This window comes from Micromonospora sp. B006, from assembly GCF_003408515.1.
GTDB lineage: Bacteria > Actinomycetota > Actinomycetes > Mycobacteriales > Micromonosporaceae > Micromonospora > Micromonospora echinospora_A.
In genome coordinates, this window is record NZ_CP030865.1 from 6,323,187 (window position 1) to 6,378,514 (window position 55,328).

Sequence of the window (55,328 nt, forward strand, 5' to 3'; positions counted from 1 at the left end):
ATCGTCAACGGGCTCGCCTCGATCGCGATCGCCATCCCGGGCTTCTGGTTCGGCCTCGTGCTCGCCTCGGTCTTCGCGGTGGGGCTGCAGATGTTTCCGGCGTTCGGCTACCAACCGCTGGCCGACGGCTTCTGGCCGTGGCTCTCGCACCTCGTCCTGCCGGGCATCGCCCTGGGTCTGCTTCCCGCGGCCGAGGTGACCCTGCAACTGCGCTCGGCGCTCGGGCAGGTCATGAAGACCGACTACGTCCTCAACGCCGAGGCCAAGGGACTGTCGCGCTCCAGCGTCGTGTTCAAGCACTCCCTGAAGAACGCGTGCATCCCCGTCGTCACCGTCCTCGGCTTCCGCGTCGCGGAGGTCCTCGCCGGATCGGTGACCATCGAGATGATCTACAACATGCCGGGCCTCGGTCGTACCGCCATCGAGGCGGTGCAGGGGCGTGACATCCCGGTGCTGCTCGGCTTCGTCCTGTTCAGCACGACTGTCGTCGTGCTGGTCAACCTCATCGTCGACATCTCCTACGGCTACTTCAACCCGAAGGTGCGGTCATGAGCGCGAACCAGACCCCCTCGGCTCCGGCGCCGGGGAACGACTCGCACGACTCCGGCGGCGGCCTCGCCGAGACCGTCCGCGCCGAGGTGCCGGCGGCGGCAGTCGGCACGGGCGACCCGGAGCCGGTCGCCGCCCCCGGCATCCTCAAGAGCATCGTGCGTCGCCCCGCGACGATCGTGGCCGGCGTCTTCCTGCTCGTGCTGACCTTCATCGCGATCTTCGCCCCGGCCCTGGCGCCGTACGACCCCGACGTGCAGAACCTGTTGCTGCGGCTCAGGCCACCGAACGCCGAGCACTGGCTGGGGACCGACGACTACGGCCGGGACGTGCTGAGCCGGCTCATCTTCGGGGCGCGGGTCTCGCTGTGGGCGGCGTTGCAGGCCGCGGCCGTCGCGCTCGTGCTCGGTCTGCCGTTCGGCATGATCGCGGGCTACCGCGGTGGCTGGGTCGACGCGATCCTGACCCGCGTCATGGACGCGCTCATGAGCGCCCCGTCGCTCGTGCTGGCCATCACCATCGTCGCGGTCCTCGGCGCCGGCATCACCAACGCGATGCTCGCCATCGGCCTGGTCATGGCCCCGCGCTTCTTCCGGGTGGCCCGCGCCGGCACGATGGACGTGCGGCACGAGACCTACATCGAGGCCTCGATCGCCCTGGGTTGCAGCACCGTGCGTACCGCGGTGCGGCACGTGCTGCCCAACGTGCTGCCGCCGATCATCCTCGTCATCTCGGTGTCGCTGGGTACCGCGGTCGCGGCCGAGGCGAGCCTGAGCTTCCTCGGGCTGGGCGTCCAGGCCCCCGCGGCCAGTTGGGGTTCGATGCTCTCGACGGCCTCGTCGAACATGCGCCTCGCGCCGTACCTCGTGTGGCCGCCCGGCGTGATGATCTTCCTCGCCGTCCTCGCCTTCACCTACGTCGGTGACGGCGTCCGCCGCGCCCTCGTTCGCACCCGCTCGGGCAATTGACCGCCCGGCAACCACCAGGAGCTGACATGGCACGTGAAACGGCGTCCGGCGGGACCGCCGGCACCAGGACCGACGCCACCGGCGGGGCGGCGGACCTGCTGCGCGTGGAGAACCTCAACGTCGAGTTCCCCTCGCCCTCGGGTGGGTGGCAGACGACCGTCCAGGACGTCTCGTTCTCGCTCAAGCCGGGCGGGTCGATGGCCCTGGTCGGCGAGTCCGGGTCGGGCAAGACGGTGACCTCCATCGCGGTGATGGGCCTGACCGGGGCGACCGGAGGGCGGATCGCCTCGGGCCGGATCGTCTTCGACGGCGTGGACCTCACCGCGGGCACCCAGAAGCAGTGGCGGGACCTGCGCGGCCCGGGCATGGGCATGATCTTCCAACAGCCGATCCGCAGCCTGAACCCGGCATACACAGTCGGGGACCAGATCGCGGAGTCGGTGCGCAAGCACCTGGGCATGAGCCGCAAGCAGGCCCGGGCCCGCGCCGTCGAGATGCTCGAGATGGTGCAGATCCCACGGGCGGCGCAGCGGGTCGACGACTACCCGCACGCGTTCTCCGGCGGCATGTGCCAGCGCGTCATGATCGCGATGGTCATGGCGTGCAACCCGCGTCTGCTCATCGCCGACGAGCCGACGACGGCGCTCGACGTGACGGTGCAGGAACGGATCCTCGAGCTGCTGCGCGACCTGCAGGAGCAGACCGGGGTGGCGCTTCTGTTCGTCAGCCACGACCTCGCGGTGGTGGCCGAGCTGTGCCGGGAGGTCGTGGTCATGTACGCCGGCGAGGTGGCCGAGAACGCGCCCTCGGAGCAGCTGTTCTTCAACCCGCGGCACCCCTACACGTCCGGCCTGATCGGCTCGATCCCGAAGCCGGGCCTGAGCACCGACCGGCGGCTGCGCGCGATCCCCGGTGGCATCCCGGCCCCGGGCACCTGGCCGCACGGGTGCCGGTTCACCAGCCGGTGCGAGTTCGCCGTGCCGGGGCGGTGCGACGTGGCCCACCCCGGCCTGGTCCGGCTCGACGGCTCCGCCGAGCACCACGCGCGGTGCGTGCGGGCCGCGGAGCTCTCCCTGGATGGAGTGACGGTCTGATGAGCCTGCTCGAAGTCGAGAACCTCACGAAGTCGTTCAGTTCCGGTCGGGACTGGCTCGGCCGGCGTACGAAAACGGTGCACGCCGTCAAGGGGGTGAGCTTCACCCTCGAGCGCGGTGAGTGCCTCGCGGTCGTCGGCGAGTCCGGCGCGGGCAAGTCGACTGTCGGGCGCATGGTGCTGCGCCTCATCGAGCCGAACTCCGGCTCGGTGACCTTCGACGGGATCGACGTGCTGGCCACGAAGCCGAAGCAGCTGCGCGCGCTGCGCCAGCGGATGCAGATGATCTTCCAGGACCCGTACAGCTCGCTCGACCCGCGGATGACGATCAAGGACGCGGTCGCCGAGCCTCTCCTCGTGCACACCGACAAGGGCCGGGCCACGCGGGAGAAGGAGGCCGTCGAGCTGCTCGACAAGGTCGGCATCGGTTCGCGCTACCTGGAGCGCTATCCGGCCGAGCTGTCCGGCGGTCAGCTGCAGCGCGTCGCGATCGCCCGGGCGCTGACGATGAAGCCGAGCCTCATCGTGTGCGACGAGCCGGTCGCGGCGCTTGACGTGTCGGTGCGGGCGCAGGTGCTCAACCTGCTCCGCGACCTGCAGGAGGAGCTGGGTCTGGCGTACCTGTTCGTCTGTCACGACCTGGCCCTCGTCGAGGTCATCGCCGACCGGGTCATGGTGATGGCCTCCGGTGAGGTCGTGGAGACGGACACGACGGACCAGATCTTCGCCAACCCGCGGCAGGAGTACACGAAGAAGCTGCTCGCGGCGATCCCCGTGCCGCTGCCGCGCGACGCGCACGGCAACCGGCTCGTCGCGCCGGGAAAGGTGGGCTGAACGGTGACCGGTACGACGGGACCGACCCGGACGCAGCTGCTGGCGCAGTTCGCGACGACGCGCGACGAGGAGATCCCCGAGTCGGTACGCGACTACGGCAAGCTCGTCCTGCTCGACTCGCTCGTCTGCGGGCTGGCGGCGGTGCGGCTGCGGCGCAGCCGCATGGTCCAGCAGGTCGCCGCCCGGTTCGGCGGCCCCGCCGAGGCGACAGTGTTCGGGCTGGGGCAGCGGGTCGCGGCGATCAACGCCGCGCACGCCAACGCGGACATGATGAACGCGCTGGACGCGGACGACACCTTCTTCAACTCGGCGCACTTCGCGGTGTTCGGCGTCGCGGCCGGGCTGGCGGAGGCCGAGCGGCTGCACGCCGACGGAGCGAGCCTGCTGCGCGCGAGCATCATCGCCTTCGAGATCAACGCGCGGCTGAACCTGTCGACCTCGCTCATGGCCTTCGAGGACGGCCAGTTCCGCTGGTCGCCGCTGTCGTCGCACGGGTACGCCTCGATGGGCGCGGCAGCGGCATGCGCGGTCGTCGGCGGCTGGGAGCCGGAGCGGCTGGCCCACGCGCTCGGCCTGGTGGCCTGGCTGGCCCCGCCGGCGAAGAACTCCTACATGGCCGAGCGGCGCTCGTTCAACGCGTTCAAGTACGGCCCGTACGGCGCGATCGCGCACGCCGGGATGCTCGGCGCGGCGCTGGCCGAGGAGGGCTACACCGGCGACCTGGACGTGCTGGACCGCACCCCGGGCTTCATCGAGGCGATGGGCTTCCTCGGCGGCGAGCGGCACGAGATGGTCGCCGGCCTGGGGTCGAAGTGGTGGATCAGCGAGACGTCGCTCAAGCCGTACCCGACGTGCCGTTTCACCCACGCGGCGCTCGACGCGGTCCGCGCGTTCCCGAGCACCCACGGCGTGCCGGTGTCGCAGATCGAGTCCATGGAGATCCGGCTGAGCCCGGCGGCCTACCGGACGTTGCAGTTCCGGGAGCCGGCCCCGCAGATCCCGGACACCGTCGTCGCGCCGTTGGACGGCGCCTTCAACATGCCGTACGCCGCGGCGCTGGCGTTGCTCGGGCACGCCCCGGGTCCGCAGTGGTACGACCCCGAGCGGCTGGCCGACCCGGCGGTGTGGGACCTGGCGCGCCGGATCACCACGGCGCCCGACCCGGTGCTCGACGCGGAGTGGGAGGCCGACCTCAGGGAACATCCGGGCGGCCAGATCCGCCGGACGCGCGGCGCGCTGACGATCCGGGCCGGTGGCCGGGAGTACGTCGTCGAGTCGGACTTCGCCCAGGGCGACCCGTGGGACGACACGACGCGGGCGGACTGGGACTTCGTGACCGGCAAGCTGGCCTCGTTCTGCGACGGGATCCTCGACGCGGGCGCGCAGGAGCGGCTCGTCGAGGTGGTCCGGGGCATCGACGACGTCGCCGACGTCGCCGAGTCGCTGTCACCGCTGCTGGCGCGGGCGCGATGAGCCGACGGGACCGGATCGGCGCGGACACGAGGTCGTTCGCCTCGTACGGCCGGTCGTGGCTGATCGTCATCCGCGGGCCGCGCGGGATGGCGTTCGACCGGTTCCTCGTGCGACGGACCGGGTTCTCGCTCGTGTCGTTGCAGTACGCGCTGGCGGGCAGGTTTCCTTACCACCCCACGCTGCTGCTGACGACTGTGGGCCGTCGCTCCGGGGAGCTGCGCGACGCGGCGCTGCCCTACGTGCCGTACGGAAATGATCTGGTGGTCGTCGGCTCCAAGGGGGGCGGCCCCAAGGACCCGGCCTGGGTGGTCAACGCGCATCATCACGAACTCTGCTGGATCGTCCTGCGGCGCAGGACGATCCCGGTCCGGGCGCGGGTGACCGACGGCGAGCGCGACCCGGAGCTGTTCGCGCACGTCGTGGCGCGCAAGCCGAACGTGGGACGCTACGCCGAACGGGCTGCGGGCTTCGGGCGGCAGATCCCGCTCGTCGTCCTGACCGCCGTCTCGGGGGAGTCGCTCACCTGAGCGGCTCAGCCGGTCGTGAGGACGATCCGCCCGACGAACTCGGAGGCCTCCAGCCGGTCGTGCGCGACAGTGGCCTGCTCGAGCGGGTACGTCGCGGCGATCGCGGGGGCGGCGGTGACGGCCGAGAGGGTGAGGGCCTCGCGTAGCTGGCAGGCCACCGCCTCGGGCCCGGGCCGGCCGATCCCGCGCAGCGTCCAGCCCTTGACCATGAGGCGACCCAGGTGCAGGTGGGCGTGGCTGTCGGCGGTGACGCCACAGGTGACCAGCCGACCGCCGGGGGCGAGGACCTTGAGCACGTCGGACCAGAGGGTGCCGCCGACCGACTCGACGATGACGTCCACCTCGCCGCCGGGCAGGGCGGCACGCAGGGACTCGACGACGTCGGGACGGTAGTGGTCCACGACGTCGACAGCGCCGAGGGCGCGTACCGCGTCGGCCTTCGCCGGGGCGCTCGTGCCGAAGACGCGCGCGCCCAGGTGGTGGGCGTACTGGACGGCGAAGGTGCCGACGGCGCCCGCGGCGGCGACGACGAGGACCCGTTCGCCGGGGCGTACGCCGGCGAGGTTGACGACCGCGTCGTAGGCGGTGCGTCCGGCGGTGGGCACCGCCGCGGCGTGGACCGCGTCGAGCGCGGCCGGTCGCGGGAAGCAGTGCGTGGCCGGGACGACGGCGTACTCGGCGTGGGTGCCGGTGGTCAGCCCGACGACCGCGTCGCCGGGAGTGAAGCCGGTGACGCCGGGACCGGTCCGCACGACGGTGCCGGCGACGTCCCGGCCGAGGATCGTCGGGCCGGTGACCGCCATCCCGTGGGTGCCGCGACGGATGTAGGTGTCGACCCGGTCCAGGCTGGCCGCCTGGACCCGCACGAGCACGTGACCGGGGCCGGGCGTCGGGGCCTCTAGTTGGCCGAGACGCAAGCTGTCGGGGGAGCCGGAGTCGACGACGTAGCTGGCGAGCACGCGATTCCTCTCAGGGCAGGGCGATGGTGGCGGAGGCGATGACGTGGTCGCCGAGGCTGTTGGTGCCGCGGACGTCGACGGTGACCTGCGTGCCCCCGTCCGCCGGCTGCAGGCCGGTGACGACGCCGTCGAGGGTGCAGGTGTCGCCGGGGTGGTTCTGCGCGGCGAGGCGGGTGCGGAAGTCGACGACGCGAGCCTCCGGTCCGGCCCAGTCGGTGAGGTAGCAGTTGACCAGGGCACTGGAGCCGAGGATGTTCATGTAGACGTCGCGGGCGCCTCGTTCGTGGGCCGCGTCGCGGTCGAGGTGCACGTCGTTGAAGTCGAAGGTCGCGGTCGCCAGCGCCGCGATGGACAGTTGGGTGACGGGGACCGGCCAGGGGGCGAGGCGTTGCCCGACGCTCACGTCGGCCCCGGTGCGGGTGCTCGTGCGGCGTTCGGGCCGGGGGGCGGTGAGCACCGGCAGGATCTGGCCGTCGCGGGTGCGTCGGTGCGCCACGACGACCGGCATGCCGTCGTGCACGAGGTCGGGGCGCAGGTACGCGACGTCTCCGCTGAAGCGGGTCCCGTCGGCGAGTTGGGCGCTGCCGACGAGGTAGGGGCGCTCGTCGAGGGGGGCGGCGGCGTAGCCGGGTTGCAGGTGCGCGGTCAGGGTGCCGGTGGTGCCGGCGGGCGGCAGGTCGATCGGGGTGGCGGCGGCCGGGCGTACGGGGCGGGCGAGGCGGTCCCCGGGCGTCGCCGGGACCTCGGTCCGGGTCGCCGGGTTCCAGCGCAGCATCCGCAGGACGACGCGCCCGACCGGCTCGCCCTCGACGGTGCGGTAGTCGCTGACGAGGTCGACGAAGTGGCCCCGGCCGAGCCGGGTGGACTTCTCGGGGGAGACCGCGCCGATGGAGGGGAACTGCTCCAGGTGGTCGCCGGGGCGCAGCGGGCGTACGTAGGTGTGCTCCGTCTGCACCGCGGCCACCGAGGTGAACCCGCGCGTGGCGAGGACCTCGTTGACCCGGTCGAGGCTCTCGGCGTGGCGGTGACTGCGCCTGTTGCCCGGCAGGGTCCACATGTTCAGCGAGGTCGCCGGGGCCACGATGCCGCCCCAGACGGAGCGGGCGGCCCACTGGGGATCCTGGTACGCGGGGTTGTCGTCGCCGACGGCGTCGCACCAGATGCGGATGGCTGCTTCGGTGATCGCGTCCTTGGCCCGGCGTGGCGGGTCGGTGAGGCCGATCAGAGCGTCGAGTCGGGCGCGGAAATCCGCGTCACTGCCGGTCATGGGGCTCCTCTTGCGGACAACGGTGTCAACCAAGCGCTTGCTTGACCATAGGAGGGGCGCTGCCCTAGGGTCAAGAGCCAGAACACCGGCCGCGCCCGGCGGCGACACCGGACCGATCGTGCGTCACCAGCGCCCCGACCCGCGAAGAGGGCCGAGATGCTCCCGAGCACCCCAGCGACCGCCACCCGAGCCTTCTTCTCGTTCCCGAAGGTGACCGACCCCGCCCGCCATCGCGACTACAACGCGTGGCATCAACTCGACCACCGCCCCGAGAACCTCGCCCTGCCCGGTGTCGTGCACGGCGACCGCTGGGTGCGTACCCCCGCGTGCGAGCGGCTCGGCAGCTACCCCGACCCCGCCCTCGCGGGCAGCCAGTACATGGCGATGTACTGGTTCGCCGAGCCGGCCGCGGACGCGGTCTCCGAGTGGAAGGACCTCGGCGACCGGGCGATCCACCAGGGTCGGCGTCCGGAGCTGGCCTGGACCGAACGGCCGATGACCCGGATGTTCCGGCCCGTCCAGGGCCACGTCGCACCCCGGGCCCTGGTCACCCTCGCCGCGCTGCCGTTCCGGCCCCACCGCGGGGTGTACGTCGAGGTGAGCCAGGTCGAGACGTCCCTGCGCCCGGACGTGGCCGACCTGTCCCGGTTCGAGCACGAGAACCAGGTGCCCGACCTGCTCGCGCGCGACGGCGTCGCGGGCGTGTGGACCTTCCGCAGCGCCCCGAGCCGCAGCCGTCCCGACGGACCCGTCGTGCGGATCCGGCTCACCTACCTCGAAGCCGACCCGGTCGAGTTCGCGCGGGCCCTGGCCGCGGACCCGCCGGCGGCCCCGCCCGCGGCGCTCGCCGGCACGGCCACCCCGCTGTTCACCGGGCCCCTGGACACCATCACACCCTGGGAGTGGGACTGGTTCGACGAGCCCGCCACGGCGACGGACAGCGTGGCATGAGCGAGGCCACCGCCGGCCTGTTCGAGCGCTACGGCCCCTGGGCCCTGGTCGTCGGCGGTTCCGAGGGGGTCGGCGCCGCGTTCGCCGAGCAGCTGGCCCGGGCCGGCCTCGGCATCGTGCTCGTCGCCCGCAAACCGGTTCCCCTCGGGGAGGCCGCCGACCGGGTCCGGGCGCACGGGGTCCCGTGCCGCGTGCTCGCCCTGGACCTGCTCGACGCGGACGCGACCGCTCGGATCGTCGAGGCCGTCGCCGACCTCGACCTCGGCCTGCTCGTCCTCAACGCCGGCGCGAACACCTACCGCAGCCGCTTCGTGGAGGCGGACCTCGCCCGGGTCCAGGCCGTCATCGATCTCAACATCACCCGCCCGCTGGAGCTCTGCCGGGAGTTCGGCGCCCGGTTCGCCGCACGCGGCCGGGGCGGCATCCTCGTCGTCGGCTCCTCGGCCGGCTACCTCGGCCACGCCGACATCGGCGTCTACGCCGCCGCCAAGGCCTTCACCCGGATCTTCACCGAGGGCCTGTGGCTCGAGCTGGGGCAGGTGGGTGTCGACGTGCTGCACCTGGTGCTCGGGCTCACGGCCACCCCCGCCATGGCGCGTGCCGGCCTCGACCTGACCGGCGCGGCCGACCCGGCCGACGTCGCCGCCCAAGGGCTGGCGGCCCTGGGCTCCGGCCCGGTGCACGTGGTGCGCCAGCAGGCCGAGGTCGCCGCGTGGCGCTCCGGCCCGGACCGGGCCGCCCTCGTCGCCGGCAACCACGGCGGGATGCGGGCGATGCTCGCCGGGCCGGGTCCCGACCCGAGTTGACCGCCCGCGGGCGGCGCTCACTGCGTGACGGTCCACCCGCCGTCGACGACGAGCAACGCCCCGTTGACGTACGAGGCCAGCGGCGAGAGCAGGAAGAGGATCGGCCAGGCGATCTCGTCCGGCGTGGCCATCCGGTGGCTCGGCACCCGGGCCAGCACGGACTGCCCTGTCGGGGACCCGGCGAAGCCCTGCAGCCTCGGAGTGTCCACCATGCCGGGGGCGACCGCGTTGGCCCGTACGGCGTCGGCCCGGTGCGCGGCCAGGTGCCGGGTGTAGCCGACGATCGCGGCCTTCGCCGCGCTGTACCAGTCGGAGGCGGTGCCCACGACGGTGCCGGCGACCGAGGCGGTGTTCACGAGGGTCGCCCCGGGCGGGGCCTGTTCGAGCCAGACCTGGGTCACCGATCGCACGCTGCCGACACACAGCCGCACGGCGTGGTCGAAGTCGAGCTCGGTCGCCGAGGACGGGCCGGCGTTGTTGACGAGGTGGCGCACCGGCCCGTACGCCGAGCAGGTCGCGGCGAGGGCCGCGCGCACGGCCGAGGCGTCGGCGACGTCGACCACGTGGGGGTCGACCACCCCGCCCGCCGCGCGGACGGTGGCGCTCACCGCCGTGAGGGCCGCGGCGTCGAGGTCCCACGCGGACACCACGAGTCCCTGCGCGGCGGCGGCCGCCGCGGTCGCCGCTCCGATCCCGCTGCCGGCCCCGGTCACGACGACGACGTCGCCCGTGCGGAAGCCGAGCCGTGGCGCACCGCTGTCGGCCCCCGGCCTCCGGTCGCCCGCCTCCTGCGCCTCGTGTGCAGGGGTCCGCGGGTCACTCATGAGAGTGCCCGGGATCGCTGTCCGGGGCCGGGCCGTCGGGCGGCCACGGGCGGCTGATCGGGTCGGAGGCGTCGCGGGCTCCCCGCAGCGACGCCTCGGGGATCGGCCACTGGCCGGCGAGGTCGTCGACCCGTTGCCACTCCGAGACGGTGAGACGTTCCTGCACCCGCCACTCGCCCGCGCGCCGGGTGACGAGGTCGACGTAGCGGAATCCGCTGATGATGTTGCCGCGCGGCGGCTCGGACGTGCTGCGCTGCAACGCGATGCCGTACGTCTCGGCCCGGGCGCGGTCCGGGTCGGCCGGGTCGAGTTCGACCAGGATGTTCGTCAGGTAGTGCATCGTCATGGTGCGCCGCGCCACGAGCGCGAAGACCATGTCCAGCGTCGTGTCCCGTTCGGCCACGGTCCCGCCGAGGGTGATCCGGGCGTCCGGGTGGAAGGCGCTCGCGGCCAGGTCCCGGTCCATCCGGTCGATCCCGCGCGCATAGCGCAGCAGGGCCCGCTCGACGGCCCGCTCGGCGAGCAGCGTGTCCAGCTCGACCGGGCCGGCCGGGAGGGACCGCGACGGTTCAGACACCGAAGCCTCCGTCGACGTCGAGCTTCTGCCCGGAGATGAAGCCGGCCCGGTCGCTGGCCAGGAAGCAGGCGGCCTCGGCGATGTCGAGGGCGCTGCCGAACCGCCGCAGCGGAGTCGAGGACCGGGCGACGGCCAGGGCGCGTTCGTCGAGGTCTCCCGAGGAGATCAGCCGCTCGGCCATCCCGTCGGTGAGCATGCCCGGCCCGACGCAGTTGAACCGGATGCCGAAGCGGCCCTCCTCGTTGGCGAAGGCCCGTACGAGCGCCTCGACCGCCGCCTTCGGCGCGGCGGAGAGACCGTCCCGGGCCGGGTAGCGCGTCGTCGCCGCGGTCGTGATCGCCACGACGTTGCCACGGCTCTGACGCAGGGCCGGGAGGCAGGCCGAGACCAGCGTGAAGAAGGCCGTCGTGTCGTTTGCGACCTGCGTGGCGAACTGCTCGGGACGCACTGTGGACAGGTGCCGCATCGGCACGTGCGGCCCGGCCGCGTGCACGATCGTGTGCAGCGGCCCGTGGCTTCCGGTGAGCTCCGCCACGAGCGCGGCGGTGGCCTCGGCGTCGGTGAGATCGAGGTGGTGCGCCGAGTGCATGCCGGACGCGACGGACGGCAGCTCGTCGAGCACCTGCCGGGCGGCGTCGGCGTCACTGCGGTAGGTGATCGCCACCGCGGACCCCCGGCGCGCCAGTTCGCGGGCGACGACCCGGCCGAGGCCGCCGGTGCCGCCGGTGACGAGCGCGACACCGGCGCGGTGGACGAAGTCGGCGGGCACGGGCAGCGCCGCCGCGGGTGCGGTCGGGGAGGACTGGTCGGTCACGACGAACTCCTGGAAGAGCGGGGTGGACAACGGGACGGGCCGAGGTGGGTCACGTCGCGGGAAGGGGATCGGCGCGTCCGCGACGCAACCACACGAGCACCGTGGCGGCCGTGGCCAGGCACGCGGCGGCGTACAGCATGAAGGCGGTCGTGGAGCCGAACCACGTGCTCAGCCCGCCGAGCAGGAGGGCGCCGAACGGCATGCCACCCCAGCCGAGGAAGTAGAGGCTCATCACCCGGCCGCGCTGCGCGTCGTCGACGACCTTCTGGACCACCGTCTGAAGGGTCACCATGGCGCCGATGCTGAACGTGCCGCACAGCAGCGCGGCCGCCGCGAGCACGGGCACCGTCGTGGCGGCCCCGAGCAGGGCGTTGCTCAGGCCGAGCAGGACGAGGGTGACAGCGGCATGCCACACGGTGGCGATGCGCTCGGAGAGGCGGGCCACGACGAGGATTCCGAGGAGCGAGCCCAGCCCGGTCAGGGCCACGAGCATGGGGAAGACCGGGTCCGGGTTGTCCGAGGTCGCGGCCGCCCGGACGGGGAGCTGGGTGGTGAAGGCGCACCCGAAGAACGCGTTGACCGCGACGATGACGAGGCAGAGCGCGGCCGGGGGCCGCTCGCGGGCGTGCCGGATCCCCGCGCGGACCTGCGCGACCAGGCTCTCCCGGGCGACCGGGACGGCCGGCGGGACGCGACGGGTGCGGACCGCGACCGCGGCGGCGGCCGCGGCGAGGGTGAGCGTCGCGTACATCACGAACGTGCCCAGCGGTCCCCAGGCCACGAGGATCAGCCCGGCGACCGCGGGGCCGATCGAGCGGGCGAGGTTGAGCCCGGCAGCCTGGATCGGTACGGCGTGGCCGAGCGCCTCGGCCGGGACGGTGTTGGCCACGAGGGCCTGGGTCACGGGGGACAGGAAGCTGATTCCGGTGCCGGCGAGGAAGGCGAGCCCGAGCATCACGGGCAGGGCGACGATGCTGGCCGCGATCGTCGCCGCACAGACTCCGGCCAGGACGGTGGTCGCCAGGAGCACGCCGATCTGCAGGCGGCGCCGGTCGACGGCGTCGGCCAGCACCCCGGCCGGGATGGAGAAGAGCGTGAACGGCACGAGCAGGCAGAAGAAGAGCGCCCCCATCGTCGCCGGGGTGGCGTCGCTCTCGATGAGCACCGACTGGAAGGCGATGTTGCAGCCCCAGTAGCCGGCCTGGGACAAGACCAGGGTCAGGAGTACGAAGCGGAAGTCTCGGAATTGCAGGGCCGAGAACATTTTCACGTCTTTCGCCATCCTTCTGTCGTTTCCGGGACCCTACCAAGCGCTTGCTTGCATCGCTAGTGTCGGGTGTGGTTTTCTTCCCGTACCTCGAGTGAAAGGGCGTGCCGTGAGCGGCTTCTGCGCAGGACGAACGGTGATCGTGACCGGAGCCGGACAGGGGCTGGGCCGGGTCCACGCCCTCGAGTTCGCCCGGCAGGGCGCCGACGTCGTCGTCAACGACATCGAGAGCAGCCGGGAGGCGGCCCAGGCCGTCGTCGACGAGATCCGCGCACTGGGCGGTCGCGCGGCCGTCAGCACCGGCGACGTCAGCGACTGGGCCTACGGTGAGCGGCTCGTACGCGAGACGGTCGAGACCTTCGGCGGGCTGCACACCCTCGTCAACAACGCCGGCATCAACCGCGACCGGATGCTGGTCAACATGAGCGAGCAGGAGTGGGACCTGGTCCTGCGGGTCGACCTCAAGGGACACTTCGTCCCGATGCGCCACGCCGCCGCCTACTGGCGGGACGAGGCCAAGGCCGGCCGCCGGATCGCCGCGCGCGTCGTCAACACGTCCTCCGGCGCGGGGCTCATGGGCAGCGTCGGACAGGGCAACTACGGCGCCGCCAAAGCCGGGATCGCCGCCCTGACCCAGATCGCCGCCGCCGAGTGGGCCCGCTACGGCATCGTCGTCAACGCGATCGCCCCCTCGGCCCGTACCCCGATGACCGAGGCCGTCTTCGCCGAGGCGATGGCCGCCCCCGCGACGGGCTTCGACGCGATGGACCCGGCCAACGTCTCCCCGCTCGTGGTCTGGCTCGGCTCCGACGCCGCGCAGGCCGTCAGCGGCGCCGTCTTCGAGGTCGCCGGCGGCGAGGTATCGCTCGCCGACGGCTGGCGCCACGGGCCGGCCGCCAGCAAGGGCGCGCGGTGGGAGCCGGAGGAGCTCACCGACGTGGTCGCCGACCTCATCGCCCGCTCCGAGCCGCCGACCCCCGTCTACGGTGCCTGACATGGGTGCTGACGCAGTACGGGCCACCGGTGCGCAGGTGAGCGACGAGCAGTTCCGGGCCGAGATCCGCGGCTGGCTCCAGGAGGCCCTCACCGGGCCGTTCGCCGAGGCGGTCGGCACCGGCGGCGAGGGACGCGAGCATGAGGCGCACGAGCTGCGCCGCGAGTGGGAGCGCCACCTGGGCCGGGCCGGCTGGATCGGTCTCTCCTGGCCCACCGAGTACGGCGGTCGTCCCGCTACCCTCGCCCAGCAGGTCATCTTCCACGAGGAGTACGCCCGCGCCGGCGCACCCGGCCGGCTCGGGCACATGTCCGAGCAGCTGCTCGGCCCCACCCTGCTCGCATTCGGCACACCGGAGCAGAAGGCGCGGTTCCTGCCCCGCATCACCAGCGGCGAGGACATCTGGTGCCAGGGCTACTCCGAGCCCGGCGCGGGCTCGGACCTCGCCGGGGTGCGCACCCGCGCCGAGCGCCGGGGCGACCACTACGTCATCACCGGGCAGAAGGTGTGGACCTCGCTGGCGCACCTGGCCGACTGGTGCTTCGTGCTGTGCCGCACCGATCCCGGCTCGACCCGCCACGTGGGCCTGTCGTACCTGCTGGTGCCGATGGACCAGCCCGGCGTGACGGTGCGCCCGATCACCCAGCTGACCGGCACGAGCGAGTTCAACGAGGTCTTCTTCGACGAGGCGGTCGCCGCCGTCGAGCACCGCGTCGGCGCCGAGGGCGAGGGCTGGAAGGTCGCCATGGGCACCCTGGGCTTCGAGCGCGGCGTGTCCACCCTCGGCCAGCAGATCGGCTTCCGCCGGCGCCTCGACGCCGTCATCACCCGGGCCCGCGCCAACGGCGCCTGGCAGGAGCCGGCGCTGCGTGACCGCCTCGTCGACGCCTACATCGGGCTCGAGGTGATGCGGCACTCGGCGGTGCGGCTGCTCGCGTCCGCCGGTGAGGGGCTGTCCGGTCTGGAGGCGTCGATCTCCAAGCTCCAGTGGGCCACGTGGAACCGCTCGCTGGGCGAGCTCGCGGTCGACGTCGAGGGGGCCGGGGCGCTGCTCACCGGGCCCGGGTACGAGCTGGACGACGCCCAGACCCACTTCCTCTTCAGCCGCGCCAACACCATCTACGGCGGCTCCAACGAGATCCAGCGCAACATCATCGCCGAGCGCCTGCTCGGCCTGCCCCGATGAGGTGGAGACGATGACCGGATCGCACGCCGACCCTCGTGCCGTGGCCGAGACGTCGCACACGGAGGGGGCCGAGGACCTCGCCGAGATCCGTGCCTCCGTGGCCGAGGTGCTCGACGGGCAGGCCGACCTGCGCCGAACCCACGAGGTCATGGTCGGGGAGCAGGGCTACGACCCGCTGCTGCACGAGTTGCTCACGGCCGAGCTGGGCCTGCTCGGCCTCGTCGTACCGGAGCACCTCGGCGGGCTCGGCCTGGACGTGCCCGCCGCGACCGCCGTGATCGAGGAGCTCGGGGCCCGGCTCGTGCCGGGCGCGCTCGCGACGAGCCTCACCGCGATCCTCGCCGCCCGCGCCCTCGGCCCGAGCGCCGAGCCTCTGCTGGCACGCGTCGTGGACGAGCAGCTGACCCTGGCCGTTGCGCTCGCCGAGGACGGCGCGGGCTGGGATCTCGAACAGACCGCCACCCGGGCCACCGGCGCCGGGGACGAGTGGGCGCTGACCGGGACGAAGACCCTCGTCGCCGGGGCCGAAGCCGCCCGGGTCGTTCTCGTCACCGCCCGGAACCCCGGTGGTGAGCTCGGCGTCTACGCCGTGGACCGGGCCGCCGACGGGGTGGACGTGCGGACGCACATGACGCTCGACCAGACCCGGCGGCTGAGCACCGTGCACCTGCGCGGGGCCGCCGCCACCCGGGTCGACGCCCCCGGCGGCGACGGTGCCCGGCTGCTGCTGGACCACGTACGCGCCATGCTCGCGCTGGAATCGGCGGCCGCCGCCCGCGCCTGCCTCGACATCACAGTCGACTACCTCAAGGTGCGGGAACAGTTCGGCCGACCGATCGGGTCGTTCCAGGCCCTCAAGCACCGCTGCGCCGACCTCGCCGTCGCGGTCGCCGGGGCGCGGGCCACTGCTGACCACCTCGTCACGACGCTGCGCACCGGGGCCGCCACCCGCTCGCACGACGCGGCGCTGGCCAAGCTCGTGTGCGCCGACACGCTGATGACCGTCGCAGCCGAGGCGATCCAGTTGCACGGCGGCATCGGGTTCACCTTCGAGCACCACGCGCACCTGTTCTTCAAGCGCGGCAAGTCGGCCCAGCTGCTGGCCGGTTCTCCGACGGCGGTTCGCGCCGAGGTGGCAGCGCTCGCCGGCCTCTGAGCGAGCCGCCGAACTCCACGGCAGGCAGGGACGGAGGGCCGCACCGAACCGGTGCGGCCCTCCGTCGTACGTGCGCCGCGGCGCTCAGCCGAGCGGACCGGTGCCGGGCGGCTGGGCGGCCAGGTGCCGCGACGGGATCTCCCCACCACCGTCGATGACGATCTCCGTGCCGGTGACGTAACCGGACAGCGGCGAGACGAGCAGCAGGCAGGCCGCGGCGATGTCGGCCGGGGTGGCCATCCGACCCATGGGGATCGTCCGCGCCACGCGATCCTGCCCCGCCTCGTCGCCGTAGTAGAGGTGCGAGAGCTCGGTCTGTACGAGCCCCACAGTCACCTGGTTGACCCGTACGGCGGGGGCGAAGTCGAGCCCGAGGCACCGGGTCAGCATCGTCAGGCCCGCCTTGGCCGCGGCGTACGCGGCGGTGGCCGGGGCCGGGTTGGCTCCGGCGACCGAGCCGATGTTGATAATCGTCCCGCTGCCCTGACGCTGCATGACCTCGTTGGCCTGCTGCGCGACGTAGAACGGGGCGAGCAGGTTGAGCGTGACGACCGCCGAGACGAAGCGGGGGGAAACCGTGGCGGTGTCGGCGCTCGGTGCGCCACCGGCGTTGTTGACCAGGATGTCGAGCCGGCCGAACCGGTCCACCGCCGCGGCGACGAGGGCCTTGGCCTGCTCCGGATCGCGGACGTCCGACTGGACGAAGACGGGCGTGAGTCCGTCGATGCCGGGCAGTTGCTCGGGCTCGCTGCGGCCGCACACGAGCACCCGCGCCCCGGCCTTGAGGAAGGCGCGGGTGATCTCGGCGCCGATGCCACGGGTGCCTCCGGTGACGATGGCGACCTGGCCGGTCAGGTCGACGCCGCCGGGCGTCGCGGGGGAGTGGGTCATCAGAGCCTCTCGATGATCGTGACGTTGGCCTGGCCGCCGCCCTCACACATCACCTGCAGGCCGTAGCGGCCGCCGGTGCGCTCGAGCTCGTGCAGGAGGGTGGTCATCAGCCGGGCGCCGGTGGCGCCGAGCGGGTGGCCCAGGGCGATCGCGCCGCCGTTGACGTTGACCCGCTCCGGGTCGGCCCCCGTCTCCTTGAGCCAGGCGAGCACTACCGAGGCGAACGCCTCGTTGATCTCGAACAGATCGATGTCGTCGATCGACATCCCGGTGCGCTCGAGCGCGTGGGCGGTGGCGGGGATCGGGGCGGTGAGCATCAGCACCGGGTCGTCGGCGCGTACCGACAGGTGGTGGATCCGGGCGCGCGGGGTCACCCCGTGCTCGGCCAGTGCCCGCTCGCTCATGACGAGCAGCGCCGCCGCGCCGTCGCAGATCTGGCTCGCCACGGCGGCGGTGACCCGGCCGCCCGGGGTCAGCGGGTCGAGGCCGGCCATCTTCTCCAGGCTCGTGTCGGCGCGCGGACAGGTGTCGGTGTCGACGTCGCCGACGGCCCGGATCTCGCGGCTGAAGCGGCCCTCGGCGATGGCCCGCAGGGCCCGCTCGTGGCTGCGCAGGGCGAAGCGCTCCATGTCCGCTCGGCTGACGCCCCACTTCTCGGCGATCATCTCGGCCGAGCGGAACTGCGAGATCTGCTCGTCGCCGTAGCGCTTGCGCCAGCCGACGGACCCGGAGAAGGGGTCGGCGAAGCCGTACTGCTGACCGGTGAGCATCGCGGCCGAGATGGGGATGGCGCTCATGTTCTGCACACCCCCGGCGACGACGACGTCGTTGACTCCGGCCATGACGGCCTGGGCGGCGAAGTGCACGGCCTGCTGGCTCGAGCCGCACTGCCGGTCCACTGTGACGCCGGGTACGTGCTGCGGGAGGCCGGCGGCGAGCCAGGCGGTGCGGGCGATGTCCCCGGCCTGGGAGCCGATGGTGTCGACGCAGCCGAACACGACGTCCTCGACGGCGTCGGGGTCGACCCCCGACGAACTCATGAGGCTGGTGAGCGCGGCGGCGCCCAGGTCGGCGGAGTGGATGTCGGCGAGCGCGCCGCCGCGTCGTGTGACGGGGGTGCGGACGGCGTCCACGATGTATGCCTCTGCCACCGGGTTTCCTTCCTTCACATGCCTCACCGGTCGGTGCCGGAGGTCGGATCGGTTGAGTCGGCGTGGCTCACTGACGCTGGTCGCCGCCGTCGCCAACGCTAGTCTAGCAAGCGCTTGGTTGGTAGTCTGTGCTTCGTTTCCGACAAGTGACCGGCTCCGCGTGAGGAGATGTGCGTGAGTGACGTGTTGACCACGATCCCCGCCCTGCTGCGGCAGGCCGCGCAGGACGCCGCCGAAGTCGAGGCGCTCGTTGACGGGGACGTGCGGATGACCTTCGCCGAGCTCGACGCCGCCGTCAACAGGTTCGCGCGGGCCGCTGTCGCGCACGGTCTCGAGCCGGGGGACCGCGTCATCGTCTGGGCCCCGAACAGCGCCGACTGGGTCGTCAGCGCCCTCGGCGTGCTGGCGGCGGGGGGCGTGTTGTGCCCCGTCAACACCCGCTTCCGCGGTGCGGAGGCGCGGTCCGTCATCGCCAAGGTCCGGGCCACGATGGTCGTCCTCGACGACGCCTTCCTGGACGCCCACTACCTGGCCGCGCTGCGCGGCGACGGGCCGCCGCCGGCCGCCGGCCGCCCGGTGCCGCTGCTGCCCTCGGTGCGTACCGTCGTCGACCTGTCCGCCACCGGCCGCGAGCAGACCGATGACGGCGTGTGGTCCCTGGCGGCCTTCACCGCGCTGGCCGACCAGGTCGAGCCCGGGGTCGTCGACGAACGGATCGCCGCCCTTTCCCCGGAGAGCGTGGCCGACATCCTGTTCACCTCGGGCACCACCGGCTACCCCAAGGGCGCGATGGTCTCGCACGCCTCGAACCTTCGCGTCGACAGGGAGTGGGCCCGCCTCGTCGGGCTGCGGCGGGGCGACCGCTATCTCATGGTCAACCCGTTCTTCCACAGCTTCGGCTACCGGGCGGGCATCCTGGCCTGCCTCCTCATGCGTGCCACGATCATCCCGGTCGCCGTGTTCGCCGTCGAGACCGTGCTGCGTCTCATCGAGCAGGAACGGGTCACGGTCTTCCCCGGCGCACCAACCGTCTACACGTCCCTGCTCGAACACCCCGACCTCGGCCGGTACGACCTCAGCTCGGTACGCCTGGCCGTCACCGGGGCCACGATCGTGCCGGTGCCGCTGCTGCGCCGGATGCGCGAGGAACTCGGCTTCCGCGACGTCATCACCGCCTACGGCCTGACCGAGACGTGCGGCACCGCGACCGTGTGCCCGCCCGACGCCGGCCTCGAACGGATCTCGACCAGCTGCGGGCGGGCGATCCCGGGCACCGAGTTGCGGATCGCCGGCCTCGACGGACAGGCGCTGCCGGCCGGGGAGTCGGGCGAGGTGCTCGTGCGCGGCTACAACGTGATGGCGGGCTACTTCGAGGACCCGGACGCCACGGCGCAGGCCATCGACGAGGACGGCTGGCTGCACACCGGTGACGTCGGCTGGGTCGACGAGGACGGCTACCTGCGGATCACCGACCGGATCAAGGACGTCTACATGGTCGGGGGCTTCAACGTCTACCCGGCCGAGGTCGAGCGTGTGCTGTCCGAACATCCCGCCGTCTTCGACGTCGCGGTCGTCGGGGTCCCGGACGCGCGGATGGGCGAGGTCGGCAGCGCCTTCGTGCAGACCGTTCCCGCCTGGAGCGGGGACGAGTCGGCGCTCGTCGACGAGCTCGATGCGTGGTGCCGGGAGCGGCTGGCCAACTTCAAGCGCCCGCGCAGCTTCACAGTCGTCCCGGCGCTGCCGCGAACCGCGAGCGGAAAGATCCAGAAGTTCAAGCTCACCGGGTGAGCCCGGCGTTGCGCTTCGTGCGGACGCACCGGCCCCGGTGCCCTGCCCGCCGGCAGGCCCGACGCCCCGACCAGACCTGACACCGACGGCACCGCCGTCACGGGCGCCAGCCCGAGAACCGGAGGACACCATGCAGGACGCAGTCATCGTCGCCGCGGCGCGCTCGCCGATCGGCCGGGCCTTCAAGGGGTCGTTGGCCTCGATGCGGGCCGACGACCTGGCCACCCAGATGATCCAGGCGGCCCTGGCCCAGGTGCCGGCGCTCGACCCGGCCCAGATCGACGACCTCATGCTCGGCTGCGCGCAGCCGGCCGGCGAGCAGGGCTGGGGCCTCGGGCGCGTCGTCGCGGTCGAGCTCGGGCTCGACCGGGTCCCCGGGACGACAGTGCAGCGGTACTGCGCATCCAGCTTGCAGACGACCAGGATGGCGCTGCACGCCATCCGCTCCGGTGAGGCGGACGTGCTCGTCTCCGCCGGGGTCGAGGCCGTCTCGCGCTTCGCCGCCGGCAAGTCCGACGGCATGCCGGACACGAAGAACCCGATCTTCGCCGCGGCGGGGGAGCGCACCGCCACCCGCGGACGGGGTGGCGCCGGCCCGTGGACCGACCCACGCGACGCGAATGAACTGCCCGACGTCTACATCGCGATGGGCGAGACCGCCGAGAACGTCGCGAGCCACCGCGGTGTGAGCCGCGCCGAGCAGGACGAGTGGGCCGCCACGAGCCAGCAGCGGGCCCAGGCCGCGATCGAGTCGGGCTTCTTCGCCACCGACATCACGCCGGTGACCCTCGTCGACGGCACCGTCGTGGCCACCGACGACAGCCCTCGCGCCGGGGTGACGGCCGACTCGCTGTCCGGCCTCAAACCGGCCTTCCGGCCCGACGGTACGGTGACCGCGGGCAACTGCTGCCCGCTCAACGACGGCGCGGCCGCCCTCATCATCATGTCCAGCCGCAAGGCCGCCGAACTCGGCGTCACGCCGCTGGCCCGGATCCTGTCCACTGGTGTCTCGGCGATCTCGCCGGAGATCATGGGTCTCGGCCCGGTCGAGGCGTCGAGGCGGGCCCTCGCGCTGGCCGGGCTCTCGATGGCCGACATCGATCTCGTCGAGCTCAACGAGGCGTTCGCCGCTCAGGTCGTCCCCTCCATCTCGGACCTCAAGGCCAACCCCGAGCGGGTCAACGTCCACGGCGGCGCGATCGCCCTGGGCCACCCGTTCGGTCAGACCGGAGCGCGGATGACGACGACGCTCATCAACGGGCTGCGGGCCCGGGACGGCCAGTTCGGTCTCGAGACGATGTGCACCGCCGGTGGCCAGGGCATGGCGATGGTCATCGAGCGGCTCTCCTAGACCAGGTGTGTCGAAGTCCCCGGTCGACCGGGGACTTCGACGCCCGGCTCATGCCATCACGCCGGGTGGGTGGGTGCGTGCGCGGTCGGGCGAGGATCAGTGCCGGTGCAGCGCCGCCGCGAGGGTCGCCGCCCGGCCGGCGACAGCGGCCGACTGCTCGGCGAACGAGGCCGCGGTGCGGTCGCCACCGCTCATCGCGCCCTGCGCGATCCTGGTGTACACGCCCTCGACGATGCACGCGGTCTTCCACCAGTTGTAGGCGACGAAGTAGTCGATCCGCGCCGGGTCGGTGTCGGTGGCGAGGCAGTACCGGGAGAGCAGTTCGTCCCGGGTCGAGAAGCCGGGCAGGACCGTGGCCGGGTCGTGCAGCGCGCGGGCCGGGTCGTCGGCCTGCGCCCAGTAGACGAGCAGTTGACCGACGTCGGCCAACGGGTCTCCGACAGTGGTCAGCTCCCAGTCGAGCACGCCCTGAACCCGCCATCGAGAGTCGAGCATGCAGTTGTCGAGGCGGAAGTCGCCGTGCACGATCCCCGAGCGGGACTGCTCGGGCGCCGCGGCCACGAGGTGCTCGTGCGCGGTCTGCAGATCGGGCAGGTCGCGGATCCTGCTCCGGTGCCAGTTCTCGTGCCAGCGCCGAAGCTGCCGGGTGAGGTAGTCACGGCGACCGGCCAGACCCCCCAGCCCGACGACCTCCGGGGCGAGTCGGTGCAGGGCCACGAGAGCGTCGACGAGCGTGGGGCCGATGAGCGCGCGGTCGGCTTCGGTGGTGAGCCGCCCGACGTCGGCGGGGCTGCGCAGGATCACGCCGTCGAGGTGCTCGAGTACGACGAGAGGGGCGCCGGCCACCTCGCCCGTCTCCTCGACGGCGAGCACTCGCGGCACCGGGAGGTGGCCGTGCAGACCGCGCAGGATCCGCGCCTCGCGCAGTACGTCGTGTGCGGTGGCCGGGTGGTTTCCGAGCGGTGGACGGCGCAGCACGACGACGTGGCCGGCCGCGTCGGTGGTCCGGTAGGTCAGGTTGGAGCGGCCGCCGGCGATGACCTCGTGTCGGAGGTTCCCCTGCAACTCGGGCACCGCGCTGCCGAGCCAGGCGTCGACCCCCGCCGGGAGCCCGGGGTGCCGGGTGGTGTCGATCGGGGCCGGGCCTGTTCGGGCGTGACCTGCTGCCGTCATGGGTGCGCCTCCTCGTCAGGCACGACCCTAGCAAGCGCTTGGTTTGTCCGGGGTGTCGTGTCGGACACCCCGGGTGGGCATCCGGATCCGGGCGGCCCGCGCTCAGTCGCTCGCGAGAATTCCGTCGAGGAACACCGAGACGAAGTCGTCGGCGAATTTCGCCATGGAGTACGACGGGGTCGGCTTGAACCAGCGGACCGAGAGCCACAGCGAGTCACGCAGCATGCCGTGCAGCACGCGTACCGGGATGTCGTTGCGGAAGTCGCCCGTGGCGATTCCCGCCTCGAGCACCTGGATCCAGGCCCGCTGGATCGTGGTGGCCGCGTCGCGGATGTGCTCGTAGCCGTCGATCTTGGGCAGGTAGTTGCTCGAGTTCTGGTATATCTCGGTCGCGTGCGGGTGGGCCTCGATGTTGGCCAGCGAGCTCGTGACGAGCTTGCGCAGTTGGATCGCCGGCTTCTCCTCGGACTCCAGCACCTGGGCGTAGCGGTAGGTCAGGTCGGTCAGATAGTCCGAGATGATCGCGTTGACCATCTCGTCCTTGGACTTGAAGTGGTGGTAGAGGCTGCCCGAGAGGATGCCGACCGAGTCGGCGATCTCGCGGACGGTCGTGGCATCGATTCCTTTGGCCGCGAAAAGGTGCGCGGCGTTGTCGAGGATGACCGAGCGCCGGTCCTGGGTCGTCGACATGGGGGTGCTCCCGGTTCCTCGAGCATATGTGTTGGTCAAGCGCTTGCTTTATATCACTTCGATGCCTTCAGCATGATAAAGGCAGCCCTCCTTGACCGGGGTCCTCGCAACGCCTAGGGTCCAGCCAACCAAGCGCTCGTTCGGTAGCCGCACTGCGGATCCCGATCAGCCGAGAGGGGCTGCCCGATGTCCGACCCGGTCCCCGCCGTCCCGTCCGGGCGTTCGCCCGCCACCAGGTCTACCGGCCTGCTCGCCGGTCGCGTCGTCCTCGTCACCGGCGCCGCCAACGGGTTGGGGGCGGCGTACGCGCGCGGCATCGCCGCGGCCGGGGCCCACGTGGTCGCCGTCGACGTCGACGCGGACGGACTCCAGCGGCTCGGCGGGCAGCTCGCGGCGGCTGACGGCCAGGGCTCGATCCGGGTCGCCGACGTCGCGGACTGGGCGGGCGCGCACGACGTCGTGCGTGACTGCCTCGCCGAGCACGGCAGGCTCGACGGCCTCGTCAACAACGCCGGCGTCTTCGCCATGGCCCGCGCCGGCGCCGAGTCCGAGGCCACGGTGCGCCGGATGCTCGAGGTAAACGTGCTCGGCGCCGTCGCCTGGGGAGACGCCGCCATCGCGGCGATGCGTACCCAGGGTCACGGGGTCCTGGTCAACGTCACCTCGGGCGAGCAGATGGGCCGTGCCGAGACGGCCGTGTACGGGGCGACGAAGGCCGCGATCGCCACGCTCACCTACGCGTGGGCGGCCGAACTCGCCGACGTCGGGATCCGCGTCAACGCGATCTCCCCGAACGCGCAGACCCGGATGGCCGAGGTGCTCGAGCAGTTCCGCGGCGTACCGAGCGGGCAGAACGCGGGCATCGCGCCCGAGGCCAACGTGCCGCTGCTGCTCTACCTGCTCTCCGACCTCAGCGTCGGGCTGACCGGCCAGGTGCTGCGCTCCTACGGTCCCGAACTCATGCTGACGACCCACCCGGCGCTCGCCGAGCCCGTGCTGCGGCACACGGCGTGGACCCCGGAGCGCATCGCCGAGGCCGTCACGACGCGGCTGCTGCCGCACCTGGCACCCCTCGGGATGCGCCGGGCGCGCGTCGAATACCTCGACTGACTGTGAGCATGGCGGGGTCGGTTCAGCGGTGGTGAGCTGATGGCTGGCAGCAGTGGGTGTGACTCTTCGTCTGACTGGCTTCGTGCCTTTGACGGGACTTGTCCGTCCGCTGCTGCCGGCGCCGGCCCGGCGGGAGACGTTTGGCCTGATCAGGAGCTTGACCGCCAGTTAGCGGCTGGCGTGTCTCATCACAGTCCTGCCATCTCCGCACCGGACCGGACCCGTGCGTCCCCATGGTGAGGAGAGAACGCATGTCCATGCTGGCAGATCTGGTCGAGGTCGTCATCGGCGTCGACACCCACAAACACACCCACACCGCCGCGGTCCTCGATGCCCGCACCGGTGCCGTGTTGGACCGTATGACCGTCACCGCCGATCCGGACGGCTACGCGCAACTGCTGGCCCTGGCCGGGCAGCGCTCGGGATTGCGGGCCTGGGCGATGGAAGGCACCGGCGGCTACGGCGCGGGACTTCACCGCCACCTGGCTGCCGCCGGCGAGTTGGTCGTCGAGCTGGACCGCCCCAAGCGACCAACTCGCCGGGCCGGAGCGAAGTCCGACCCGATCGATGCCGAACGCGCCGCCCGCGACGCTCTGGCCCGCACCCAGTTGGCGCAGCCCAAGACCGGCCCCGAACGGGCAGCGCTACAGATGCGACTGACCGCCCGCCGCGCAGCCGTCGAGGCCGCCACCACCGCCCAACGGCAACTACACGCCCTGATCATCACCGCCCCGGAGACAGTCCGATCCCGCTTCCGTGGACAGAACACCCGCGCGATGATCACCACCGCCGTCCGACTGCGAACCACCACGATCAGCGGCGATGTCGAGATCATCACCGCGTTGACGGTGCTACGTGACCTCGCCCGCCGCATCCGCGCCCTCGAAACCGAGGCCACCAGCCACGAAAGGGCAATCCTCACCATCGTCCGGTCCTGGCGTCCCGACCTGCTCACCCTCACCGGCGTCGGACCCATCGTCGCCGCCACCGTCCTGACCGCCTGGTCCCACCCCGGCCGCTGCCGCAACGACGCCGCCTTCGCCATGCTCGCCGGCGTCGCCCCTATCCCCGCCTCGTCCGGCAAAACCGTCCGCTACCGCCTCAACCGCTCAGGCGACCGCCAACTCAACCGCGCCCTACACACCATCACCCTGTCCCGCCTGCGCTACGACGAACCCACCCGCGCCTACGCCGACCGCCGCCGCGCCCAAGGCAAAACCGACCGCGAGATCAAACGCTGCCTCAAGCGCTACATCGCCCGAGACCTCTACCGACGCCTCGAAGCCCCGCCCCAACCACTTGACGCGCCATAGGAGCGTCCCGACGTCCGAGACCGACCCGACGTCCGGCACCCGGACGACCGCCGAGCCGACAGGAGCCCGATGTCCGTCACGACCAACCCGGTCTGCGTCAGCGGAATGGCCGCGATGTCCTGGGACCTGCCCGAGGAGATCGCGATGTACCGGCGTACCGGTACCGACCTCGTCGGCCTGCAGCGCAGCAAGGTGGCCTCCTTCGGCGTGGCGGCTCTCGGAGACCTGCTCGCCCGGCACGAGGTACGGCTCGGATACCTCGTGCACAGCTTCACCGCCCACCCGGACGACGAGTCGGGCTGGGCGCAGCAGGTCGCGGCGTTGCAGGACGGCGTCGTCGACGCCGGTCGGCTCGGGGCCGACCTCGTCTACCTCACCTCGGGCCCCTCGGCGCACCTGACGTGGGAGGAGGCGGCCGGCCGGTTCGCCGAGCGGATCGCTCCGGTCGTGGCCACCGCCCGAGAGCACGGGTGCGACTGGGTGTGGAGAACACCCTGCCGGTCAAGTGCGACCTCAGCTTCACCCACACCGCGCGGGACGCGCTCGCCCTGGCCGACCTCTGCGGCATCGGCATCTGCCTCGACCTCTACTGCTGCTGGCAGGAGCGGGGCCTGACCGGCCTCATCCGTGACCGGGTCGGTCAGGTCGAGTTGCTGCAGGTGTCCGACTTCCGGGTCGGCACCTCGACCTTCCCGAACCGGTGGGTGCCCGGGGACGGTGATCTGCCGATGGCCGGTCTGTTGGCGAGCGTGCTGCGGGCCGGCTACACCGGCATCGTCGACGTCGAGTTGATCGGCCCGGCCATCGAGGCCGAGGGCGCCGAGCCGGCGGTGACCCGCTCGATCGCGTGGACGCGCGAGCAGATCGCGGTGGCGCGTCCCTGAGCGCTCAGGGCGCGTCCGCCCATCGCGGCGCGCGCTTGGCGACGAACGCGGCCGCGCCCTCGGCGGCATCCGGCCCGGCGAGCAGTTCGAGGGTCGCGAGCCGGTTGACCGCACCGAGGTCGCCGACGCGGGGGTCCAGGCTCAGGTGCATGAGCCGCTTGGTCGCCCGCACCGCCGCGGGGGAGTGGGTCGCGATCCGGGCGCCCAGCTGGAGCGCGCGCGCAAGGACCTCGTCGGCGGGGACCACGGCGTTGACCAGGCCCAGCTCGTGGGCCCGGGCCGCGGGAAGCGGTTCGGCGGTCAGCCCGAGTTCCAGGGCTACGGCGACCGGCACGCGACGGGGCAGGTCGGTGCCGCCCTCGGTGGCGGCGATGCCGCGCCCCACCTCGGGCAGCGCGAAGTAGGCGTGTTCGGCCGCGACGACGAGGTCGCAGGCGAGGGCGAGTTCGAAGCCGCCGCCGACGGCGGGCCCGTTGACCGCGGCGATGACCGGCTTGCGGTAGCCGCCGCGCAGCAGCGTCAGCGGGCTGCGGGCCACGTCGACCAGGCGCCCCTCGGCCGCGGCGCGCAGGTCCATCCCCGCGCTGAAGGACAACTCGCCGGTGCCGGTCAGCACGACCGCGTGTACGCCCGCGTCCGCGTCGTACCCGAGCAGTGCGTCGGTCATCGCCAGGAGGGTGTCGGGATCGAGGGCGTTGCGTACCTGCGGCCGATTGATCCTGATGACTCCCACCGCGCCGACGCGCTCGCGCACCACGGTTTCCATCTTTCGTCCTCCTTCGCAACAGGGTCTTGACCCTCCCCCTGGGGCTGTTAGGGTACCAACCAAGCGCTTGCTACATGGCGAGCCGGCCGTGGAGGCCCGGCACGCGACTCGCCCTTCGCGCTGCTCACCACCCGTCGGGCAGTGCTCCGACAGACGCAATGATGAGGGACACATGGCCGACAAGACTCTGACAGCCCGCGACGTCGTGTCGCGGCTCGAATCCGGGATGATCATCGGCATCGGGGGCTGGGGCTCACGCCGCAAGCCCATGGCCCTCGTGCGCGAGATCCTGCGTTCCGACCTCAAGGACCTGACCGTCGTCAGCTACGGCGGGCCGGACGTCGGGCTGCTCTGCGCCGCGGGCAAGGTCAAGAAGGTCGTCTTCGGTTTCGTCTCCCTCGACAGCATCGCCCTCGACCCGCACTTCCGCGCCGCGCGGCAGAAGGGCGCCGTCGAGATCGCCGAGTACGACGAGGGCATGCTCCAGTGGGGCCTGTACGCCGCCGGCATCCGCCTGCCCTTCCTGCCGACCCGCGCCGGGCTCGGGTCGGACGTCCTGAAGCACAACCCCGACCTCAAACTCGTCCAGGACCCGTACGGCACCGAGCAGCTCGTGGCGATGCCGCCGCTGCGCCTCGACGCGGCCCTCGTGCACATGAACCGCGCCGACGCCCAGGGCAACGGCCAGTTCCTCGGGCCCGACCCGTACTTCGACGACCTCTACTGCCTCGCCGCCGACCAGGCCTTCATGTCCTGCGAGCGGATCGTGCCCACGGCCGAGCTGAGTGCCGCCGGGCACTCGGCGACCATCAAGATCAACCGCCAGCTCGTCGCCGGCGTCGTCGAGACCCCGAACGGCGCCCACTTCACCTCCTGCGCCCCCGACTACGAGCGCGACGAGGCCTTCCAGCGTGAGTACGTCAAGGCCGCCGGCGACCCGCAGGCCTGGGCCAGTTTCGAGAAGCGGTACCTGTCCGGCACCGAAGATGACTACCAGGCGGCCGTCGCCGCCCGAGCCGAGGAGGTCGCATGAGCAGCGCCGCCACCGAGCAGCCCACGGGCAGCGCCACCACTGCCGACGCGCCGGTGACCCGTGCCGAGTACTGCGCGGTCGCCGTGGCGGACACGTTCGCCGGCGACGGCGAGTCCATCGCCAGCGCCTTCGGCACGATCCCGGCCATCGGCGTCCGCCTCGCCCGGCTTACCGTCGCCCCCGACCTGCTGCTCACCGACGGTGAGGCCCACTTCGTCACCGGCTCCTGGGAGATCGGCGCGGACCCGCACGCCACCGAGGGCGTCGTCATCGAGGGCTGGAGCCCGTTCCGCACGATCTTCGACCTCGTCTGGCACGGCAAGCGGCACGTCATGATGATCCCGGTCCAGATCGACGGGCACGGCAACACCAACATCTCGGCCATCGGCGACTACGCCCGGCCCAAGGTCCAGTTGCTCGGAGTGCGCGGCGCCCCCGGCAACAGCATCTACCACCCGACCAGCTACTGGGTGCCCAACCACTCCACGCGCAGCTTCGTCCGGGCTGTCGACATGATCTCCGGCGTCGGCACCGACAGCGCCCGCGCCGCCGGCCCGGCCGGGAGCGCGCACCACGATCTGCGGCGCGTCGTCACCAACCTCGCGGTCCTCGACTTCGGCGGCCCCGACGGCACGATGCGGCTGCTCAGCCTGCACCCCGGCGTCACGCTCGACGAGTTCCACGCCGCCACCGGCTGTGCCGTGCACGTCGAGGGTGAGGTCCCGGCCACCCGCGAGCCGAGCGCCGAGGAACTGCGCCTCATCCGCGAGGTCATCGACCCCCGCTCGCTGCGCGACCGCGAGATCCCGGCATGAGCCAGGGCCGCGGGCTGCCCCCGACACTGCGTACCCGGGCGACCGACCTGTTCGGGGTGCGGTACCCGATCGTCCAGACCGGCATGGGCTACGTCTCCGACGTGCGCCTGACCACCGCGACGGCCAACGCCGGTGGACTGGGCATCCTCGCGGCCGGCCTGCTCTCCTACGACGAGCTCGTGGAGGCCGTCGAGCAGATCCAGGCCGGCACGGACGCGCCGTTCGGCGTCAACATCCGTGCCGACCAGACGGACGTCGTCAAGCGCATCGACCTGCTCATCTCGGCCGGCGTCAAGGTCGCCTCCTTCGCGCTGGCACCCAAGCAGGAACTCATCGCCAGGTGCAAGGACGCCGGCCTCGTCGTCGTTCCGTCGATCGGCGCGCGCCGCCACGCCGAGAAGGTCGCCGCGTGGGGCGCCGACGCCGTCATCGTGCAGGGTGGCGAGGGCGGCGGCCACACCGGCGCGGTGCCCACCAGCCTGCTGCTGCCCCAGGTCGTCGACGCCGTCGACATCCCGGTCATCGGCGCCGGTGGCTTCTTCGACGGCCGCGGCCTCGTCGCCGCGCTCGCCTACGGCGCCGAGGGCATCGCCATGGGCACCCGCTTCCTGCTCACCAGCGACTCGCCGGTCCAGCCGTCGGTCAAGGACGTCTACCTGTCCAGGACGGTCAACGACACCGTGCTGACCCTGCAGGTCGACGGCGTTCCGCAGCGCGTGCTGCGCGCCGGCACGATCGAGGAGCTGGAGCGGACCTCCGCCGCCGGCCGGCTGCTGCGGGCCGTACGCAACGCCTTCGCCTTCCAGAAGCTGTCCGGCACGCCGTGGGGCGACATGGTCCGCGAGGGCCTGGCCATGCGCAAGGCCCACGACCTGACGTGGAGCCAGGTCGTCATGGCGGCCAACGCTCCGATGCTCTACCGGTCGGCCCTGCTGGAGGGCAGGACCGACCTCGGCGTCATGGCCACCGGCCAGGTCGTCGGACTGATCGACGACGTCCCGAGCGTCGCCGAGCTCATCGACCGCATCATCGACGAGGCCACCCGGACGCTCGACCGGCTCGGCGTGCCCGCGCCGGTCGCGTCGGCCCCGGCCGGGCACAAGGAGGACTAGTCATGGGAGCACTGCAGGGACGCGTCGTCGTCGTCACCGGTGCCGGCCGCGGCCTCGGCCGTGAGCACGCCCTGCTCGCCGCCGCCGAAGGCGCCTCGGTCGTCGTCGCCGACACCGGCGCCGCCGCCGACGGCACCGGCAGCGACCCGTCGGTCGTCGAGGCCGTCGCCGCCGAGATCACGAACGCCGGCGGACGGGCCGTGGCCAGCACCGCGGACGTCGCCACCACCGAGGGCGCCCGCGAGCTGCTCGCGCTCGCCCGCGACACCTACGGACGCGTCGACGGCCTCGTCAACAACGCCGGCATCCTGCGGGACCGGATGTTCGTCAACATGAGCGAGGACGACTGGGACGCGGTGATCCGTGGCCAGCTGCGCTCGACGTTCGCGCCGTGCCGGGTGTTCGCCGACCACTGGCGCACCGAGTCCAAGGCCGGCAACCAGCCGATCGCCTCGATCGTCAACGTCTCCTCGACCTCCGGCATCATCGGCGCCGTCGGGCAGACGAACTACGGCGCGGGCAAGGCCGCCATCGCCGCCCTCACCGTCATCCTCGCCCAGGAGATCGGCCGCTACGGCGTACGCGTCAACGCGATCGTCCCGGTCGCGCGTACCCGGATGACCCAGGACCTGCCCGGCATCGGCGAGATGGTCGCCGCCCCGGCCGACCCCGCCGCGTTCGACGTCTACCACCCGGGCAACGTCTCCCCGCTCGTCGCCTGGCTGCTCACCGCCGACGTGCCGGTGACCGGCGAGGTGTACTACGCCAAGGGCGGCGAGATCCGTCGCTGCGCGCCGTGGAGCTACGACTGGACCATCGACAAGGGCGCCCGCTGGACCGTCGAGGAGATCGCGAAGGAGATGGCCGCCCGTGTCTGACACCGGTCACACCGACGTCGCCGACTGGGCCGGCCCCGCCCACGGGCTGCTCTCCGGGCGCTCGGTGCTCGTCACCGCCGCGGCCGGCACCGGCATCGGCTTCTCGACGGCACGCCGCGCCGCGGAGGAAGGCGCGCGTGTCGCCATCAGCGACCGCCACGAGCGCCGCCTCGCCGCGTCCGCCGACGAAATCGAGCGCCGCACCGGGACCCGGCCGCTCGCGGTGCCCTGCGACGTCACCGACCAGGCGCAGCTCGACCACCTCATGGACACCGTCGCCGCCGAGTTCGGCGGCATCGACGTACTCGTCAACAACGCCGGCCTCGGCGGCACCGCGGCGGTGCAGGACATGACCGACGAACAATGGGACTCCGTCCTGTCGGTGACCCTGACCTCGACGTTCAAGGCGACCCGGTCGGTGCTGCGGCACATGATCCCGGCCGGCAGGGGGGTCATCGTCAACAACGCCTCCGTCATCGGCTGGCGCGCGCAGAAGGGGCAGGCGCACTACGCCGCGGCCAAGGCCGGAGTCATGGCGCTGACCCGCTGCGCGGCCCTCGACGTCGCCGAGCACGGCATCCGGGTCAACGCGGTGTCCCCGAGCATCGCGATGCACGCCCATCTGGCCAAGGTGACAAGCGACGAGCTGCTCGCACAGCTCTCGGGCCAGGAGGCGTTCGGCCGGGCCGCGGCGCCGTGGGAGGTCGCCAACGTCATCGTCTTCCTCGCCAGTGACTACTCGTCGTACATGACCGGCGAGGTCGTGTCCGTCTCGAGCCAGCACCCGTGACCACCCGCTGCGTGCCGGCGAACCGTGCCGACACGCGCGGACCAACGAAAGGAGCTCGTCGTGGCCAATCCCGACGCGCAGGGCGTCACCGGCGCCCCCTTCCGGCTCGACGTCGAACGCGGCAAGATCCGCGAGTTCGCGCTGGCCACCGGAGCGGCTGACGCGGACTACCTGCGGGAGGAGAACCCGGTCGTACAGCCGACGTTCCTCACGACGACCTTCTTCTGGCAGGGCGAGGACTCCAACCCGTGGTCCGCGGTCGAGCTCGACCAGCAGCGCGGCCTGCACGCCGAGCAGCAGTACACCTTCTTCGGCGAGCCGCCCCGCGCCGGCACCAGGCTCACCTGCCAGTCGCGCATCGGCGAGATCTACACCAAGGTGGGGCGTCGCGGCGGGGAGATGACCTTCGCCGTGATGTACACCGACTTCCACGACGAGACCGGGCGTCTCGTCGCCCGCGCCAAGCTCACCGGTGTCGAGACGGCCCGCCCGCCCGTCACCGGGGACGGAGCGTCCGCATGAGCGACACGACGGCCACCGCCCAGCCCCGTACGACAGAGGTCGTCCTGCCCGTCCCGGCGACGCCTCCGGCGCGCGCCTACGGCCCGGTGACCCGCACCGACTTCGTCCGCTACCAGGGCGCCTCGGGCGACATGAACCCGATCCACCACGACGAGGTCTTCGCCAGGGCGGCAGGGTTCCCGAGCCCCTTCTCGGTGGGCATGTGGCAGGCCAGCCTGCTCGGCACCTACGCCACCGACTGGCTCGGCGGCCCCAACGTGCGCGACTTCCGCATCCGGTTCCTGGCCCAGGTGTGGCCCGGCGACGTCCTCACTCTCGAAGGCGTTCCGCTGCGCACCTACGTGCTCGAAAGCGCGGACGGCCGTGAGGCCCGCGTCGACATCGAGCTGACCTGCCGGCGGCAGACCGGCGACACGGCCGTCACCGCGTGGGCGACGTTCGTGCTGCCCCTCGCCGCCGCCGGGGACGCGACACCCGAGGCCGGCGAGCAGCCCGAGACCACCGAGGAGCAGGCATGAGTCCCACGAGCCACGCGTCGGTGACGACGACGGTGCACCCCGACGGGATCGCCGAGATCGTCGTGGACAACCCGCCGGTCAACGCGCTGCCGGTGGCCGGCTGGTTCGCGCTCGCCGCCGCCCTCGACGCCGCCGGCGCCGACGAGTCGGTGCGTGTCGTCCTGCTGCGCGCCGAGGGCCGCGGCTTCAACGCCGGCGTCGACATCAAGGAGATGCAGCACACCGACGGCTTCACCGCGCTGCTCGGCGCCAACCGCGGCTGCTTCGCCGCGTTCAAGGCCGTCTACGAGTGCCCCGTCCCGGTCGTCACCGCCGTCCACGGCTTCTGCCTCGGGGGCGGCATCGGCCTGGTCGGCAACTCCGACGTCATCGTCGCCTCCGACGACGCCACCTTCGGCCTGCCAGAGGTCGACCGCGGCGCCCTCGGCGCGGCCACCCACCTGTCCCGGATGGTGCCCCAGCACCGGATGCGCGCCATGGTCTACACCTCGGCCACCGCCACCGCCCAGGAGCTGCACGCGTACGGCTCGGTGCACAGTGTCGTACCCCGGGAGCAGTTGCGTGCGACGGCGCTCGCCGTCGCGACCAGCATCGCCGAGAAGGACCCCACCGTGATCCGGGCCGCCAAGGCCTCGCTCAACGGCATCGACCTGTGGGACGTCAACCGCAGCTACCGCTTCGAGCAGGGCTTCACCTTCGAGCTCAACCTCAGCGGGGTCGCCGACCGGATCCGCGACGAGTTCGCCGGCACCGACAAGGCGGCGCGCCCGGGCAGCGAGGGCTGAGCCGTGCGGTCGATGGTGGTCCGCGAGCTCGGGGGTCCCGAGGTGCTCACGGTCTCGGACGGGCCGCAGCCGCAGCCCGGACCGGGGCAGGTACTCGTCGACGTCGTCGCCGCCGGGGTGAACTTTCCCGACGGCCTCATCGTCGCCGGCACCTACCAGACCAAGCCGGAGCTGCCGTTCGTGCCCGGCTGCGAGGTCGCCGGCACGGTCGCGGCGCTCGGCGACGGGGTGACCGGCCCACCCGTCGGCACCCGCGTCATCGGCTTCTGCGGCATCGGCGGCTACGCCACCCAGGTGCTCGTCGACGCCCGCATGGTCCACCCGTTGCCCGAGGGCGTCGACCTCGTCGAGGCCAGCACGATCCCCGTCGTCTACGGCACGTCCTACCACGGCCTCGTCGACCGGGCCGGCCTCGCCGCCGGCGAGACGCTGCTCGTGCTCGGCGCCTCCGGCGGCGTCGGCCTCACCGCCGTGCAGATCGGCAAGGCCCTCGGCGCGACGGTGATCGCTGCCGCGTCGAGCGAGGACAAGCGTGAGCTGTGCCTGGCGCACGGGGCCGACCACGCCATCGGCTACGACCACCTGACAGCGACGGTGCGCACGCTGACCGGCGACGCCGGCGCCGACGTCGTCTACGACCCGGTCGGTGGCGACGCCGCCGCCGCGGCGCTGCGTGCCCTCGCGTGGGCCGGGAGGTTCCTCACCGTCGGCTACGCGGCGGGCGTGATCCCGCAGGTCAAGCTCAACCGGCTGCTGCTCACCGAGGGCGCGGTGCTGGGGGTCCTCTGGGGCGCCTGGGCCAGGCGCGACCCGGCGGCGAACGCCGCCAACATGACGACGGTGCTGGAGTGGATCGCCGCCGGCCGGCTGAGGCCGCACGTCAGCGAGGTCTTCCCGCTGGAGGAGGCCGCCCGCGCGCTCGGCACGGTGCTGAACCGCGGCGCTCGCGGCAAGATCGCCCTCCGCACGAGCACAGGCAAGGAGTGACGGTGGCTGACGCGACCGACCTGACCCGGATGGACCTCGGCCCCGGCCCGCGCGCGAGCGAGCTGCTCGCGACGTTGCGTACGTTCATGGCCGAGCACGTCTACCCCGCCGAGAAGGTGTACGCCACCGAGCTCGCCGCCGCGGCCCGCGAGAACGGCGGGGTGTCCCACGTCCTGCCGCCGGTCGTCGAGGAGCTGAAGGCGACGGCGCGCGAGCTGGGGCTGTGGAACCTCTTCCTGCCTGACCTGTCGGGCCTCACCAACGTCGAGTACGCCTACCTGGCCGAGGAGACCGGCCGCTCGCCCTACCTCGCCCCCGAGGCGATCAACTGTGCCGCGCCCGACACCGGCAACATGGAGCTGCTGCACATGTTCGGCACGCCCGAGCAGAAGCAGCGGTGGCTGACCCCGTTGCTCGAAGGCACGATGCGCTCCGGCTTCTCGATGACCGAGCCGGACGTGGCCTCCTCCGACGCGCGCAACATCGCCACCTCGATCGTGCGTGACGGCGACGAGTACGTCATCAACGGACGCAAGTGGTGGACGACAGGCGCCGCCGACCCACGCTGCGCCATCCTCGTGCTGATGGGCAAGACGGACCCGCAGGCGGCCGTCTACCGGCAGCAGTCCATGATCCTCGTGCCGGTCGACACCCCCGGGGTGACGATTCTGCGTTCGCTGCCGATCTTCGGTTACCACGACCAGCACGGCCACTGCGAGATCCGGTTCGACGACGTACGGGTGCCGGTGACGAACCTGCTCGGCGCCGAGGGCGACGGTTTCGCGATCGCCCAGGCCCGCCTCGGCCCGGGCCGCATCCACCACGCGATGCGCTGTCTCGGCATGGCCGAGCGGGGCCTCGAGCTGATGGTGCGCCGGACGATGGCCCGCGAGGCGTTCGGCGGTCCGATCTCCGATCAGGGCGTGGTGCGGAACTGGATCGCCGAGTCCCGCATGGAGATCGAGCAGGCCCGCCTGCTCGTGCTCAAGGCGGCGTGGCTCATCGACCAGGTCGGCATCCAGGGCGCCGCGACCGAGATCGCCGCGATCAAGGTCGTCGCGCCCCGGGTCGCCCGCAACGTGCTGGACCGTTCGATCCAGGCGCACGGCGGTGGTGGGGTCACCGACGACTTCCCGATCGCCCGGATGTGGGCGAGCGCCCGCATCCTCGGCATCGCCGACGGCCCCGACGAGGTGCACCTGCGGACTGTGGCGCGTACGCAACTACGCCGCTACCGCGACACGCCGCCGACGGTTTCCGCCGGGACGGGACGGGATTGAGATGGATCTGACCTGGTCGGCGCAGGACGAGCAGTTCCGTGCGGAGGCCCGCGACTGGCTCGCCGCGAACGTGCCGCGGCAGCCGCTGCCCTCCGGGGACACCGCGGCGGGCTTCGCCGCCCACCTGGAGTGGGAGCGGGCACTGCACGCGGACCGGTGGTCGGTCGTGTCGTGGCCCGAGGAGTACGGCGGCCGTGCGGCCTCGATATGGCAGTGGCTCATCTTCGAGGAGGAGTACTACCGGGCCGGCGCGCCGCAGCGGGTGACGCAGAACGGCATCTTCCTGCTGGCCCCGACGATCTTCGAGTTCGGCACGAAGCAGCAGCAGGACGAACTGCTGCCCCGGATGGCAGCCGCGCAGGACCTGTGGGCCCAGGGCTGGTCGGAGCCGGGCGCGGGCAGCGACCTGGCGGGGATCAGCTCCCGGGCGGTGCGGGACGAGCAGGCCGGCGGGTGGCGCCTGAGCGGGCAGAAGACCTGGTCGACCCGGGGCGCGTTCTGCACCCACCTGTTCGGGCTGTTCCGCACCGATCCACAGGCGCAGCGGCACCGGGGACTGACGTACTTCCTCGTGCCGCTGGACGCCCCGGGCGTGACGGTGCGCGGGTTCGACCGGCTCGACGGTGACGAGGGCTTCGCCGACGTGTTCTTCGAGGACGCGTTCGTACCCGACTCGGCGGTCCTCGGCGGCGTCGACCAGGGCTGGTCGGTCGCGATGTCGACGACCGGTTCGGAGCGGGGACTGACGCTGCGCTCACCGGGGCGTTTCCTCAAGGCGGCAGCCGCGCTCGTGGCGCTCGCGGGCGAGCGGGGCGAGGCGGCGACCGACCTGCTCCGCGACCGGGTGGCGCGCTCGTGGATGCAAGCGCACGCCTACCAGCAGTTCACGTTGGCTCAGGTCACCGACATCGTCGAGGGTCGCCCGGCCGGTGCGCGTTCGAGCCTCAACAAGGTCTTCTGGTCCGAGCTGGACATCGCGTTGCACGAGACCGCGCTGGAACTGCTCGGCCCGGACGCGCTCGTCGACGGCCCGTGGACCCGCGGCTACCAGTTCTCGCTGTCGGGTCCGATCTACGCGGGCACCAACGAGATCCAGCGCAACATCATCGCCGAGCGCCTGCTCGGTCTGCCGAGGAGGTGATCAGGCGTGCGTTTCGCTCCGAGTGACGAGCAGCGGGAGCTGGAAGCGGTCGTCCGTCAGGTGCTCAGCGACCGGTGCCCGCCGCAGACGGTACGCGCCGGAGCCGGATCGGCGCAGGTGGCCGCACTGGCCGAGAGCCTGGCCGGCCTCGGTGTGGCGGGGCTGCTCGTGGCCGAGAACGACGGCGGGCTGGGCCTGGACGAGAACCACCTCGTGTCGGTCTTCGAGCAGATCGGGTACGCCGCCGCCCCGCTGCCGCTCACGGCGACCCTCGCGGTCGCTCCGGCGGTGCTCGCCTCGGGCGCCCCGGACCCGCTGGCGAAGCTTGTCGAGGGGGGCCTCACGGTCGGTGCCGACCCCGCGGAGACCGGGCACGTCGCGTTCGGTTCCGGTGTCGACCTGGTGCTGCGCGGCGGCTTCGGTGGGACGGGGCGCATCGAGATTCTCGACGTGTCCGACGCGGCGGCCTCGACGTCGCCGTCGGTGGACGTCGCGCTGGACCTGACCGGCTACGCCGGCGCGCGGCTCGTGGCGACAGTGGACGACCCGCAGGTGGTGCGGCTGGCCTGGGAGCGGGGGGTGCTGGCGACCTCGGCCGAACTCATCGGGCTGTCCCGACGGATGCTCGAACTCACGGTCGAGCACGTCCGCACCAGGGAGCAGTTCGGGGTGCCGATCGGCAGCTTCCAAGCGGTCAAGCACCACCTCGCCACGGCGCTGCTGCACCTGGAGTTCGCCGCGCCGATGGTGGCGACGGCCGGGTTCGAGCTGGCCGCGGGCGTCCCGGGCCGACTGCGCTCCCTGGCGACGGCCAAGGCCCTGGCGTCCGAGGCGGCGCACGTCGTGGGCCGGGCCGCTCTGCAGTGCCACGGCGCGATCGGTTACACGACCGAGTACGACCTGCACCTGTTCCTCAAGCGGTCGTGGGCTCTGGAGTCGTCGTGGGGCAGCGCCGCCTGGCACCGGTCGGCTCTGCTGGACGACCTCGGTGTCGGCCTGACCGGCGTGCGCCCCGCGTCCTGACCGCCGGCCCCGCACGACGTACACCCGACCCGCGAGAAGGAGATCCAAAGTGAGCGAGACCAGCGGCGTGGACCCGCAGGCGGAGGTCGTCCGGTACGAGACGCGGGGGCCGGTGGCCGTCGTGACGATGAACCGGCCGGAGTACCGCAACGCGCAGAATTCGGCGATGACCTACGCGCTCGACGACGCGTTCTACCGCGCGGCCGCGGACGACGAGGTGAAGGTCATCGTCCTGGCGGGGGCGGGGAAGCACTTCTCGGCCGGCCACGACATCGGCACGCCGGGCCGGGACATCGACTCGTCGTTCGACAGGCGTGCCGGCCTGTGGTGGGACCATGTGGGCAAGGCCGGGGCCGACAGCCGGTTCGCCCGGGAGTCCGAGGTGTACCTCGGGATGTGCCGCCGCTGGCGTGAGCTGCCCAAGCCGATGATCGCGATGGTGCAGGGAGCGTGTATCGCCGGGGGCCTCATGCTCGCCTGGTCGTGTGACCTGATCGTCGCCGCGGACGACGCGTTCTTCGCCGACCCGGTCGTCCGCATGGGAATCCCCGGCGTCGAGTACTTCGCCCACCCGTGGGTGATGGGTCCGCGCTTCGCCAAGGAGTTCCTCTTCACCGGCGACCGGATGCCGGCAGCGCGCGCCGCCGAGCTGGGCATGGTCAACCGGGTGGTCGCCCGAGACGAGCTCGAGGCGGAGGTCATGGGGCTCGCCGCACGCATCGCGCAGATGCCGCGCCTGGGTCTCGCGCTGACCAAGAAGGCGGTCAACCAGGCCGAGGACCTCATGGGCCTGCGGGACGGGATGGATTCGGTGTTCGGGCTGCACCACGTGGCCCACGCGCACAACGCCGAGGTGGGCAACGACTCCCTCGGTGGCCAGGACGCCCGGAGCATGCGTGACGCCGCGAGACAGGAAGGGTGATCGAAGCGATGAATATCGTCGTACTCGTCAAGCAGGTGCCTGATTCGGGCGCGGACCGCAGCCTGCGTGCTGACGACAACACCGTCGACCGCGGTTCGGCGAACAACGTCATCAATGAGATGGACGAGTACGCCATCGAAGAGGCGTTGAAGATCAAGGAAGCGCACGGTGGTGAGGTCACGATCCTGACGATGGGTCCGGACCGGGCGACCGAGTCGATCCGTAAGGCGCTGTCGATGGGCCCGGACAAGGCCGTGCACGTCGTGGACGACGCTCTGCACGGTTCCTGCGCGGTGGCCACCTCCAAGGTTCTCGCCGCTGCCCTCGGGCAGTTGAATGCCGACCTGGTCCTGTGCGGTGCGGAGTCGACCGACGGTCGGGTGCAGGTGATGCCGCACATGATCGCCGAGCGGCTGGGTGTGGCCGCGCTGACCGGTGCGCGCAAGCTCACCGTGGACGGGTCGACCCTGACGGTGGAGCGGCAGACGGAGGAGGGCTACGAGGTGGTGACCGCCTCGACCCCGGCCGTGGTGTCGGTGTGGGACACCATCAACGAGCCGCGGTATCCGTCGTTCAAGGGGATCATGGCGGCGAAGAAGAAGCCGGTGCAGACGCTGTCCCTGGGCGACCTGGGCGTGGCTGCGGCCGAGGTGGGCTTCGACGGTGCCACCAGCGCGGTGGTGGAGCACTCGAAGCGGCCGCCGCGTTCGGGCGGCGAGAAGATCACCGATGAGGGCGAGGGCGGCGTGAAGCTGGTCGAGTTCCTCGCTGCCGAGAAGTTCGTGTGAGGGGTCTGGTCATGTCTGAGGTTCTCGTCGTCGTCGAAGCCACGCGTGAGTTCGGCGTCAAGAAGGTCACCCTGGAGATGCTCACCCTGGCCCGCGAGCTGGGCACCCCGAGCGCTGTCGTTCTCGGTGGCGCCGGCGCCGCGCAGGCGTTGAGCGCGAAGCTGGGTGAGTACGGGGCGGAGAAGATCTACGCCGCTGAGGGTGAGGAGATCGACGGCTACCTGGTGGCCCCCAAGGCGACTGTGGTCGCCGACCTGATTAAGCGGGTGCAGCCGGCGGCCGTGCTGCTGGCCTCGTCGCAGGAGGGCAAGGAGATCGCCGCGCGGCTGGCGGTGAAGCTGGACAACGGCATCCTGACCGACGTGGTCGCCCTCGCGGCGGACGGCACCGCGACGCAGGTGGCGTTCGCCGGTTCCACGATCGTCAAGGCGAAGGTCACCAAGGGCCTGCCGCTGGTCACCGTCCGGCCGAACTCCCTCGCCCCGGTCCCGGCCGCGGCCACCCCGGCGGTGGAGCAGCTGTCGGTGTCGGTGACCGACGCGGACAAGCTCGCGAAGGTCGTCGAGCGGGTCGCGGAGCAGAAGGGCTCCCGCCCGGAGCTGACCGAGGCCTCGGTGGTGGTCTCCGGTGGTCGTGGTGTCGGTAACGCCGACAACTTCAAGCTGGTCGAGGAGATCGCCGACCTGCTCGGCGGCGCGGTCGGCGCGTCCCGCGCGGCCGTGGACTCCGGTTACTACCCGCACCAGTTCCAGGTCGGCCAGACCGGCAAGACCGTCTCCCCGCAGCTGTATGTCGCGTTGGGTATCTCCGGGGCGATCCAGCACCGCGCCGGCATGCAGACCTCGAAGACGATCGTCGCGGTCAACAAGGACGCCGAAGCGCCGATCTTCGAACTCGCCGACTACGGCGTGGTCGGCGACCTGTTCAAGGTCGTCCCCCAGGCCGCCGAGGAGATCCGCAAACGCAAGTGACACAGTCGTGTCGGTCATGCTGTGGATGGAGGACGGCGGATGGTGGGTGCAGCAGCGATGCGGGTCGAGCCCGATGACGTGACGGCGGACTGGACGCGTCCGGGCGTGTTCGAGGTGGCCACCGGGGTGTATCGCATCCCGCTGCCGTTGCCGCAGGACGGTCTGCGATCGGTGAACGTGTACGCCCTGGCGGGTGACGACGGCCTCGTGCTGGTCGACTCGGGCTGGGCCATCACGGCGGCCCGGCAGACATTGGATGCGGCCCTGGCTGCCCTGGGCGCGGGCCTCGCAGATGTCCGTCGGTTCCTGGTGACGCACGTGCACCGCGACCACTACGCGATGGCGGTGGCCGTACGGCGCGAGTTCGGCACCACGGTGAGCCTCGGCGAGGGCGAGGAACCCGCCATCCGCGAGCTGTCGGCTCCCGATCGTCGACCGATGTCCGAACACTGGCAGGCGCTGGTGCGATGCGGTGCGGGCGAGATCGTCGGAGCGCTGCGCGCGCGGGCCGAGTCGGCGCCGCATGACCCGACGGACTGGGCGGCGCCGGACGACTGGTTGACCGGGGGGACCGATGTCGTCCTGCCGACCAGGACCCTGCGGGTGGTGGCGACCCCTGGACACACCCGTGGCCACGTCGTCTTCGTCGACCGCGACGCGCAGCTGATGTTCACCGGCGACCACGTTCTTCCGCACATCACACCGTCCATCGGCTTCGAGGCGGTGGCCGCGACGCTGCCACTCGGGGACTACCTGGATTCGTTGCGGCTGGTCCGGTCTCTGCCCGACCAGCGGCTGCTGCCGGCGCACGGCCCGGTCGGCCCGAGTGTCCACGCGCGCGTCGACGAGCTTCTGCACCATCATGCGAAGCGACTCGACCAGGCGTGCGGGGTCGTGCGTGACGCGACGACGGCTTACGAGGCGGCGGGTCAACTGACCTGGACCAGGCGTGAGCGTGCCTTTGCCGACCTGGACCTGTTCAACCAGATGCTCGCCGTCACCGAGACGGCCGCCCACCTCGACCTGCTCGTGGCGCAGGGGCGGCTGAAGGCTGCCGACGTCGATGGAGTGCGCCGCTACGCCCCGGCGTGACCGCCACCTGGGCGCCAGTTGCAGTCCGTCATTGCTGACGACCATGGACCTCTGCTCTGCCATCGGCCACGTCGATGTCCAGGGGAGCCGGGACGATCTCCGTCGAGCTGTTCTCGGCGAATTTCCTGCGTCCGCGCAGGGTTTCCGTCCTACTGGTGGCAGCGCCAATCAGCCAGCGCCGACCAGGGAGGGGCTCGATCATGAAGGTCGTCGTCATCGGTGGCAGTGGGCTCATCGGCTCCAAGCTTGTGAAGATCCTCGATGCCCAGGGCCACGAGGCGGTGGCGGCGTCGCCGAAGACCGGCGTGAACACGCTGACCGGCGAAGGAGTGGTGGGGGCGCTGGCCGGCGCCGGCGCGGTCGTCGACGTGTCGAACTCGCCGTCGCTGGAGGGCAGCGCCGCGTTGGAGTTCTTCGAGACGTCCACGCGGAACCTCCTCGCCGCCGCCGCGGACGCCGGGGTGGGTCACTACGTGGCGCTGTCCGTCGTTGGCTCCGAACGGCTTTCGGACAGCGGATACATGCGGGCGAAGGTCGCCCAGGAGAAGCTCATCACGGCGTCCGGGCTTCCGTATTCGCTGGTGCACGCCACCCAGTTCTTCGAGTTCGTACAAGGGATCATCGACGCCGCCACGGACGGCGACGCCGTGCACCTCGCGCCGGTGCTCATCCAGCCGATGGCAGCGGACGACGTCGCCGCCGCGGTGGCCGAGGTCGTGGTCGGCGCGCCGACGTACGCCGTGGTCGAGGTCGGTGGCCCGGAGCAGTTCCGCCTCGACGAACTGGGACGATCCGTCCTCGAGGCGCAGCGCGATCCTCGTTCGGTGGTGGGTGACTCCGGCGCCCGGTATTTCGGTGCCGCGGTGGCCGAACGCTCGCTGGTTCCCGCCGACGGCGCCCGCATAGCCGGCACGCGCCTGGACGAGTGGCGAACGCGGGCGGCCCAGCGGCAGTGAGCCGGCGCGCTACGTGGGACTGAGGGTGCGTTCACGTGGGTGCGGAGGTCCGGCGCGTTGACAGCGGTGGGACCGGCTCAACGCGGTGAGTTCCAGTGCCGGAACAGCTTCTGCACCTCTGCGTGCCAGCGGACCGCACCGTCGACCCAGCCGGCGCCTGGTTGACCAGTGGTGGCATTGACGACCAGCGCAGGCAGGGAAGGCTCTCCAGTGGCGATGCACTCCTCGGCCACCTGGGCCAGAACGTGGCGCATCTGGTTGCGGAGATCGACGCCGGCCATGCCGATGGCTTGGCCCAGCTCGCCGTAGGTCAGCAGCGACCGTCGCATCGCGGCGATGATCAGCGCGGTACGTGCCATCCGGACCCACTGTTCCCGTTGCTCGCTCGGCATGCCCGCCAGCGTGGCACCCGCACATATAGTGATCGACCCTCGAACGGGCCGCCGTGGGCGGCCGTACGGGCAGATCGGCGATCGTCCGTGACGTGCCACGGACGTCGCCGATCCGCTACCGGGCGTCGTCCGGCCAAACGCCGATGAGCCCTTCGGCCGAGCTGACCAGATGGTCGGTCATCATGTGCTCGACCCGCTACCCGTCGCCGGACCGTATCGCTGTGAGAATTCCCTCGTGGTCGGCGTTGGAGCGTTTTGTCCACTGCGGCATCTCGAGCTACCTCTACCTGGTCGACCGGCGCGACGACATGATCATCTCGGGCCGGTCACCCTGTTCCCGACCGAGGTCGAGCACGTGCTCGGCGAGCACCCGAGCGTGCGCGAGGTGGCGGTGTTCGGCGCGCCCGACGGACGGTGGGGCGAGGCGGTGGTCGCCGCGGTGGCGCTGCGGCAGCCCGCGCCCGCCGACCCGCCGGCCGCGCTGATCGCCCACTGCCGCGACCACCTGCCGCGCTACAAGGTGCCGAAGCGGATCGTGGTGCTCGACGATCTGCCCAAGTCGGGGCACGGCAAACTCTCCCGCCGCCTGACCCGACAGCGTGTCGTCGGTGACAGCGCGGTCGTCCACGGCGCGGAGTGAGGTGTCGCGTTCCGCAGCCGGGAGTGCGGCCCGTCATCCGCCTGCCAGGGCAACGCCGTCGGGTGGCGGGTCGGTGAACAGCTCGGCGAGCCGGGCCTTGGTCCGGTCGGTGAGGATCTTGGTGGCGTCTTCTCCGAGTGGTGTCAGCGCATGCTGCCGTACCGCTGGGTGTTGTGCCGGCGCGGGGCAGATGAACACCGCGAGGATCCGCAGGGCCCGCAAGGCTTCTTCGTTGGAGATGAGGTCGAGCAACGGTACGCCGGAGAATGCCGCTACCTGGAACCCGCGCCACGCCTTGTCGACGAGCAGACCGACGACGGCTTCCGTGACGTTCGGCCGGCCGGCTTGCAACGGCGAGCGCAGGATCATGCCCTTCACCTGACCGGGGATGCTGTCGAAGCCGCGCCGGGTCACCTCGATGACCCGGGCCATGGCGATGAAGAGGTCGCACCAGCCGTGATGCCTGAGGTCGCGCCTGATGCCCTGGGCATCTGCGGCGGCGCGATCGAGCTCCGGTGTGATCTCCCGCCATGCTCCGCGCGCCATCTCTTCGGCGAGCGCGGTCACCTGCTCGGCCGGGGACGGGTAAGCCTCGGTCTCGCCCTCGGCGTGCGGTGGCGGGGCGGTGGCGAGCCAGTCTGCGATGTCGACGCGGGCGAGGTCGGTGGCGACCTCCCTGTTGACACGGTCGTTCTGCGCGCGCTGTGACCGATCCTGCGTCCAGGACAGCTTGTTCTCGAAGAACTCCCGTCGTCCGCGACGGCCTGCATCGTCGTGGTTGACGAGGTCGAGCCATCCCCGCACGCCGTGCTGAGAGCCGCCGCACTCGCTGCAGACGCAGCGATGTTTTTCAGCCTTCGCGCAACGAGGGTTGTGCCTGTCGGCGTCCATGTCGGGGCCACCTCGCTCATCCGGCAGGCCCGGGTCGCGGCGCGGCCGGAACGTTACTCAATGCAATTTGGTCGATACTTCACGTTACTTGTCGACCGACGTCAATGGAAGCCGGAACGGTCGGGCACCTCGAACCGTCCGGACGGTGTCGGAACGACGCGACCCGGTGGATGTCGGTCAGGGGCGCAGGGTGAGGCCCCGGTCTCCGGACGGCGACTGCCCGCAACGCCGCCGACCGAGCCGCGCCGGTCCCCACCGGAGAATCAAAGCGCCTGGATGTACGGTCCTTCGTCATGAGCTATGACCTGATCTTCGTACCCCGAGGCGACGACCAGTCCTGGGAGGACGCCCTGAGGGCGGCGGCGGAGGCCGACAGCGACGAGCGTCCAAATGCCGAGGCGTGGGACGGGATCGTGGCGGCGGCGCGGCAGGTGCTCGGTGAGGTCTCCGTGTTCGAGGGGGCCGACAATTACGAGATGACGCATGAGCCGACCGGCGTCCAGGTCAGCTACTACGCGGACGAGGTCAGTGTCACCGTGCCGTACTGGTACCGGGGCGGTGACGCCCGGGCCGTTGTCGCGGCGGTGTACCGGCTCGGCGCGGCCGTCGAGGCGGTCGCCGGCCTGTCCGGCTACGACCCTCAGGTGGAGCTGCCGTTGGCCGACGCCGCCGCGCGGCCGGAGTTGGCCGTCGCGGCCTTCGACGAGGTCGCCGAGTCCTTCGCAAGGCGCGGGGTCTCCAGTCCCAGCAACGGCTGAGCGCCTGCCCGGACGCCGGCAGGTCGCAGCGGCGGGGGACGCCCACGGTCGGGAGAGAGCGGTCGGATCGGCTGCGGCGTGCGACGCTCGTGGCGTGCGTAGCGTCTTTGTCTTCCCGGCCGTGCCGCAGGCCGCCGTCGTCGCCCTGCTCGACCGGCTGTCGCCGGATCAGAGACATCCGTGGCTGGTGGACGGATGCCTGTACCCGGATCTGACCGACGAGGACGAGCACCTGTACGCGGACTGGGAGCCGGCGGCGGTGCGGGCCCTGAGCCGCGCCCGCGGTGACCGGCCCAGGTGGGCGGTGCAGGTCGACGTCTCGGGCCGGGTCGACGGGACGGTGGAGGTCCGTCGCCTCACGTTGGCGCTGCTCGGTCGGGGCGGCGTCGCGATGGACGACTACTCCGACCATGTCTGGACGGCGGAACAGATCGCTGCCGACGTGACTGTGGACGGGCTGCGCTTCTTCGACTTCAGAGGCCACTACGAGCGGAGCCGGCTCGCCCGGTAGCCGGCCGACCGGGCAGGCCCCCGCCGCGCTCAACCGCCGACGCAACTCGTCTCCGCCCGGCACGTCGGTGCCACGAGGAACATTGGTGGTGGACGATGACCTCCCAATGGACCGGATGATTCTCGTCCGGATATTCCGTCGCCGCATTGAGAAAAGCGCAGCCCCGAAAACCGGAGGACTGGATTGTGGCGGCCGAATGGATGCCCTCGGTGCAGAAGCGAACGTTCGGTCCCGGCGACGACCGTCCGCCTCGCCGCACTCTCAGCTTCTTCTCAGGCGAAGAATTGTGGGAACCGGTTGCGCGGAGCCGGTTCCTCGCATAGCGGCGGGAGGACGCGCAGCCGTTGCGGCGGCGTTTTCCGAATCCCGCTGACAGGCGTTCCGCCAGTGCCGGATATTGGGTTTCGCAAACGTCGAACCGGCGTCGCCGGCCGGTCGCCCTGTGCTGTCCGGCTCTCCGTGGCAGATCACCCGAAAGGAATGTCAGATGAACGCTGCGCCTGACACGACCGGAATGCCCACCGTCGTACTCGTTCACGGGGCGTTCGTGGACGGGTCCAGCTGGAACGGGGTGATCGCCGATCTACAGCGCCGTGGCTACCCGGTCATCGCGGTCGCGAATCCGCTGCGCAGCGTGCAGGGGGACGCCGCCTACCTGCGCGCGCTCGTGGACAGCCTGCCCGGACCGGTCGTGCTCGCCGCCCACTCGTACGGCGGCGCGATCATCACCGAGGCCGCGGACGGCGCGGCCAACGTCCGGGCGCTGGTGTACGTCGCCAGCTTCAGCCCGGACGTCGGCGAGTCGGTGGCCGACCTGAACGCCCGGTTCCCCGGCAGCCAGCTCGCCGACAACATCCACGCGGTGCCGATCCCCGCTCAGGACGGCAGCGCGGACATGGACCAGTACGTCAAGCAGGAGACCTACCCGGACTTCTTCGCCCCCGACGTCCCCCGGGACGCCGCCGCGGTGATGGCGGCCACGCAGCGGCCGGCCGCGGCGAACACGCTGACCGACAGCGTGACGCGGGCTGCCTGGCGGAGCATCCCGTCCTGGACGCTGATCACCGCCCAGGACCTGGCGATCCCGCCGGATCTGCAGCGCTTCCTCGCCGAGCGGGCCGGATCCACGACGATCGAGGTCGCCGCCTCGCACGCGGTGACGGTCTCCCAGCCGGGCGCCGTCGCGGACCTCATCGACACCGCCGCCGGCGCCACGTCGATGTGACGTCACCCGGTCGGCAACCCGGTGTCGGTCGCGGGCGCTGGTCAGAGCAGCACGAGTTCCTGGGCCAGCATGTCGGTCCAGGTGCGGCGGGTGAAGTTGCAGCCGGTGTGTGCCACGAACTGCCGCAGCGTGCGTACCGGGCCGATGCCGAGCCGGTCGACCGGCGGCGTGTGCAGCATGTAGAGCACCCGCCGGCGGCTCAGCTCCTCGTAGCGGGCCCAGTCGGACTCGACGTGGTCGCTCCAGTGCCGCGGCTTGTCCTGGCGGATGTAGTAGTGCCAGGCCAGCACCTCGGTGGGGTGGAACAGGTCGTAGCCCCACGTGTAGGCGCGCAACGCCAGGGTGATCTCCTCGCCGTGGAAGTAGATGCCCGGGTCGTACGGCACCTCGACCGCGAACGAGCCGGGCGCGAAGAGGAAACCGGCGGCCAGGAACAGCGCCGGCTTGGGCGGTACGCCGGGCGCAGCGCCCTCGATGGGACGCTGACCGAAGATCGGTATGCCGAACGCCGTCCAGTCGCTGACGACGATCTCGGCCGGCACGCCCTCGCCGGTGAACTCCCGCTCGGGCTCGTAACTCGCCGGGTACGCGGTCAGGATCGGCTTCTCCGCGCCGGTCTCCCGCGCCATCCGGATCAGCCGCGCGTCCCAGTCCGGCGCGAACCGGGTGTGACTGTCGACCTGCAACAGCCAGTCCTCACCGCGATACCGCCGGAACGTCTGGTCGCGGGCCCAGCAGGCGCCCCGGCTGTCGCGGGCGTCGTGCTCCTGCACGTCCACCCCCGGCAGGTCCCGGATGGCGGAGATGTCCTCGTCGCCGAGGTGCTGCCAGCAGACCGCGACGCGGACGTCCTGTGGGCGCGCCGCCTTCGCCAGGCAGTCCAGCACCGTCGGCACCAGCTCCCGGTCCCGGTACGACGCGATCGCCACGAAGATCGTCATGCGTCCGGCGCCGCCGGCACGAGGGCGTACGACTGGAACAGCAGGGCCAGCGCGCGGTGCTCGTCGGCGGGGTCGGTGACCGGGAGCAGGTCACCGTGCGAGCGGATGTGGGCCAGCAGGTCCGGCTCCGGCGCCAGCCCGTACGCCTGCAGGTAGTAGGCGACCGACTCGGGCCAGAGCCAGCGGCCGTCCGTGCGATAGGTCATCGGCACGACCCGGCCGCGTTCGGGCCGGACCACGTCCGGTCCCCGCGCGGTGGTGGCCAGCACCGGCGTGCCCGCGTCGAGGTACGCCGCCACCCGGGCCAGTTCCGGGCCCGACAGCCGCTCCCGGCCGGGCGCGAAGCGTGCCCCGTCGTCGTCCACCTCGTCGTGGACCCGGGCGATCCGCAGCGGCTCGGCGTCCCGGTCGGCCCAGAGCAGCGCCCCGGAGGCGCGGGCCGCCGCCGCGTACGGCGGAAGCTTGTCACCGGAGCGGTACACCTCGACCAGCGGAGCGGTGAGCCCGGCCCCGGCCAGCGCCCGCATCACGTTCGCCGCCGTCGCGGCCTGCGGCCCGTTCGCCTCGAGCACGTAGACCGGCGCGGGCGGGATCACCGAGGCCGCCCACTCCGGGGCGATCCGCCAGGCGCGCCACAGCGCTACTGCTTCGGGTTGCCGCCGTACCGCCGCGACGGCGACCCGGTCGGTGTCGTCCATCAGGCCCTCGCGGCCGGTGAGGTCCGCCAGCGGCGGCACCCGCCCGCCGAAGACCCGGGGATTCGGTACGGCGGAGGCGAACGTGAACGCCAGATCGAGGGCGCCGGGCGGCTCGGGCAGGGACACCGTGCCGGTGTCGGCGAGCCGCAGCCGCGCCTCGGCCAGCATCGCGTCGGGCACCTGCCCGCCGAGCCGCAGCAGCGCGACGTGCAGCTGGTCCTGCTCCGTCATTCCCGGGCCTCCTCGCGTCCTCGTCGGCGGCGCTCGGCGCATTCGACCACGCCGGGCGCCGCGAGCGCCGGTCCCGCCGTACGGTCGTGCCCTAAGGACACCCCGACCGAAGCCGTTCGTGCATCAGCGCGGCAGGTCGGCCCGTACCAGCGCGGCGAGCGCCCGGTGCACGGCGACCGCGTCGGCCGGCGGCCCCGGCTCGGCCCGGCGCAGCCGCAGGTGCCGGCGCAGTCCCTCGTCGGCCAGCGCGCCGTCGTCGAGCACCCGGTCGGCCAGGTCGGCCGGCCAGATCCAGGCGCCGTCGGTGCGCAGGCGCTCGGTCAGCGCGGGGGCGGACCGCAGGTAGGTGACGAACGGCGCGACCTCGTCGTCGTCCAGCGGGAACCGTCCGTCCCCGTCGGCGGCCACCCGGACCTCGCCGGGTGGGCGCGGGGCCCAGATCAGCGCCGACCGGGACCGGGCCGCCCACTGGTACGCGGGCAGCGGCAGGCCGGGCCGGTAGACCTCGACCGGCCCGGCGTGACCGGCGGCGGCGAGCGCCCGCTGCCCCCGGTCGGCGACGCCGGGCAGCTCGTCGTCGGGCAGCGTCGCCTCGACCAGGTAGACCCGCACGGCGCTCGCCGTGTCGTCCGGCCCGGCGGTGATCCGCCAGCAGCGCCACACCCCGGCGGTGTGCGCCGGGTCCAGCACGTCGAGCAGGGCCCGGTCGAGGTCGTCCACGGCGCCGCCCGCGGTCTCGTCCACGACGAGCGGCGCGGCGGTCGCGTACAGCGGCAGGTCGGCCGGCGGGAACGGGACGAACGGGGTGCGCGGCTCGGTGTCCACATCGTCGTCGGCCGCCGGGCCGGGCGGCAGTGGCGTCTCCGGGGGCAGCAGCGCGGCCAGCGCCGCGATCTCCGCCGCGGACTGCGGGAACGCGCCGAGCAGCCGGGCCGCGCAGGGGCCCCGGTCGCCGTCGGCGAGCAGCGCGCGCAGGCGGAAGAGGTCGTCGTCCGGGATGCGGCCCGCGGCGCGCAGCAGGAGCAGGTGCAGCGTCCCGGCGCTCACGGCGCCGTCTCGCGCAGGAAGGCGGCGGACAGGCGGGCCGGCGCCGGGCCGCCCGGGTTGACGATCGTGTCGTACGCGCCGGCCACGGTGGCCAGTTCCGCCAGGTCGAGCAGCCGCCATCCGGGGGCCGGCACCCGATCCCGGTGCGCCGTGCTCGTGGTGACCACCACGCAGTTCCCGTCCTCGGGGTCGGGCAGGACGAGTGGCCGCCCGTCACCGTTCGTCGCCAGGTGGAACGTGGAGTCCCGCAGGACCGCGAGCAGGTCCGCCGGCTCGGCCTCGCCGGCCGCGGTCAGGCGCAGCAGCGCGTCGGCCGGGTCGGTGGGGGATTCCGGGAAGCGGGGACGGTACTCCGGGTTGCTCCGGAACCGGCCGACCTCACCGTCCGGGCCGACCGGCCACATCCCGACGACCGCCTCGAACGGCGGTTCGTCGTCCTCGCCGCCGGTCCACTCCGGGTCGAGCAGCAGGAGGAACTCGTCGTCGCTCATCCGGTGCCCTCCTCGTCGGCGGGCAGCAGGGCGTGCCAGACGATCGCGGCGGCCAGCCGTACCGGCTCGGGACCGTCCGGGTCGACGAGCAGGTCGATGCCGTCGGGCAGCAGTTCGGCGAGTTCGGCCAGCTCGACCGGGCGCCACCCGGGGGCGAACGTGGCTGCGCGGGTGGCCGCCGAGGTGGCCACCACCACGCAGGGCATGTCGTCGAAGGAGCGCACGACCAGCGGCCGGCCGTCGCCGTTCATCGCGAGGTCGAGCCGGGCGTCGCGCAGCGACGAACCGATCCGCTCCACCGGTTCGTCGCCGCGCATCATCCGGCGCAGCAGATCGGCCAGCGGCGGTCCGGGCGGGAAGGGGCGGTCCGTCATGGTCCCTCCAGGTGGCGGGTGGTCCGCCGCGACCGTGGCGCCGGTCGCGGCGGACCGTCCGGGCTCAGGCGAACGGGTCCGGTGCGGCCGGAACCGGCACCGCTGGCAGTCCCTCGCGTGCGGCGTACTCGTTGAGCCAGCGCTCCAGCGGGGGGCCGGACGGGGCCACCCAGGGCTCGGCGCCGTTCTTCGGCACGACGAGCGGGCCCACCGCGAGCGTGTCCATGATGCTGCCGGTCTCGGTGGCCCGGACCGTGTTGAACGGGTAGACCCAGCACCAGGCGTACTCGGCCGGGGCGTCCGGGGCGAGCAGCGTCAGCGGCTGCGCCGGGTTCTCCAGCCGGCGCAGCGCGTCCTGCGCCCGGGTGCGGGCGTCGTCGGCGTCCATCAGGTTGTCCTTGTCTGTCGATGGTGGTCGGGCGGTGGGTCAGCGCCGGGGTACGGGCGCGATGCGCGGCTCCGGCTGGAGACCGCCGGACGAGGTGGACGCGGTGGCGCCGTTCACCGGCCCGGCGACCACCCGGGCGGCGGCGTCGCGCTCCGGCCGGATCTGCGAGTCGTCGCCCTCGGCGGAGACGGCCCGCCCCGCCGCGTCGTACGCGAAGCGCGTCACCGCCTCGCCGGTGCGCCGCTCCACGACCCGGCCGAGCAGGTCGTACGCGTAGTGCGTGACAGCGCCGGCCGCGTCGGTGCGCTCGACGAGCTGCCCGGCGGCGTCGTAGACGTACCGCTGGGTGCGGCCGTCGAAGTCGGTCTCGGAGGTCATCCGGCCGTTCGGGTCGTACGTGTAGCTCCACGTCGCGCCCGCCGGGTTGGTGACCCGGACCAGCCGCAGCTCGGTGTCGTACGCGTACTCGGTGCGGTTGCCCTCGTCGTCGATCTCGGCCGTGACCAGGTCGAACGCGCCGTACTCGCGGATCGTCCGGCGGCCGGTGGCGTCGACCCACTCGACCAGGTTGCCCTCGCCGTCGTAGCGGAACTCCTCGAGGGAGCCGTCCGGGTTCTCCCGCCAGGCCAGGTCACCCTCCAGCGTCCAGCCGAACTCGGTGAGACCGGTGTCGTCCCGCATGCTGAACAGGCGGCCGAGCGCGTCGTAGACGTACTCCGTCTCGCCCTGCCCGGTGCTCACCGAGGTGATCTGCCCGGCCGGGTCGCGCACGACGGCGGTCGGGCCGACGTGCGTGGTCGTGCCCCGGCCGTCGGCGGCCGGCTGCTCGTACCGGACCACCTCGCCGGAGGCGTCCACCTCGGCGACCATCAGGCCGTCCGGGCCGAACTGGCGGTTGCGGGTGCTCCCGTCGAAGTCGGTCCAGGACACCGCGCGACCGAGTTCGTCGTACGTGGTGGTGGACCGGCTGCCGTCCGGCCGGGTGACCGCGACCAGCCGCCCGAGCGCGTCGTACTCGCTGGAGGTGGTGCGGCCCAGCGGGTCGGTCGTGGACCGCAGGCGGTACGCCTCGTCCCAGACGTTGCGCGTGGTCGCGCCGAGCGCGTCGGTCTCGGCGACCACCTGGAAGCGGTCGTTGAGGTCGTAGACGCGCACCGCGCCGAGCGAGTCGGTCACCACCGTGCGGCCCGGCTGGTAGTCGAACCGGTAACGCAGGTAGCCGCCCTTGCCGTCGGTGGCGACGCACCGGCCGGCCACGTCGTAGGTGTACGTGTACCACTCGCCGTTGCGGTCCTCCCAGCGCACCAGCCGCCCGTCGGCGTACGTGAAGCGCTCGGGGTCGCCCGAGGAGTTCGTCACCTCGATCAGGTTGAGGTCGGCGTCGTAGCCGAACTGCGACGCCACCATCAGGTCACCCGCCGCGTTCGGCAGGGAGACCATCGTGATCAGCCCGGCGGACGAGGTGAGCGCGATCACGGCACCGGTGGACGACAGCAGCCGCGTCGGCGTACCCCGGCGGTCGCGGTGGATCGTCCAGCGGACGCCGCCGCCGGTGACGTCGGTCAGCAGCGACTCGGTGTCCGACGCCGCGGCGAACAGCAGGCTGCGGCCGGACGTCGGATCGGTCAGCAGCCAGCCGCCGCCCACCAGCCGGTGCAGCGGCAGCGTGCGGCCGGTCTCCGGCTGCGCCACCTCGCCCTCGGCGGGCAGCGGGTACGTGAGCAGCGAGCCGTCGGCGGCCAGGTAGCGGACCTCCTCGCCGTCGACGATGATCCGCTGGTCGAGCGTCGAGGCCCAGGCCCGGCCGAACGACCGGCCCCACCGGTAGTCGGAGCGGTAGGTCCGCTCCAGCGTGAGCCCCGGCATGACCGCGTCGGTGTGGGTGAGGATCATCCGGCCGGTGGTGACGTCGATCGGGTCACCCACAGTCGGCGTCTGCGCGGTGGTCTTCGCCACCGCCTCGGGCGCCACACCGGCGAACGTCTCCGTGGTCGGCGAGAAGTCCGCCATGTCGACGTCGCTGTCGGCGTCGCGGACGGAGGCCATGTCCGTGTCGGAGTCGCTGTCGCGGACCGAGGCCATGTCGACGTCGCTGTCGGGAGCCGGGTCGCTGGTCCGGATGACGACGACCGAGCCGTCGGGGGAGATCGCCGGGAGCGTGGCGAGCCCGGGAACCTGGGCGTCCTCGAAGGTGACCCGGCCCTGACCGTCCTTCGACACGTTGATGACGTGTCCGACGGTCCCCGGACCCCCGGGCCGCAGGCCGACGATCGCGGTCGTGCCGTTCGGCATGGCGCCGAGGGCCTCCATCAGGCCGCGGATGCTGCCGACCTCGTCCACGCTCCGGCCCGGGTACCGCTTCATGACCTCGCCGATCTCCATCGGCTGGGTCTGCGCCGGCACCTGGGTGACCGCGCCGGTCTGCCGGTACGCGTCGACGGCCAGGGTGAGCGGCACACAGTCGACGTTGGCGGTGACGCTGCCGGAATCCCGGCTGTCGTTGATCCGGCGCAGGTGGTCGCGGTCGAGGGCGTTGAGCGTGCCGAGGTCGGCGTCCGTGTCGGCGGTGTCGCCGTGCAGGTTGGCGGCCAGCACCCGCAGCGTCGAACCGTCGTTCAACGTGTACTCGTACGACAGTTGGTCCCGGAACGAGTCGAGGATCCGGTCCTGCGCGCTCGGGTCGCCCTGCGCCGCCGTCAACTGGTCGGCGAGCGGCGTACGGAACGGGTCGGTGAGCGGCGCGGCGGCACCCCGGACGTCGGTGGTGCCGGTCTGCGGGCCCTGGAAGCCGTATCGGGGATCGCCGTGGCGCCCGCGACGGCTGCTGCCGCCCCGGCGCTCCGGGCTGCGCGACCTGTCGCTGCGCGGCGAGACGGTCACGATCCGGGCGGTCGACGAACTCGCCACCGGCGCGGGCGCGCCGGTGAACTCGGTCTCGGTGTAATACGGGGCGGTGTCGGTGATCGCGTTGGGCCGCTGACGCGGCATGATGCTCGCCACCGGGGGCCGGCTCTCGCGTGGCACGAACTCGTCGCTGGCGTATCCCTGCGCCGCCGGGGGGAACCACGACTGGATGTCGCGCCACCGGTCGGCGGCGTCCTGCCCCCGCTCGGCGTGCGCGATGTAGTCCAGCGCGACGGGCAGCGAGTTGACTTCCGACTCGTAGCCGCGGGCGTTCTCCGCGAAGCTCACGATCCGGGCGAAGTCCCGCCCGGCCGCGGACTCGATCTGGTCCAGCCTGATCCGGCCGCGCAGATACTTGGCGATCTGGCTCGCGGTCCGCCGTCCGCCGCCGCGCTCGTCGGCGATCAGGTCACCGAGACCGGTGTGCGTCCGCGGCTCGCCCCGGCGCGTGGTCGTGGTGGTGTTGTAGTAGTTGAGCGCGCCGACCAGCGGGTCGTTCTGGTGGCCGATCGCGTCCGACCGGACACCCGTGCGGGGCCGCGTCCCGATGTGCGGGAACACCGCTTCGCGGATCTCCTGGTAGGTCTGGGACGCGACGGAGTTCGGGTCCTGGAGGTCGGTCCGCGATGCCGGCGCGACGTGCTCGAACCACTGGCGGGCGTGATATCCGACGGCGCCGGCCGGGGTGGAGACCGGCGGCGGCGACGGCGTGTCGCGCAGCCGGGTCTCGTACCGCAGAACCTGCCCGTGCTCGTCCAGGATGGCGACCTGCACCTGGAACGGCATGCCGTAGAGCGCGCTCGGCGGCGGCGGCGCCGCGTTCGTAGGCAGGCTGCTGGGCGTCTGGTCGGTGGGCGCGGCG

58 protein-coding genes (2 of these 58 cut by a window edge) are annotated in these 55,328 nt (G+C 72.2%); 37 read left to right on the plus strand and 21 right to left on the minus strand.

The window, feature by feature from the left end; all coding sequences use genetic code 11:
* The 6 genes in view from MicB006_RS28310 to MicB006_RS28335 are tightly spaced (at most 26 nt apart) and all read left to right on the plus strand, a layout consistent with a single transcriptional unit that may run on beyond the window.
* On the plus strand, positions 1-552 hold the 3' portion of the coding sequence (locus MicB006_RS28310) for an ABC transporter permease (RefSeq protein WP_073831584.1). 390 nt of this gene lie to the left of the window's left edge; only the last 552 of its 942 coding nucleotides appear in the window; the start codon falls outside the window, past its left edge; its stop codon occupies positions 550-552.
* Complete coding sequence (locus tag MicB006_RS28315) at positions 549-1,517, plus strand: ABC transporter permease (protein ID WP_116510188.1); 969 nt, start codon at positions 549-551, stop codon at positions 1,515-1,517. The genes MicB006_RS28310 and MicB006_RS28315 overlap by 4 nt, the downstream gene beginning before the upstream one ends.
* Before the next feature lie 26 nt (positions 1,518-1,543).
* Positions 1,544-2,611, plus strand: a complete 1,068-nt coding sequence (locus MicB006_RS28320) for an ABC transporter ATP-binding protein (protein ID WP_116510190.1) — start codon at positions 1,544-1,546, stop codon at positions 2,609-2,611.
* The gene (locus tag MicB006_RS28325; RefSeq protein WP_073831583.1) at positions 2,611-3,444 is read left to right on the plus strand and encodes an ATP-binding cassette domain-containing protein; all 834 of its coding nucleotides are present in this window, start codon (positions 2,611-2,613) and stop codon (positions 3,442-3,444) included. Before MicB006_RS28320 ends, MicB006_RS28325 begins: the two co-directional genes overlap by 1 nt.
* A 3-nt stretch (positions 3,445-3,447) precedes the next feature.
* Entirely contained in the window at positions 3,448-4,917 is a 1,470-nt protein-coding gene (locus tag MicB006_RS28330) for an MmgE/PrpD family protein (RefSeq protein WP_116510192.1), read from the plus strand.
* Positions 4,914-5,444, plus strand: coding sequence for a nitroreductase/quinone reductase family protein (locus tag MicB006_RS28335; RefSeq protein WP_116510194.1), 531 nt, complete (start codon positions 4,914-4,916; stop codon positions 5,442-5,444). Before MicB006_RS28330 ends, MicB006_RS28335 begins: the two co-directional genes overlap by 4 nt.
* Positions 5,445-5,449: 5 nt before the next feature.
* On the opposite strand, the gene MicB006_RS28340 is transcribed toward MicB006_RS28335, so the two are convergent.
* Complete coding sequence (locus MicB006_RS28340; protein ID WP_116510196.1) at positions 5,450-6,403, minus strand: zinc-binding dehydrogenase; 954 nt, start codon at positions 6,401-6,403, stop codon at positions 5,450-5,452.
* Positions 6,404-6,413: 10 nt separating this feature from the next.
* Positions 6,414-7,670, minus strand: a complete 1,257-nt coding sequence (locus MicB006_RS28345; protein WP_116510198.1) for a MaoC family dehydratase N-terminal domain-containing protein — start codon at positions 7,668-7,670, stop codon at positions 6,414-6,416.
* A 156-nt stretch (positions 7,671-7,826) separates the two neighbouring features.
* Here MicB006_RS28345 and MicB006_RS28350 point away from each other — a divergent pair, with 156 nt between their 5' ends.
* A complete protein-coding gene (locus MicB006_RS28350) occupies positions 7,827-8,621 on the plus strand; it encodes a hypothetical protein (RefSeq protein WP_116510199.1) in 795 nt (264 codons plus the stop codon).
* Positions 8,618-9,427 carry an SDR family oxidoreductase gene (locus MicB006_RS28355; protein ID WP_116510201.1) on the plus strand — a complete coding sequence of 270 codons (810 nt, stop codon included), beginning with the start codon at positions 8,618-8,620 and terminating at the stop codon, positions 9,425-9,427. Before MicB006_RS28350 ends, MicB006_RS28355 begins: the two co-directional genes overlap by 4 nt.
* A 17-nt stretch (positions 9,428-9,444) precedes the next feature.
* Here the strand turns inward: MicB006_RS28355 and MicB006_RS28360 are convergent, their stop codons facing one another.
* The 4 genes from MicB006_RS28360 to MicB006_RS28375 are packed head-to-tail and all read right to left on the minus strand — an operon-like array spanning position 9,445 to position 12,906.
* On the minus strand, positions 9,445-10,251 hold the full coding sequence (locus MicB006_RS28360; protein ID WP_116510204.1) for an SDR family NAD(P)-dependent oxidoreductase: 807 nt from the start codon (positions 10,249-10,251) through the stop codon (positions 9,445-9,447).
* Entirely contained in the window at positions 10,244-10,828 is a 585-nt protein-coding gene (locus MicB006_RS28365) for a nuclear transport factor 2 family protein (protein ID WP_116510206.1), read from the minus strand. The genes MicB006_RS28360 and MicB006_RS28365 overlap by 8 nt, the downstream gene beginning before the upstream one ends.
* On the minus strand, positions 10,821-11,642 hold the full coding sequence (locus MicB006_RS28370) for an SDR family NAD(P)-dependent oxidoreductase (RefSeq protein ID WP_225980550.1): 822 nt from the start codon (positions 11,640-11,642) through the stop codon (positions 10,821-10,823). The genes MicB006_RS28365 and MicB006_RS28370 overlap by 8 nt, the downstream gene beginning before the upstream one ends.
* 49 nt (positions 11,643-11,691) lie before the next feature.
* Entirely contained in the window at positions 11,692-12,906 is a 1,215-nt protein-coding gene (locus MicB006_RS28375; protein ID WP_225980857.1) for an MFS transporter, read from the minus strand.
* Positions 12,907-13,018: 112 nt separating this feature from the next.
* Between MicB006_RS28375 and MicB006_RS28380 the strand changes: the two genes are divergently transcribed.
* Genes MicB006_RS28380 through MicB006_RS28390 form a run of 3 tightly spaced genes read left to right on the plus strand, consistent with a single transcriptional unit; the run spans position 13,019 to position 16,245 of the window.
* Positions 13,019-13,903: an SDR family oxidoreductase gene (locus MicB006_RS28380; RefSeq protein ID WP_116510210.1), complete on the plus strand. Its 885-nt coding sequence runs from the start codon at positions 13,019-13,021 to the stop codon at positions 13,901-13,903.
* 1 nt (position 13,904) lies between these two features.
* On the plus strand, positions 13,905-15,089 hold the full coding sequence (locus MicB006_RS28385; protein ID WP_116510213.1) for an acyl-CoA dehydrogenase family protein: 1,185 nt from the start codon (positions 13,905-13,907) through the stop codon (positions 15,087-15,089).
* A gap of 10 nt (positions 15,090-15,099) precedes the next feature.
* Positions 15,100-16,245: an acyl-CoA dehydrogenase family protein gene (locus MicB006_RS28390; RefSeq protein WP_152037908.1), complete on the plus strand. Its 1,146-nt coding sequence runs from the start codon at positions 15,100-15,102 to the stop codon at positions 16,243-16,245.
* An 84-nt stretch (positions 16,246-16,329) separates the two neighbouring features.
* Here MicB006_RS28390 and MicB006_RS28395 read toward each other — a convergent pair whose 3' ends face one another.
* The gene (locus MicB006_RS28395; RefSeq protein ID WP_116510216.1) at positions 16,330-17,136 is read right to left on the minus strand and encodes an SDR family oxidoreductase; all 807 of its coding nucleotides are present in this window, start codon (positions 17,134-17,136) and stop codon (positions 16,330-16,332) included.
* Positions 17,136-18,287: an acetyl-CoA C-acetyltransferase gene (locus tag MicB006_RS28400; RefSeq protein ID WP_116510218.1), complete on the minus strand. Its 1,152-nt coding sequence runs from the start codon at positions 18,285-18,287 to the stop codon at positions 17,136-17,138. Before MicB006_RS28400 ends, MicB006_RS28395 begins: the two co-directional genes overlap by 1 nt.
* Positions 18,288-18,470: 183 nt before the next feature.
* On the opposite strand from MicB006_RS28400, the gene MicB006_RS28405 reads away from it, so the two are divergent.
* Positions 18,471-20,075, plus strand: a complete 1,605-nt coding sequence (locus tag MicB006_RS28405) for a FadD3 family acyl-CoA ligase (protein WP_225980859.1) — start codon at positions 18,471-18,473, stop codon at positions 20,073-20,075.
* Between the two features lie 130 nt (positions 20,076-20,205).
* The gene (locus MicB006_RS28410; RefSeq protein WP_116510221.1) at positions 20,206-21,426 is read left to right on the plus strand and encodes an acetyl-CoA C-acetyltransferase; all 1,221 of its coding nucleotides are present in this window, start codon (positions 20,206-20,208) and stop codon (positions 21,424-21,426) included.
* Between the two features lie 96 nt (positions 21,427-21,522).
* Here the strand turns inward: MicB006_RS28410 and MicB006_RS28415 are convergent, their stop codons facing one another.
* The gene (locus tag MicB006_RS28415; RefSeq protein ID WP_116510224.1) at positions 21,523-22,599 is read right to left on the minus strand and encodes a phosphotransferase family protein; all 1,077 of its coding nucleotides are present in this window, start codon (positions 22,597-22,599) and stop codon (positions 21,523-21,525) included.
* 102 nt (positions 22,600-22,701) lie between these two features.
* The gene (locus MicB006_RS28420; RefSeq protein WP_073831569.1) at positions 22,702-23,289 is read right to left on the minus strand and encodes a TetR/AcrR family transcriptional regulator; all 588 of its coding nucleotides are present in this window, start codon (positions 23,287-23,289) and stop codon (positions 22,702-22,704) included.
* 186 nt (positions 23,290-23,475) lie between these two features.
* Between MicB006_RS28420 and MicB006_RS28425 the strand changes: the two genes are divergently transcribed.
* The 3 genes from MicB006_RS28425 (at position 23,476) to MicB006_RS28435 (ending at position 26,596) form a co-directional block, all read left to right on the plus strand.
* Positions 23,476-24,399, plus strand: a complete 924-nt coding sequence (locus tag MicB006_RS28425; protein WP_116510226.1) for an SDR family NAD(P)-dependent oxidoreductase — start codon at positions 23,476-23,478, stop codon at positions 24,397-24,399.
* Between the two features lie 251 nt (positions 24,400-24,650).
* Entirely contained in the window at positions 24,651-25,712 is a 1,062-nt protein-coding gene (locus tag MicB006_RS28430; RefSeq protein WP_116507711.1) for an IS110 family transposase, read from the plus strand.
* Positions 25,713-26,182: 470 nt separating this feature from the next.
* The gene (locus MicB006_RS28435) at positions 26,183-26,596 is read left to right on the plus strand and encodes a sugar phosphate isomerase/epimerase (RefSeq protein ID WP_116510228.1); all 414 of its coding nucleotides are present in this window, start codon (positions 26,183-26,185) and stop codon (positions 26,594-26,596) included.
* Positions 26,597-26,600: 4 nt separating this feature from the next.
* On the opposite strand, the gene MicB006_RS28440 is transcribed toward MicB006_RS28435, so the two are convergent.
* Positions 26,601-27,362: an enoyl-CoA hydratase/isomerase family protein gene (locus MicB006_RS28440; RefSeq protein ID WP_116510230.1), complete on the minus strand. Its 762-nt coding sequence runs from the start codon at positions 27,360-27,362 to the stop codon at positions 26,601-26,603.
* 172 nt (positions 27,363-27,534) lie between these two features.
* Between MicB006_RS28440 and MicB006_RS28445 the strand changes: the two genes are divergently transcribed.
* Genes MicB006_RS28445 through MicB006_RS28520 form a run of 16 tightly spaced genes read left to right on the plus strand, consistent with a single transcriptional unit; the run spans position 27,535 to position 42,019 of the window.
* Positions 27,535-28,395: a CoA transferase subunit A gene (locus tag MicB006_RS28445; protein ID WP_073831565.1), complete on the plus strand. Its 861-nt coding sequence runs from the start codon at positions 27,535-27,537 to the stop codon at positions 28,393-28,395.
* On the plus strand, positions 28,392-29,210 hold the full coding sequence (locus MicB006_RS28450) for a CoA-transferase subunit beta (protein ID WP_116510232.1): 819 nt from the start codon (positions 28,392-28,394) through the stop codon (positions 29,208-29,210). Before MicB006_RS28445 ends, MicB006_RS28450 begins: the two co-directional genes overlap by 4 nt.
* On the plus strand, positions 29,207-30,322 hold the full coding sequence (locus tag MicB006_RS28455) for an NAD(P)H-dependent flavin oxidoreductase (protein ID WP_370013381.1): 1,116 nt from the start codon (positions 29,207-29,209) through the stop codon (positions 30,320-30,322). Before MicB006_RS28450 ends, MicB006_RS28455 begins: the two co-directional genes overlap by 4 nt.
* A gap of 2 nt (positions 30,323-30,324) precedes the next feature.
* Positions 30,325-31,200 (plus strand): SDR family NAD(P)-dependent oxidoreductase, encoded by an 876-nt coding sequence (locus MicB006_RS28460; RefSeq protein WP_116510233.1) that lies wholly within the window; start codon positions 30,325-30,327, stop codon positions 31,198-31,200.
* Positions 31,193-31,990 carry an SDR family oxidoreductase gene (locus MicB006_RS28465; protein WP_116510235.1) on the plus strand — a complete coding sequence of 266 codons (798 nt, stop codon included), beginning with the start codon at positions 31,193-31,195 and terminating at the stop codon, positions 31,988-31,990. The genes MicB006_RS28460 and MicB006_RS28465 overlap by 8 nt, the downstream gene beginning before the upstream one ends.
* 60 nt (positions 31,991-32,050) lie before the next feature.
* On the plus strand, positions 32,051-32,512 hold the full coding sequence (locus tag MicB006_RS28470) for a MaoC family dehydratase N-terminal domain-containing protein (protein WP_043324817.1): 462 nt from the start codon (positions 32,051-32,053) through the stop codon (positions 32,510-32,512).
* On the plus strand, positions 32,509-33,030 hold the full coding sequence (locus MicB006_RS28475) for a MaoC/PaaZ C-terminal domain-containing protein (protein WP_116510237.1): 522 nt from the start codon (positions 32,509-32,511) through the stop codon (positions 33,028-33,030). The genes MicB006_RS28470 and MicB006_RS28475 overlap by 4 nt, the downstream gene beginning before the upstream one ends.
* A complete protein-coding gene (locus tag MicB006_RS28480; protein WP_073831560.1) occupies positions 33,027-33,815 on the plus strand; it encodes an enoyl-CoA hydratase family protein in 789 nt (262 codons plus the stop codon). Before MicB006_RS28475 ends, MicB006_RS28480 begins: the two co-directional genes overlap by 4 nt.
* 12 nt (positions 33,816-33,827) lie before the next feature.
* Positions 33,828-34,802: an NADPH:quinone oxidoreductase family protein gene (locus MicB006_RS28485; protein ID WP_116511923.1), complete on the plus strand. Its 975-nt coding sequence runs from the start codon at positions 33,828-33,830 to the stop codon at positions 34,800-34,802.
* Positions 34,803-34,831: 29 nt separating this feature from the next.
* On the plus strand, positions 34,832-36,082 hold the full coding sequence (locus MicB006_RS28490) for an acyl-CoA dehydrogenase family protein (RefSeq protein WP_116511925.1): 1,251 nt from the start codon (positions 34,832-34,834) through the stop codon (positions 36,080-36,082).
* Position 36,083: 1 nt separating this feature from the next.
* Positions 36,084-37,223: an acyl-CoA dehydrogenase family protein gene (locus tag MicB006_RS28495; protein WP_116510239.1), complete on the plus strand. Its 1,140-nt coding sequence runs from the start codon at positions 36,084-36,086 to the stop codon at positions 37,221-37,223.
* 6 nt (positions 37,224-37,229) lie between these two features.
* Positions 37,230-38,246: an acyl-CoA dehydrogenase gene (locus tag MicB006_RS28500; protein ID WP_116510240.1), complete on the plus strand. Its 1,017-nt coding sequence runs from the start codon at positions 37,230-37,232 to the stop codon at positions 38,244-38,246.
* Between the two features lie 49 nt (positions 38,247-38,295).
* Entirely contained in the window at positions 38,296-39,168 is an 873-nt protein-coding gene (locus tag MicB006_RS28505; protein WP_225980551.1) for an enoyl-CoA hydratase, read from the plus strand.
* A gap of 8 nt (positions 39,169-39,176) precedes the next feature.
* Complete coding sequence (locus MicB006_RS28510; RefSeq protein ID WP_116511929.1) at positions 39,177-39,956, plus strand: electron transfer flavoprotein subunit beta/FixA family protein; 780 nt, start codon at positions 39,177-39,179, stop codon at positions 39,954-39,956.
* 11 nt (positions 39,957-39,967) lie between these two features.
* Positions 39,968-40,927, plus strand: coding sequence for an electron transfer flavoprotein subunit alpha/FixB family protein (locus tag MicB006_RS28515; RefSeq protein ID WP_116510242.1), 960 nt, complete (start codon positions 39,968-39,970; stop codon positions 40,925-40,927).
* A 57-nt stretch (positions 40,928-40,984) separates the two neighbouring features.
* The gene (locus tag MicB006_RS28520; RefSeq protein WP_116510244.1) at positions 40,985-42,019 is read left to right on the plus strand and encodes an MBL fold metallo-hydrolase; all 1,035 of its coding nucleotides are present in this window, start codon (positions 40,985-40,987) and stop codon (positions 42,017-42,019) included.
* Between the two features lie 28 nt (positions 42,020-42,047).
* On the opposite strand, the gene MicB006_RS31735 is transcribed toward MicB006_RS28520, so the two are convergent.
* Positions 42,048-42,236 (minus strand): hypothetical protein, encoded by a 189-nt coding sequence (locus tag MicB006_RS31735; RefSeq protein ID WP_152037909.1) that lies wholly within the window; start codon positions 42,234-42,236, stop codon positions 42,048-42,050.
* Between MicB006_RS31735 and MicB006_RS28525 the strand changes: the two genes are divergently transcribed.
* On the plus strand, positions 42,220-42,975 hold the full coding sequence (locus tag MicB006_RS28525; protein ID WP_116510245.1) for an SDR family oxidoreductase: 756 nt from the start codon (positions 42,220-42,222) through the stop codon (positions 42,973-42,975). The genes MicB006_RS31735 and MicB006_RS28525 overlap by 17 nt on opposite strands.
* A 77-nt stretch (positions 42,976-43,052) precedes the next feature.
* On the opposite strand, the gene MicB006_RS28530 is transcribed toward MicB006_RS28525, so the two are convergent.
* A complete protein-coding gene (locus MicB006_RS28530; protein ID WP_116510247.1) occupies positions 43,053-43,367 on the minus strand; it encodes a hypothetical protein in 315 nt (104 codons plus the stop codon).
* A gap of 355 nt (positions 43,368-43,722) precedes the next feature.
* Here MicB006_RS28530 and MicB006_RS32645 point away from each other — a divergent pair, with 355 nt between their 5' ends.
* Positions 43,723-44,007, plus strand: a complete 285-nt coding sequence (locus tag MicB006_RS32645) for a long-chain fatty acid--CoA ligase (protein WP_161565972.1) — start codon at positions 43,723-43,725, stop codon at positions 44,005-44,007.
* A gap of 33 nt (positions 44,008-44,040) precedes the next feature.
* Here the strand turns inward: MicB006_RS32645 and MicB006_RS28540 are convergent, their stop codons facing one another.
* A complete protein-coding gene (locus tag MicB006_RS28540; RefSeq protein WP_152037910.1) occupies positions 44,041-44,898 on the minus strand; it encodes a hypothetical protein in 858 nt (285 codons plus the stop codon).
* A 293-nt stretch (positions 44,899-45,191) separates the two neighbouring features.
* On the opposite strand from MicB006_RS28540, the gene MicB006_RS28545 reads away from it, so the two are divergent.
* The 3 genes from MicB006_RS28545 (at position 45,192) to MicB006_RS28560 (ending at position 47,392) form a co-directional block, all read left to right on the plus strand.
* Entirely contained in the window at positions 45,192-45,656 is a 465-nt protein-coding gene (locus tag MicB006_RS28545) for a hypothetical protein (RefSeq protein WP_116510251.1), read from the plus strand.
* A gap of 94 nt (positions 45,657-45,750) precedes the next feature.
* A complete protein-coding gene (locus MicB006_RS28550) occupies positions 45,751-46,167 on the plus strand; it encodes a hypothetical protein (RefSeq protein ID WP_152037911.1) in 417 nt (138 codons plus the stop codon).
* 487 nt (positions 46,168-46,654) lie between these two features.
* Complete coding sequence (locus tag MicB006_RS28560) at positions 46,655-47,392, plus strand: alpha/beta fold hydrolase (RefSeq protein ID WP_192900152.1); 738 nt, start codon at positions 46,655-46,657, stop codon at positions 47,390-47,392.
* A 41-nt stretch (positions 47,393-47,433) separates the two neighbouring features.
* On the opposite strand, the gene MicB006_RS28565 is transcribed toward MicB006_RS28560, so the two are convergent.
* The 7 genes from MicB006_RS28565 to MicB006_RS28595 all read right to left on the minus strand — a co-directional run.
* Positions 47,434-48,333 (minus strand): GlcNAc-transferase family protein, encoded by a 900-nt coding sequence (locus MicB006_RS28565; protein ID WP_116510257.1) that lies wholly within the window; start codon positions 48,331-48,333, stop codon positions 47,434-47,436.
* Positions 48,330-49,262 (minus strand): hypothetical protein, encoded by a 933-nt coding sequence (locus MicB006_RS28570; RefSeq protein ID WP_116510259.1) that lies wholly within the window; start codon positions 49,260-49,262, stop codon positions 48,330-48,332. Before MicB006_RS28570 ends, MicB006_RS28565 begins: the two co-directional genes overlap by 4 nt.
* Positions 49,263-49,385: 123 nt before the next feature.
* A complete protein-coding gene (locus MicB006_RS28575) occupies positions 49,386-50,309 on the minus strand; it encodes a hypothetical protein (RefSeq protein ID WP_116510261.1) in 924 nt (307 codons plus the stop codon).
* The gene (locus MicB006_RS28580; protein ID WP_116510263.1) at positions 50,306-50,800 is read right to left on the minus strand and encodes a type VII secretion system-associated protein; all 495 of its coding nucleotides are present in this window, start codon (positions 50,798-50,800) and stop codon (positions 50,306-50,308) included. The genes MicB006_RS28575 and MicB006_RS28580 overlap by 4 nt, the downstream gene beginning before the upstream one ends.
* Positions 50,797-51,174, minus strand: coding sequence for a hypothetical protein (locus MicB006_RS28585; RefSeq protein WP_116510265.1), 378 nt, complete (start codon positions 51,172-51,174; stop codon positions 50,797-50,799). Before MicB006_RS28585 ends, MicB006_RS28580 begins: the two co-directional genes overlap by 4 nt.
* Positions 51,175-51,238: 64 nt before the next feature.
* On the minus strand, positions 51,239-51,562 hold the full coding sequence (locus tag MicB006_RS28590; protein WP_116510267.1) for a YrhB family protein: 324 nt from the start codon (positions 51,560-51,562) through the stop codon (positions 51,239-51,241).
* Positions 51,563-51,601: 39 nt separating this feature from the next.
* Positions 51,602-55,328: the 3' end of a DUF6531 domain-containing protein gene (locus tag MicB006_RS28595; protein ID WP_161565973.1), read on the minus strand. The gene runs 17,639 nt beyond the window's last position; only the last 3,727 of its 21,366 coding nucleotides appear in the window; the start codon falls outside the window, past its right edge — the gene reads right to left on this strand; it ends in the stop codon at positions 51,602-51,604.

Bases quoted from the DNA above. Each gene is read 5' to 3' on its own strand.
- MicB006_RS28315 (WP_116510188.1), top strand. From the start codon at position 549: ATGAGCGCGAACCAGACCCCCTCGGCTCCGGCGCCGGGGAACGACTCG.
- MicB006_RS28320 (WP_116510190.1), top strand. From the start codon at position 1,544: ATGGCACGTGAAACGGCGTCCGGCGGGACCGCCGGCACCAGGACCGAC.
- MicB006_RS28325 (WP_073831583.1), top strand. From the start codon at position 2,611: ATGAGCCTGCTCGAAGTCGAGAACCTCACGAAGTCGTTCAGTTCCGGT.
- MicB006_RS28335 (WP_116510194.1), top strand. From the start codon at position 4,914: ATGAGCCGACGGGACCGGATCGGCGCGGACACGAGGTCGTTCGCCTCG.
- MicB006_RS28345 (WP_116510198.1), bottom strand. From the start codon at position 7,670: ATGACCGGCAGTGACGCGGATTTCCGCGCCCGACTCGACGCTCTGATC.
- MicB006_RS28350 (WP_116510199.1), top strand. From the start codon at position 7,827: ATGCTCCCGAGCACCCCAGCGACCGCCACCCGAGCCTTCTTCTCGTTC.
- MicB006_RS28355 (WP_116510201.1), top strand. From the start codon at position 8,618: ATGAGCGAGGCCACCGCCGGCCTGTTCGAGCGCTACGGCCCCTGGGCC.
- MicB006_RS28360 (WP_116510204.1), bottom strand. From the start codon at position 10,251: ATGAGTGACCCGCGGACCCCTGCACACGAGGCGCAGGAGGCGGGCGAC.
- MicB006_RS28375 (WP_225980857.1), bottom strand. From the start codon at position 12,906: ATGTTCTCGGCCCTGCAATTCCGAGACTTCCGCTTCGTACTCCTGACC.
- MicB006_RS28385 (WP_116510213.1), top strand. From the start codon at position 13,905: ATGGGTGCTGACGCAGTACGGGCCACCGGTGCGCAGGTGAGCGACGAG.
- MicB006_RS28390 (WP_152037908.1), top strand. From the start codon at position 15,100: ATGACCGGATCGCACGCCGACCCTCGTGCCGTGGCCGAGACGTCGCAC.
- MicB006_RS28395 (WP_116510216.1), bottom strand. From the start codon at position 17,136: ATGACCCACTCCCCCGCGACGCCCGGCGGCGTCGACCTGACCGGCCAG.
- MicB006_RS28410 (WP_116510221.1), top strand. From the start codon at position 20,206: ATGCAGGACGCAGTCATCGTCGCCGCGGCGCGCTCGCCGATCGGCCGG.
- MicB006_RS28415 (WP_116510224.1), bottom strand. From the start codon at position 22,599: ATGACGGCAGCAGGTCACGCCCGAACAGGCCCGGCCCCGATCGACACC.
- MicB006_RS28420 (WP_073831569.1), bottom strand. From the start codon at position 23,289: ATGTCGACGACCCAGGACCGGCGCTCGGTCATCCTCGACAACGCCGCG.
- MicB006_RS28425 (WP_116510226.1), top strand. From the start codon at position 23,476: ATGTCCGACCCGGTCCCCGCCGTCCCGTCCGGGCGTTCGCCCGCCACC.
- MicB006_RS28430 (WP_116507711.1), top strand. From the start codon at position 24,651: ATGTCCATGCTGGCAGATCTGGTCGAGGTCGTCATCGGCGTCGACACC.
- MicB006_RS28440 (WP_116510230.1), bottom strand. From the start codon at position 27,362: ATGGAAACCGTGGTGCGCGAGCGCGTCGGCGCGGTGGGAGTCATCAGG.
- MicB006_RS28445 (WP_073831565.1), top strand. From the start codon at position 27,535: ATGGCCGACAAGACTCTGACAGCCCGCGACGTCGTGTCGCGGCTCGAA.
- MicB006_RS28450 (WP_116510232.1), top strand. From the start codon at position 28,392: ATGAGCAGCGCCGCCACCGAGCAGCCCACGGGCAGCGCCACCACTGCC.
- MicB006_RS28455 (WP_370013381.1), top strand. From the start codon at position 29,207: ATGAGCCAGGGCCGCGGGCTGCCCCCGACACTGCGTACCCGGGCGACC.
- MicB006_RS28460 (WP_116510233.1), top strand. From the start codon at position 30,325: ATGGGAGCACTGCAGGGACGCGTCGTCGTCGTCACCGGTGCCGGCCGC.
- MicB006_RS28475 (WP_116510237.1), top strand. From the start codon at position 32,509: ATGAGCGACACGACGGCCACCGCCCAGCCCCGTACGACAGAGGTCGTC.
- MicB006_RS28480 (WP_073831560.1), top strand. From the start codon at position 33,027: ATGAGTCCCACGAGCCACGCGTCGGTGACGACGACGGTGCACCCCGAC.
- MicB006_RS28485 (WP_116511923.1), top strand. From the start codon at position 33,828: ATGGTGGTCCGCGAGCTCGGGGGTCCCGAGGTGCTCACGGTCTCGGAC.
- MicB006_RS28490 (WP_116511925.1), top strand. From the start codon at position 34,832: ATGGACCTCGGCCCCGGCCCGCGCGCGAGCGAGCTGCTCGCGACGTTG.
- MicB006_RS28495 (WP_116510239.1), top strand. From the start codon at position 36,084: ATGGATCTGACCTGGTCGGCGCAGGACGAGCAGTTCCGTGCGGAGGCC.
- MicB006_RS28510 (WP_116511929.1), top strand. From the start codon at position 39,177: ATGAATATCGTCGTACTCGTCAAGCAGGTGCCTGATTCGGGCGCGGAC.
- MicB006_RS28515 (WP_116510242.1), top strand. From the start codon at position 39,968: ATGTCTGAGGTTCTCGTCGTCGTCGAAGCCACGCGTGAGTTCGGCGTC.
- MicB006_RS28520 (WP_116510244.1), top strand. From the start codon at position 40,985: ATGCGGGTCGAGCCCGATGACGTGACGGCGGACTGGACGCGTCCGGGC.
- MicB006_RS28525 (WP_116510245.1), top strand. From the start codon at position 42,220: ATGAAGGTCGTCGTCATCGGTGGCAGTGGGCTCATCGGCTCCAAGCTT.
- MicB006_RS31735 (WP_152037909.1), bottom strand. From the start codon at position 42,236: ATGACGACGACCTTCATGATCGAGCCCCTCCCTGGTCGGCGCTGGCTG.
- MicB006_RS28530 (WP_116510247.1), bottom strand. From the start codon at position 43,367: ATGCCGAGCGAGCAACGGGAACAGTGGGTCCGGATGGCACGTACCGCG.
- MicB006_RS28540 (WP_152037910.1), bottom strand. From the start codon at position 44,898: ATGGACGCCGACAGGCACAACCCTCGTTGCGCGAAGGCTGAAAAACAT.
- MicB006_RS28545 (WP_116510251.1), top strand. From the start codon at position 45,192: ATGAGCTATGACCTGATCTTCGTACCCCGAGGCGACGACCAGTCCTGG.
- MicB006_RS28560 (WP_192900152.1), top strand. From the start codon at position 46,655: ATGAACGCTGCGCCTGACACGACCGGAATGCCCACCGTCGTACTCGTT.
- MicB006_RS28565 (WP_116510257.1), bottom strand. From the start codon at position 48,333: ATGACGATCTTCGTGGCGATCGCGTCGTACCGGGACCGGGAGCTGGTG.
- MicB006_RS28570 (WP_116510259.1), bottom strand. From the start codon at position 49,262: ATGACGGAGCAGGACCAGCTGCACGTCGCGCTGCTGCGGCTCGGCGGG.
- MicB006_RS28580 (WP_116510263.1), bottom strand. From the start codon at position 50,800: ATGAGCGACGACGAGTTCCTCCTGCTGCTCGACCCGGAGTGGACCGGC.
- MicB006_RS28585 (WP_116510265.1), bottom strand. From the start codon at position 51,174: ATGACGGACCGCCCCTTCCCGCCCGGACCGCCGCTGGCCGATCTGCTG.
- MicB006_RS28590 (WP_116510267.1), bottom strand. From the start codon at position 51,562: ATGGACGCCGACGACGCCCGCACCCGGGCGCAGGACGCGCTGCGCCGG.